The sequence below is a fragment of the Paraburkholderia aromaticivorans genome (assembly GCF_012689525.1).
In the GTDB taxonomy this organism is placed as follows: domain Bacteria; phylum Pseudomonadota; class Gammaproteobacteria; order Burkholderiales; family Burkholderiaceae; genus Paraburkholderia; species Paraburkholderia aromaticivorans_A.
Genome location: NZ_CP051514.1, coordinates 1 through 57,671, shown reverse-complemented (window position 1 = coordinate 57,671; position 57,671 = coordinate 1). Strand labels below are relative to the sequence as shown.

Below are 57,671 nucleotides of genomic sequence, written 5' to 3'. Positions count from 1 at the left end.
ATGCGCGAGGTTCATCACACCTCGCTGGCTGAACATCACGTTATAGTTGATGTCCTGCGAAAGGCCTTCCCACAGTTGCAGAGCCTTTTCATACAGGGCGGCCGACTCGTCCCACAGATAGTTCGAGCGCACGATCGTTGTATTGCGCGCGGTATTGCCGCCACCAATCCAGCCCTTTTCCAGGACCGCAATGTTACGCACCCCGAGTTCCTTCGCGAGGTAGTACGCCGTCGCGAGACCGTGCCCGCCGCCACCGACAATCACCACGTCGTACTCTTTCTTCGGCTCGGGGCTCTTCCATGCGCGCTCCCAGTTCTCGTGATACGACAACCCGTTGCGCAACAAACTGAATATCGAATACCGGTTCATCATCTGTCTCCTCAACACTCGATCACGTTGACCGCGAGGCCCCCGCGCGAGGTTTCCTTGTACTTGGTCTTCATATCGGCGCCTGTCTCACGCATCGTCTTGATGACCTTATCCAGCGACACGTAGTGCTTACCGTTGCCGCGCAGTGCCATGCGTGCGGCGTTCACAGCCTTGACTGCGCCCATCGCGTTACGCTCGATGCACGGAATCTGAACAAGACCGCCAACTGGATCGCAGGTCATGCCCAGGTTGTGTTCCATGCCAATTTCGGCGGCGTTTTCGACCTGTTCCGGCGACCCGCCCATCACGGCTGCAAGCGCCGCAGCGGCCATCGAACACGCCACGCCGACTTCGCCCTGACAACCGACTTCCGCACCGGAGATCGACGCATTCTCCTTGTAGAGCAGGCCGATCGCGGACGCGGTCAGCAGAAAGGTCACCGCGCCATCATCGTTCGCACCCGGCACGAACTTCATGTAGTACTGCAGCACGGCCGGGATGATCCCGGCGGCGCCATTAGTCGGTGCGGTCACGATGCGCCCGCCAGCGGCGTTTTCCTCGTTCACCGCCATTGCGTACAGGTTGATCCAGTCGATCATCGACAGCGGATCGCGCAGACTTTCTTCTGATTGCGACTTCAACTGGCGATACAGTTGCGCCGCGCGCCGCTTGACTTTCAGCGGACCGGGCAATGCGCCTTCTATCGAACAACCGCGCGCAATCGCGGCGGCCATCACATTGCGGATCGTCAGGAGCTGCTCGCACACGACATGCGACGGCCGCCATGTCGACTCGTTTTCGAGCATGATCTGCGCGATCGACAGACCACTCTCTCCGCAAAGGCGCAGCAGGTCCACACCGGTTTTGAACGGATAGGGAACCTGTTTCTTGCCGTGCGCACCGTTCAGACGATCCCCCGCATCATCGACAACAAAGCCTCCGCCGACCGAGTAATAGGCCTGCTCGTCGATCACCGCGCCCTGTTTATCGAATGCGGTAAAGCGCATGCCGTTCGGGTGAAACGGCAACACCTCGCGACGCAGGAACGTCAGTTGCAACTTCTCATCGAAGTCGATCCGCTGGACACCCGCAATCTCAAGCGATTTCGACGCACGTATCTGCGCGAGGCGCTGCTCGACGTAGTCGGGATCAATCGTATCGGGCAGGTTTCCCTCGAGCCCGAGCAGCACGGCTTTATCGGTGCCGTGGCCCTTGCCCGTTGCACCCAGCGAGCCAAACAGGTCGGCGCGAATCGCGTGAACGCGATCAAGCGTGCCGCCATCGCGCATCCGTGAGGCGAACCGGCAGGCCGCGATCATCGGGCCCACCGTGTGAGAACTCGATGGCCCGATGCCAATCTTGAAGAGATCGAAGGTGCTGACGTTCATGGTTTTCTCTCAGAGTCCCAGATACACGGGAAAGCGAGCACACAGTTGCGCCACCTGTTTGCGGACCCGCTCCTCGACTTGCGCGTCGCCGAGGTTGTCGAGCACGTCGCAGATCAGTGCCGCTGTCTGCACCGCTTCGGCTTGCCTGAATCCGCGCGTCGTGATGGCCGGCGTGCCGATCCGAATACCGCTCGTCACGAATGGCGATTGCGGATCGTTGGGCACCGTATTCTTGTTGACGGTAATGTGCGCGCGGCCCAATGCGGCATCCGCATCCTTGCCGGTGATCCCCTTCGAGACCAGGCTCACGAGGAACAGGTGATCGTCGGTGCCGCCGGACACCACGTCGTAGCCGCGCTCGATGAATACCGTGACCATCGCGCGCGCATTCGCCAGCGTCTCCTTCTGGTAATCGACGAACTCCGCGCCGAGCGCTTCCTTGAACGCGACAGCCTTTGCTGCAATCACATGCATCAACGGGCCGCCCTGGGTGCCTGGAAAGACCATCGAATTGAGTTTCTTTTCGATCTCTTCGTTGGCTCTCGCCAGGATGAGGCCGCCGCGCGGGCCGCGCAATGTCTTGTGGGTCGTCGTCGTGACGATGTCGGCGAATGGCAGCGGATTCGGATACAGCCCGGCTGCGACCAGTCCGGCGACGTGCGCCATATCGACGAACAGATAGGCGCCGACACGGTCCGCGATCGCCCGAAAACGAGCGAAATCGAGTACTCGCGAATAGGCTGAGAAACCCGCGACGATCATCTTTGGCTCATGTTCGACCGCGAGACGTTCGACTTCGTCATAGTCGATCAGACCGGTTTTCGCATCGACCCCGTACTGGACTGCGTTGTAAATTTTGCCGGAGAATGACACTTTCGCCCCGTGCGTGAGGTGGCCGCCATGTGCGAGACTCATCCCGAGTATCGTGTCGCCCGGCGTGAGCAGCGCCAGATAGACAGCGGCGTTTGCCTGCGAGCCACTGTGCGGTTGCACGTTCGCGTAGTCGGCGGCGAAAAGCTGCTTTGCACGTGCAATGGCGAGCGACTCGACCACATCGGCATGTTCGCAACCACCGTAGTAGCGCTTGCCGGGATAGCCTTCTGCATACTTGTTGGTCAGCACCGAGCCTTGCGCCTCGAGCACGCGCGGGCTGGTGTAGTTTTCCGATGCGATCAGCTCAATATGGTCTTCCTGGCGCTGGCGCTCAAGGCGCATCGCACTGTGGAGTTCCGGATCGAACCCGGCGATGGTCTGTTCTTTCGAAAACATTGAAGCGTCTCCTGCAGCATCCTGGGGTGCCTGCGGCCGTAGCCGCAGGGTGATTCGAACGAGGCCGCATCAGGCCCTGATGATGTTGTGCTCCGGACCGTACGGGAATGCGGTAATGTTGGTCGCACTCTTCTCGCCGACCACCAGGATGTCGTGCTCGCGATAGCCGCCCGCACCCGGCAGGCCTTGCGGCAGCATGATCATCGGTTCCATCGAAATCACCATGTTCGGCTCAAGCACCGTGTCGATGTCTTCGCGCAGTTCGAGCCCCGCTTCGCGCCCGTAGTAATGCGACAGCACGCCGAACGAATGGCCATAACCGAACGTGCGGTACTGCAGCAGGTTGTACTCCGCGTAGATCTTGTTCAGTTCGTGCGCGATATCGCTGCAGCGTGCGCCCGGCTTGATCAGCTTCAGCCCCGCCTCATGCACTTCGACGTTGACCTTCCACAGACGCAGGTGCGCGTCAGAGCAGTGGTCGAAGAACATCGTGCGTTCGAGTGCGGTGTAATAGCCGGCGATCATCGAGAAGCAGTTCAGGCTCAAAATGTCGCCCTTCTGCACCTTGCGCGTCGTCACCGGATTGTGCGCGCCGTCCGTGTTGATGCCTGACTGGAACCACGTCCACGTGTCCATCAGTTCCGAATCGGGAAAGCGGCGCGCGATCTCGCGGACCATCGCCTGGGTCGACGCGAGTGCGACCTCGTGTTCGGGCACCCCCTCATGAACCGCCGCAGCGAGCGCCGCACCGCCCACGTCGCAGACATTCGCGCCGTGCGTGATGACCGCAATTTCCTCGGCCGACTTGATCATGCGCATGCGCATCGTCTGCGCGCTGATGTCGACGAATTCGACTGACGGCAATGCGGCCTTCAGCTTGGCCAGCACATCGACCGGCACATGATCGAACTCGATGCCCACACGCCCCTTGTTCTCGATTTCCTGCTGCACGCCACGGAAGAAGTTGTCGCGCTGCCAGTCGGTGTAGACCACGTTGTAGTCACCGACCGTGCGGCGCCACGGCTGGCCACCGTCGATGTTCGCCGAGATCGACACGACCTTTTTCTGCGTGACCACCAGCCCGTATTTACGGCCGAACGAGCAGTACAGGAAGTCTGCGTAGTAGTTGAGGTTGTGATACGACGTGAACAGCACGGCGTCGATGTTCTCGCGCGCCAGCAGATCACGAAGCTTGCCCTGGCGGCTGGCGTACTCGGCTTCCGAGAAGGTGTGCTTCACCTTTTCGCCGTTCTCGATTCGAATCAGATTCTCCAGTTTCATGCGCTCGCTCCTTGGTGAAAATGGTCGGTGGGTGTGAGCAGATGATAGGAGTTCGGCGTTTTTTAAGATTTCTAAATACGACTCTATAGTTTCCGATTTCGCCATCAAGGGTTTACCACGGCAATCGTCGCCGGCACTTCCGGCAGGTCCGTCAACCGATTGGCTGCAACGCAGCGATGGGGCAGTGCGCCGGCATGGCGCACGCACGTGCTTCGCCCCGCGCCGTAATGCGCAGGATGAACGAAGGCGATCGCCGTCAGCGCTTACAGCGCGTTCTGATAACGCCTGCGGTCGGCGATCGGGGATATCTCGAACTGCGCCTTGTAACGCGTCGCGAAATGCGTCATCGACGTAAAGCCGGTGCGTGCGCAGACCTCTTCGAGCGGCTGACCGGTGCGGTACAGCAATTGGCGGGCGCGCAACAGACGAATCTCCACATAAGCCTGGGCGGGCGTCTTGCCGAGCCGGTCGTTAAACCAGCGCTCCAGTTGCCGCTGCGAGACGCCCAGGAAAGCCGCGATCTCAGCGACCGAAAGTGGCTCTTCGACATTGCTCTCCATGATCTGAAGGGCCTCGTCGAGCTTCACATGTTCGGCGCCCATGTACTGGCGCAGCGACGTACGCTGGTGCTGCTCAGGACCGCGTTGCTCGGCCACCAGCAATTCCAGTACGCGCGCGGCAAGCGACCGGCTGCCCGGCGGCATGCCGAGCAGGTGCACCATCAGGTCGAGCGGCGCCACGCCGCCGCTGCACGTGTAGCGGTCGCGATCGACTTCATACAGACGGTTCGACACGATCAACCCGGGAAACTGCCCCAGCAGCACGTCCTGATCTTCCCAGTGGATCGTGCATCGATAACCGTTCAACAACCCCGCGCGCGCGAGAAAGTAGCTCCCGGTGTCGAGGCCGCCCAGCGCCGTACCCTTGCGCGCGTGAAGCCGCAGCCAGTCGAGCAGCGCGCCGATCCCCCTGTGCGGGATCGGATTGGGCCCGACGACGAACACCGCGTCGAACGACCCAGGATCGGCGATCGTCGCGTCGGACAGGACACGGATGCCGTCGCTCGACTGCACGTATCCGCCGCCGGTCGAGATCAACTGGTAGTCGTAGACGCGCCGGCCGATGATCATGTTGGCGATCCGCAGCGGATCGACCGCTGCACCAAGCGCAATCAAAGAGAAGTTATCGAGCAGCAGAAACCCGCACCTGGTCACGCGCAGATCGTGAAGTCCGTCAGGTCTCCGGTCTTCGGGCTTGATTGGAGTCGTTGGCATAGGCGGGCTAGTGGCTGGCAAGGACGCAGCGAGCTTGCTGGAAACCCCGCCATCATATCCGCACCTGGCGTCGCGTCATTTTTTTACCAGCGGACAAACCCTTTGGCTTGTGTGCAAATAGATAGTTTTGGCGAGCCAATGGCGATACTTCAGGAAGCCTTATTCTCAATCAACGCGCTCATTCATCAGGCGCATAGCTGCACGTTGTGCACCGCGTGCCTCCTACCATCAAGCCAGCATTTCGCCTCTCGCATTGTCTAGTCAACGGCCGTTAAGGGCGCAGCAACCGCCGCTCGAATGACGTTGTAGCGAAGTGAGGGAATGACCGTAGATGGCCGCTCCCGACCATCGCGGCCGGCCCGGCTAGGGTCGTACGCTGCCCATCGCGATAGCCTTTGTTAGGCCGGGAGCAGTCGGATCTTGAAAAGAGTAGACTTGCCCGCTCCCATTCGCCGTTCAAGGTAGTCTCTATGTTGATGAAAGCCCTGCGTATCGGTCTCGGCCGGTTGATTTTACTCGGCGACGCCGTCACTCGCCCGCGCCCGCAACGTCGTTCGACGCAAGGCCAGGCAATGGTGGAAAAAGAAGCGGCGCGGCTGTCGCTGTATCAGTTCCATGCGTGCCCCTTCTGCGTCAAGACCCGGCGAGCCCTGCATCGTCTGAATGTGTCTATGACGCTTCACGACGCCAAAAACGACCCTGTGCAACGGGGTCGTCTGCTGGCCGGCGGCGGCAAGGTGAAAGTGCCTTGCCTGCATATTCAAGAAGATGGCCAGTCGCGATGGCTGTACGAATCCAACGCCATCATCGCCTATCTGGAGCAACGCTTCGCCGGGATCGTCTGATCCGTCGCGCGCAGCCGTGAGGCTTTTAGGTAAGCTCCGGCCCTGCCTTGCTCGTTGGCATCGAGCTTGGTCGTCTGCGGCTCCGGAATCCGACTAACATCGGCGGCATGAAATGGGTCGCGGTTTGGCCGTGTGCCGCCTCATGTAATCAGCATGCGCGGCCCGAGCCTCCCAAGGCTGCGATCGGCGGCACGCGACCCTCTCCAAACGTTGGAAGTTGCGCGACATGAACGGCAGCTCTCCAAAGTTTACCGGCCATGCAGACCCGCACCTCGCAGGGGATACGACGAATGCCTAGCCGATATACTGTCCGGCGCGTTGAGTCGGGCAACGCCGCTCACCCGAGCACAGAATCATGCTCCGGTCACCTGCGCAAGAAGACCATGAACACGTCTACTCGAGTCAGCGAGCGAGGGATCCAATTGCTCCGACACGGGCTCCACGGCCATGCTTCACACCAACAGCAGTCCTCCCGAGCTGCGATAGTCCTTACAGATAGGGAGTTGCAAAGGGGGCTTGAACGAATGTTGACATCCTCCTCCCCCTCTCGCTGACGCTTGCCGGCCGAAGGCCGGGAAGGGGGAGGATTCTACTGCGCTACGTGATGCGCTACGTAGTCGCTTCGGCGGGTTCCTGCCACGACGCCCTTACCTCAGGCGAAGAATCAGCACAGGCTAACGAGCGCTGTCCGCGCTCTAAAATATTGATTGCACCGACCACGTCGGCGTGATTCCCGTATCCGCACGACACACACGCGAACCGGGCTTGAGTCTTCCGGTTCTCCCTCGCCACGTGTGCGCAGCACGGGCACGTGCGGCTCGTGTTGTGCGCCGGTACCGCGAGCAGCAGGCCGCCGGACCAGGCCGTCTTGTACTCGGGTTGGCGCCGGAATTCGCGCCAGCCCTGGTCGGGAATAGACTTATTGAGCCCGGCCTTTGCCCGGACCTTCTTGCCCGGCGCCTCAATGCTGCCCCTTGCCGACTTGCCCAGGTTGAGCACCTGCAGGTCTTCGATACATACGAGCGCGTGGTTTTTGCTGATCGTTGCAGAAGCTTTGTGCAGGAAGTCTTTGCGGGCGTTCGCGATGTCAGTGTGAATCTTCTGCACGCGGGCCTTCGTTTTCTTCCAGTTACGGCTGAATTTCTTCTTGCGCGCCATGTGCCGCTGGTACCTGGCGAGGCGCTGCTCGTGCTTCCTGAAGCTGTTGAGCGCGGCGACGTGCGAGCCATCGCTCAACGTGGCGAAGCGTGCGATTCCGACGTCTATGCCGATCGCGCTTGTGGCAGTCGGCAATGGTACGTCGACTTCGCGCTGCGTCTGGATGCTGGCGAACCACTTCCCGCCAGACTGGCTGACCGTGACATTGCGCACCTCGCCGAGCACGGACCGACTCTTGCGGTAGCGGATGTAGCCGAGCTTTGGCAGAAACAGACGGCTGTTGCCCTGCTCGAGTTTGACCTGTTTCGGGTCCGGGAACCGGAAGCTATCCCCGATGCCCTTGCGCTTGAAACGCGGAAAGGCTGCCCGCTTCTCGAAGAAATTCGTATAGGCGCGCTCGAGATCTTTTAGCGCCTGCTGCGATGGATGCGCGGGCGCATCGGCAAGCCAGGGCGTTTGCGCGCTGTTGCGCCACCCGGTGAGCAGCTTGCACAGGCCAGGATAGCCGAGCTTCTTCTCGCCGGCCGCATAGCGCTCCTGCTGCAACGCCAACGCCTTGTTATAGACGAACCGGCACGCGCCGGCGAAGCGGCGCATCTTGCGCGTCTGCTCGCCGGTGGGAATCAGTTCGAATTTGTAGGCTTGCAGGCGTTCCATGCGTGAAAGTAAACTATTGGTCCATGACTCCTGACCACGATATTCGACGCGGCCGCCACTGCGTATTCTTGATGCATGTCCATTTGGTCTTTGTGACAAAGTATAGGCGTGGCGTCTTCACGAAACAGATCCTGGACCATATGCGCGGACTCTTCGCGAGCGTGTGCACGGATTTTGAGGCGGAGCTCGTTGAGTTCGACGGCGAGGATGATCACGTACACCTGCTGGTGAACTATCCGCCCAAGGTATCGGTGTCCGCGTTGGTGAACAGCCTGAAAGGCGTTTCCAGTCGCGTGATACGCAAGAAAAACTACCCCAGCATCCGGCACAAACTGTGGGGCGGTGCGCTATGGTCGCCGTCCTACTTCGCCGGAAGCTGTGGCGGCGCGCCCATTGAGATCATCCGCCAGTACATTGAACAACAGCAAACGCCACACTAACGGCCGCAATGGACGCCTTCGGCGCCCGCGCTATCCTTCCTCGCCCTGGAAGGACGAGGCTTGCCGCGCTCCGGGTCAAGCCCGATCGATTCTATCCAGCGATGCACCAGGCGGGCGTATTGACGCGTCGAAAGGTGTGGCGACTCGTGAATGCGGCTCGGTGCTGGGAACAGAAAGTCGGGAGGCGACAGTCTTGCTGCCTTAATGCACGCTTCCGCACCATCTCTGGTTAGCTCGGTTATTTCGAACTGAACCGGCCGTTGCGCTTTCTGCTGCATCACCGTAGCCCGTGACGCAACGCGCTGACCAAGGCAGATATCACGCACTCGCAGTTTGGTCAGGTCGCACGCTCTCAACTTGCTGTCGATGGCCAGGTTGAACATCGCAAGATCGCGTGTTCTGGCTGCCAGTTGCAGACGAGTCCTGATTGCCCAGATCTCCTTCAGTTTCAGCGGCGGCTTCTGGCCCGTTAACTTGCCTTTGTTCCAGGGCACACGTCCCGCGCTGACAACGGTTGTCGCTTCCATGACGATCTCCTTTCAGGTGAAGGGAGTGCCAGTCTGCGCCGACCACCCGGGGACGATAACCGACCCACTGCCGCCGCTCAAACGAGTTCCGCCTCGACCGCAGCTTTCAAGGTACAGAAGCGGTCATTAATTCTTCGGGGTCGGTCGGCAGATCATCGGCCATTCCTGCCGTTCATGCCTTCGCGGTTGCGGGCAATCCTCAATGTCCGGTACCGGGCATTGAGGATTGGCGCTATCGGCCAGGATCGCTCATTCGCAAGCGGCGAGATAGTTTACTTAATTCAAACCGCCATAGTTGCTCACACCAGTAGCGCACGTCGATGGGGCTGCATTCCTCCCCGTCTTTCCGGTACATCTCCCGACGGTCGCGCACGGTTGACCAAGTCTTCCCAGTTGGACGCAACGTTCAAAAAGTCCAGGGCTTGGCCGTTTTCAATGATCAGCCTTCTCCCCGTCGGCCAGTGCAACAGCGAAAGAAAAAGTGACCAATACTTAACTGGAGGAATCGGTTGTTCACAAAGGCCAAAACGCGCTCTTGCCGGAGGTACGATTATGGATTGGACGAAGGTGGTCACCGAACCGGCAGGGCTGGCGGGGTTCGCCTTGTCTTTGATGTTTGGGGTGCTCAGCGCGCGGCGGGGGATGCCGCGTTGGTGGCCTGCAGCGGCCGCGGCTCTTGCCGCCGCCAGTGTCGTAGGAGGGCTCTTCCTCGCGTATAAAAGCCTTGGGGTCGCCCCTGAAAATGCCGCTTCCGCACCGGTATCGAGCTCAGTGAAATCCAACGAGGCAGTTACAAGCGGGGACTGCTCACCGACCTATGCCGGTGTAACGGTAGGCGGGAACATGGAAAGCTCGGCCAACTGCGGCGCGCAACCGTCTTCCAAGAACGCCGAGGGGCAACGCAAATGAGTCCGCGCAAAACGTTGCCGGTCATGGCAATCGCCATTGCCATTGCCATTGCCATTGCCGCAAGTGTGCCGCGAATGTTGCATGCCGCCGACTCAGCGAGTTCCGCCGGACCTTGTTCTCCAGCGTTTGCCGAAATCGCGGTCAAGGGCAATTTCCAGGTCCAGGTCACCTGCGGGCTACCGGCCCAAAGCTTCGATAGCATGGCTGCTGAGCTAGGCAGATTGCGTCGCGAAAACAAGCTCTCGAGTGCGCAGATGGTGTCGCTCGTCAAAGCCGCCAATGTGATGATGGGCACCGTGTACGCGCAGTTAGGTGGGATGGAACAAAAGATGGATGCCGGTTTCGCAAATGTCATAAAGGTAATGGAAGGCATCGGCAACCAGACTAAGAACCAGCCCGGCGTCGATCCAGAGACCGAAGCGAAGGAGTGGAAGGCGCGTTACGAAGAATTGTTACACAGGTCGCAGGCTATCGAAGGTTCGGATTCTCGTGACCAACAAGTGCGCGACGCGATCGAGCGCTTCGATCTGGACGGCGCGTCGCGGCTGCTAAATGAGATGCTCGCAGAGCAGCAAGCGCCGGAGAAGGCATTTGCAGCGCGCTATTTCAGCGCGGGTCAGATTGAACTGCTGCGCTTTAGATCTCAGGACGCACTACCGTATCTGGAAAAGGCGTATGCATTGCAACCCGAAGACACGGACATCGCATTTTTATTTGGCAGCACCTTGCAAAAGCAGAACGAGTTCCAGCGAGCCATCGTGGTCTACGAGGCGCTGTTGTTGCGCTATCGGGAGCTGGCGCAGGTGAAACCCACGCCCTATCGGCGCGATGTGGCGGTGACACTCAATAACCTGGGCGCTCTCTACATGGGGATCCAGCGGTTCAAGGAGGCGGAGGACGCCTTCCGGGAGGCCCTCGAGATCTATCGCACACTGACGCCTGAAGAGCCGGGCGCCTATCGGCCTGATTTGGCGACCATGCTCAACAACCTGGGCCTTTTCTATAGCAACATCCGGCGGTTCAAGGAGGCGGAGGACGCGTATCGAGAGGCGGTCCTGATTCAGCGGGCGCTGGGGCGGGAAAATCCGGCCGCCTATCAGCCTGGGCTGGCGATGACGCTCAGCAACCTGGGCCTTCTCTACAGCAATACCCAGCGGTTCAAGGAGGCGGAGGATGTCGATCGGGAGGCGGTCGAGATCCAGCGGGCGCTGGCACAGGAAAAGCCGGGCGCCTATCGGCCTGATTTGGCGACCATGCTCAACAACCTGGGCTTTGTCTACAGCAACACCCAGCGGTTCAAGGAGGCGGAGGACGTCGATCGGGAGGCGGTCGAGATCCAGCGGGTGCTGGCACGGGAGAATCCGGCCGCCTATCAGCCTGGGCTGGCGAAGATGCTCAGCAACCTGGGCCTTCTCTACAGCAACATCCAGCGGTTCAAGGAGGCGGAGGACGTCGGTCGGGAGGCCCTTGAGATCTATCGCGCACGGGCGCGGGAGAACCCGGCGGCTTACCAACCCGACCTCGCGCGGACACTGAACAACCTGGGCCTGCTCTACAGCAGCATCCAGCGGTTCAAGGAGGCCGAGGACGCGTATCGAGAGGCGGTCGAGATTCAACGGGCGCTGGCGCGGAAGAATCCGGCCGCCTACCAGCCTGACCTAGCGAAGATGCTCAGCAACCTGGCCTATCTGTACAGCAATACCCAGCGGCTGAAGGGCGCGGAGGATGCGTTACGGGAGGCGGTCGAGATTCAACGGGCGCTGTCACGGGAAAAACCAGACGCCTATCGGCCTGATTTGGCGATCATGCTCAACAATCTGGGCGGCCTCTATAGCAATACCGAGCGGTTCAAGGAGGCGGAGGACGCCTATATCGAGGCGCTGAAGCTCCAGCGGGGGCTGGCGCAGGGTAATCCGGCGGCCCATCGGCCCCTGCTGGCGAGGATTCTCGGTAACCTGGCCCTTCTCTACGGCAATACCCAACGGTTCAAGGAGGCGGAGAACGCCGAACGGGAGGCCCTTGAGATCTATCGCGGCCTGGCGCGGGAGAACCCGGCGGCTTACCAACCGGACCTCGCGCTAACACTGAACAACCTAGGTGGCCTCTACGACAAGACCCGGCGGTTCAAGGAGGCGGAGGACGCCTTTATCGAGGCGCTGAAGCTCCGGCGGGACCTGGCGCAGAAGAACCCGGCCGCTTATCAACCCGGCGTCGCAACGACACTCAATAACCTCGGCGTGCTCTATGGCAACACCCAGCGGTTCAAGGATGAGGAGGACGCGCTTCGAGAGGCGCTGGAGATTCAGCGGGCGCTCGCACGGGAGAACCCGGCCGCCTACTGTAGTGGTCAAGTTATTTCGGACAGGTAGATAGGTTCTTTTACTGTCGGATTTGCCTCGTAGGCAGCGGGCGACAGATAGCCCAAAGTTGAATGCAGGCGCACGGCATTGTAGAAGCCAACGATGTACTGGTTGATGTCGCGCCGTGCCTCATCGTGGTTGGCGTACTGACGCTGCCATACGCGCTCCATTTTCAGGTTCAGGAAGAACCGCTCCATCACCGAGTTGTCCCAGCAATTTCCCTTGCGGCTCATGCTGCAAACCACGTGATGCTGCCTGAGCAAGGCCTGGTATTCATCGCTCGCGTATTGGCTGCCCCTGTCCGAATGTAGCAGCAGTCCGGGCGCTGGCCGGCGCTGCTGTAGTGCCATGGTCAGTGCCGACATGACCAGTGCGGCGGGCATCGTGGGCGCCATGGACCAGCCGACCACCTTGCGTGAGTACAGGTCCAGCACAACCGCCAGATACAGCCAGCCCTGCGCTGTGCGGATGTAGGTGATGTCTGAAACCCACGCGCGATTGGGCTCGGCAACATCAAACTGCCGGTCGAGCACATTCTCCGCCACAGGTAGCGTATGCCTGCTGTCGGTCGTCGAGACGAACTTGCGCTTCCAACTCGTACGCAGACCTGCTTCACGCATCAGCGTACGCACCCGGTAACCCCCGGTGTCACAATAGTTGTCGCCTCTGAATTTTCTTAAATTGAAGAGTCAGAGGTGCAGGTTGAAGGCGAAACAAACGTATTCTGTCGAGTTCAAAGAGCAAGCGCTGTCGAAAGTTTTGCAGCGCGGGAGCCGCACGGTTGGATCGGTGGCCGACGAATTGAACATGAATTTACTGACATTAAGGAAGTGGATGAGAGGTAGCGCCGCTGCGGGTCGGAGCTCAGGCTCCGGACTAGCAAAACGTCCAGAAGACTGGTCGCCGGAAGAACGGCTGCTGGCTTTGCATGAGAGCCACGGCCTGGTCGACGAAGCACTGAACGCGTGGTGTCGTGAGCGGGGGCTGTTCGCTCATCATCTCACGCAGTGGCGCATGGATTTTTGCGCCGTCGGCGGGACCGGCGGTCGGCGTGAGAACGGCCAGGAAGTACGGGATCTGAAGCAAGCCAATGTCCAATTACAGCGCGAATTGAACCGCAAGGAGAAAGCGCTGGCGGAGGCGGCGGCGCTGTTGGTGCTGCAAAAAAAGTATCGTGCGCTGTTCGAGGGCGAGGCCGAATGACAGCCCTTGAAGAGCGCAAGACATTGATCGGCCTGATCAGCGAGGCGACCCTGGCGGGGGCTCGCCAGGCGCCCGCGTGTGAGATGCTGGGGCTGAGCGCACGGACGGTTCAGCGTTGGCAAGGTGGCGAACCTGACGCGGTGGACGGGCGCTCGTTACGACACCATGAGCCATCTCACAAGCTGAGCGCCGAGGAACGCACCGAGCTGCTGGCAGTTGCGAACTCGGCCGAGTTTGGTCATTTGCCGCCGAGCCAGATCGTGCCTCGGCTGGCTGACCAGCAACGCTATATCGCCTCGGAGTCGACGTTCTATCGGGTGCTGAAAGCCGAGAAGCAGCTTGCCCATCGGCGCAGTGAACGGCCGGTCAAATCATGCGGCAAACCACGAGCGGTTCGCGCGGACGCGCCGAATCAGCTTTACAGTTGGGACATCACGTACTTGCCGGCGACGATCCGCGGGCAGTACTTTTATCTGTATCTGTTTATGGACGTGTTCAGCCGCAAGATCGTCGGCTGGCAGGTCTACGCCGAAGAGAGTAGCGCCCAGGCCAGCGAGGTGCTCAAGGATCTATGCGCGCGTGAGGCGATACAGCCCAACCAGGTAATTTTGCACTCCGACAACGGCGGCCCAATGAAGGGCGCCACGATGCTTGCCACCTTGCAGGCCTTGGGCGTGATGCCGTCGTTGAGTCGCCCCGGCGTGAGCAACGACAACCCCTATTCGGAATCGTTGTTCAAAACGCTGAAGTACCGGCCCGCTTATCCGTTAGAGGCATTCGATACCCTGTTCGCCGCCCGCACCTGGGTTGCAGAACTGGTGCGCTGGTACAACCACGAACACCGCCACAGTGCGATCCGTTTCGTGACGCCGGCCCAGCGCCATGCGAATCTTGATCAGGACATCCTCGAGCGCCGCAAGGCGCTCTACGAGGGTGCGCGCGAACGTCATCCGCTACGATGGAAAGGTGCCACGCGGGACTGGCAGCGCGTTCATGTCGTGCATCTGAATCCCGATCGTGCTGAGCCGACGGTCAACATTCGACGACCCCGTAACCAGGAATTAAAAGCAGCCTGAATTCAAAACGTCGAGGCGACAACTAGCTGGAAAACTTCCGGTAACGACCCATACGTAGCCCCTGTTCCCGCAGCGCATACATCACACGCCGGCTGCCATAGCTCGCGCCGCTGGCGGCGAATGCTGCCTTGACGTGGGTCTGTTGCTGCAGGCTCTTTACGCTCGGCTTCGCACGCCGGTGCTCATAATAGCCAGAGCGGCTCACCTGCAAAAGCCGGCAGGCATGACTGACCGATACGGCCTCCTGTTGCAAGTGAGTCACCACGCGGTAACTCACTTCAGTTCCCGGGCAAAGAAGGCCGATGCTTTTTTTAACAGCGAGTTGTCCTCTCTCAATTGCCGGTTCTCAGCTTCAAGCTGCCGGATGCGCTGCTGTTCCGCCGTCAGCGGCTTGCCCACGCCAGGGCCGCCAGCGCGCTCCGCATCATACTGCGCCACCCAGCGCCGTACGGCTGTCTCTACAAGGTCCATCGACCGGCAGACTTCGCCGACCGATAAGCCCTGGTCTCGAACCATCCGTACCACTTCCAGCTTGAAGCTGGTGTCAAATTGTCGGCGCCTTCTTGTCATCTATCGTTTTTCCTCGTCGATTCCGGATTGTCCTCCTATCGACCTGTCCGAGGAAATTAGACCATCACATACCAACCCGACGTGGCACGAACACTCAACAACCTGGGAGTTGTCTACAGCGACACGCAGCGGTCCAAGGAGGCGGAGGACGCGTATCGAGAGGCGTTGGAAATCCGTCGGGCATTGGCGCGCGAGAACCCGGCTGCCTATCGACCCGACGTTGCAAGGACACTCAATAACCTTGCCGTGCTCTACAGCGACACCCAGCGGTTCAAGGAGGCGGAGGACGCGTTTAGAGAGGCGGTCGAGATTCTGCGGGCGCTGGCGAGCGAGAATCCGGCCGCCTATCGGCCTGAGCTGGCGAAGACGCTCAACGACCTGGGCGTGCTCTACAGCAACACCCAGCGGCTGAAGGAAGCGGAGGACACAAAACGTGAGGCCGCAGAAATTCTCGGTACAACTGCAAAGCAATAGGTCCGTATTCCAGTGAAGGCGGCGTTGCCGGATCTCATCGCGTCTCAATAACACACCTTTGGTGACCATCTGGCATCTGGCGTGGTTGCCGCAATGCGAGGGAATGTCCTCGCGCGTCGTGCACATATGGGTCTTGCAAATCCCGTCCGGTCAACTCCAAAGATCGGCAGTCCAAGAGCCGGTGAGATCGCACCACTTCGAAAACCGGACATTCCCGCCACGCGTAATAGTTGTGGGGGCGAATGACCGGATTGGCCGACGACCCCACCGACATCATCCGCGCGCGAAGGTCCGTTGTCTGGGCGGAGCCGACGTTCGAACGTCCTTGGGACTGTGGGCCGCCGCCCGAAGACGTCTTCCGCTATGGCACCAACATTGCAGGAGCCGGAACAGCTTTGCAATTGACCTCCAGTTTCATACGCTAGAGGTGCGCCTTACATTGTTCGACTTCCTACGCTTACGCGCGACACGCTTCAAAAGGAGAATAGTGATGGCAAACGTGACAAAGTGGACCACGGTCCCAGGCCACTGCATTGCTGGTTCAAGTCGAAAAATAGCAAGTCGCGTTTCTTGTCGGCGCTTCCTTTGCGGCTGGCTCGGGGTGCTCTGCGCCCTTCTGCTGGCGGGCAACCTCGTCCACGCAGCGACTATCCATGGAGGCGACATCCTGGTTGTCGACGCCCAGGCAGGCAAGCTGTTTCTTGTAGATCCCCAAACCGGCGCCCGCACTGTCATCAGTGACTTTCTGGATCAGTCACAAGGGCCTGTGGACAGATCGTTTCTCGCCGGCGTTGCCATGGGACGGGGGAAGTTATTCGTCACCGCTGCCACCACCGGCATTTACGCGGTTGATCCGCGCACCGGCCACCGAACTCTCGTGAGCGACTTCACTACCGGCGCTTTTCGTGGAGACGTCTTTGGCTCGGCAGTCGATGCGTCCGGACGTCTCATGACAAATTGGGCGCAACCGCAATTCGGTGGCGCTCCGAGGTCAATTGTTCGCATAGATACACTGGTGGGCACCCGCGTTGTGATCAGCGATCTCACGAACCCCGCTCAGGGCGACGTGTTCAATTGTTGTGTCGCGTACTTTACCGATCTGTCGCTGGATAAAACCGGGATGATCGTCGCAAGCGTCACGTGGTTCGTCCCCGTCGGCCCCAACCGGGACGCAGGCGACGTATACCGGATCGATCCAATTACGGGCCAACGATCGCTGCTTAGCGATTTCGCCAACCCGGCACAGGGTGCCACCGATTCGGTACCTTCAACCGGCATTGCCATCGAGACCTCTGGGCAGATCCTGGTCGATTCGCACGGGTCGGAAATCGCGCCTGGCCCCAAAAATCTACTTCTGCGAATTGATCCCAGCACCGGGAACCGTGTTGTCCTCAGCGATTTCGACAATGCCGCGCAAGGACCGCTGGGGTCGCGCCTCTCCGGTGTTGCCCTGGAGGCGAGGACTGGAAGAATAATTGTCGGCGCCGGTAACCCCGCGAGCAGAGCCGCCGATCCAACCCTGCTCTTCCGAATCGACCCGCAGACCGGGCAACGGACCCTCCTCAGCAATTCAGGTGATGCGCATCAAGGACCGCCGTTCACATGGATCTCTGAGATTGCAGTTGTGCCGGAAAAATCCAACGACTCGGGCTTTGTCGCTGCACCATCAACAAATTCGTTCGCCAGTCCGTTTGGACCAGTCAAATAAAATGCAGCGCAGACGCGCCTGCAAGCCCTTCCCTTCCAGACTGACCGCGGGGGGCTCCCGCCGGCCTTCAGGTCACCCCGGTAGGTCGTCGAAGCGGGCCACGCCGGACCTTTCATCGTTGCTCGTCCTCAGCGCGCGATCCGCTGCGGCATCGAGTTTGGCAGTAACGCTTGTTTGCGCTGTCGAGGCGTTCACCGACGACGTTGGGTTTCGCCAGTGCGCGGCGAGGACCTCGCGCAGGTGCTGAAACAGCGTAGCGAAACAAGGCGCTACCTCGAGTTTCGGCCCGCACCGCGCGTCGGCGGCGCAGCATCTTCCGTGCGTGTGCACGAAAGCGGCACGCGGCGCATGCGTTCGCGGCGATGCTCTTCATCGAGGAACGCCAGCGACCGCTTGACCTGGTCGCTGCGCGAGACGATGCGCACGAGCTGGCGCGATGGCGAATCCGCCGCCACGGGCAAGCGCTCCTGCCCATGTACCGCCATGCGCGTGGCGACGATTCGGCAGGTCTCGTCCGACAGACGATCGCGTCGACGCACGCATCCTCGCCGATCCAGGCGAAACCATTCAACCAAGTCCAGAACGCGACAAGTTCTTCAAACCGTTGCCGACCGCGTCTCGTCGTCGGTGATAAACAAAAGAAGATCGCCATCGTCGCATGCATGCGCATGCTCCTGAGTATTCGCCAGTCAATCGTTCGACACAGTTGCTCCGGATGCGCCCCGAAAGGCGGCAGCATAACGTGAGTTAGCTCCCAGCCTTTCGTTGCAGGGGAGGACTGGGGACAAACCAGCACCGCCGCCCGCATCAGAAAACTTTCCGTTACGATGGGCTTCCCATACAACGGAGGTTTCTTCGCGTAACCGTTCCACTGCGCGACGAACCCCAGTCCTGCCATTCTCCCGGGCTGTGGCATCGCGCTCCGATTGTTGACGTTGTCTCCCGGAATGCTGTGCGGCGCGCACTGCCGCATCCGGTGCATCTGCTCATTGCCCGCCGTAGAGCGCGTTCAGGCGATCCAGCGTGCCGTCCTTCTGGGCGCGCTGCAATTCCTGAACCACTTCCGCGCGAGTCTTGCCACGGAGGCCACCGCTGCCGCTACTGCCCACCGGGGTACCGCCGACTGCGTCCGACGTCATAGCTGCGTTGCTGTCGGAGGCCGTCCTGGATGTGTCGGTGGTGTCTCCCGCATAGGCGAGCGTCGTGCACAACGTCAATGCGGCAATAGGGACCAAAGTCAGAGATTTCATCGTATTCTCCAGCAAGGTGCATGACATGCCCGACGCTAATCGAATACCGCAGTTTGCGCCGGGATTCCGGTGCCGCTTCGAAAGCATCAAAGGTTCTTGCGAGGACTCGGCACGCTCTTGCAATACCACCGCAGAATTTCCTTTATTCCCGATCTAACTCTTTTTTGTATCGCGACCGCTCCGGGATAGGACCCGGTATCCAGAGCCGGGCCCGTGGCAGGAGGTCACGCTCGACAAGATTCCACAGCACTGAAGTCGTCCCTGTACCCTCCACAGCACGCATGACCAAGATGGGAGCGAGAGGTCATCTTTGCACAGCAATGTGGAAGAGATCCAGATCAACCGGCGCGCGTTAGCGCGATGGGCATCTGATCTTTCTGCGGCATCGATAGTCGGACATCTTTCGAGACGGCGGCTCGCGCGCTGGGACTATAAGCGTTCGGGTTGGATCCAGAGGGAAGGTTGTTCGCGGGCGCGACCAAAATGTGAGTTTAGCCTCAATGTGACCGTGTGCGCGCGACAGGGACGCGTCAGAAAACTCTATTGGTTTTTTGAGAAGAAACTTTGATGGCGCCACTCCCGTCGCGTATGCCGCACTTTTTCGATCCCGCAAAAGCTCACCGTTCGGGCAGATCGCACAAGCAAAAAAGCAACTAATTGTTTGCCACAGCTCAACACGTTACAAAGTCAAGCCCAGCTTTGCAGACTTCATGGCGACCAACGGGTTTGCTCATCGCAGACGGCCGGTCGTCGACCCGCCTCGCGAAGGATTCGTCCGTTTGAAAAAAACGGGCCTCATTCTCAGCTTGCGTTTCTTCCGAGTTTCGAACGTCAAGCTTCATGGTCACCCGATCTGCAGACCTGCTGCCGGTCCGGACACGAAATTGCGTGCGTCGACTCTCGGCGAGAGCTGCTTGGTGCGCAACTCGCGGTACAGGGGCCGTTCTGTCGTCGACACACGCCTTGTGCCCGAGATGTCAAAAACACAGGGAGACCAACATCAGCGTAATTTTATTCGTAGTCCTGGTCAGCCAGAAATGCTGTTCGAGTGCGTCACGCGCAACGGCGCCTTCGACCTCGCGGCCGCGGACCGACAACGTGAAAACCACGGCGCGTTTATCCGGCGAGACGGCGGCTGCGCGATCAGGAACGTCCATACCTGCCTCAACATAATCGTTCGCGGTCTTCTGTATTGGTACTGTGCCGCCCAATAATCAATCTACTAGAAGTCAGCTGCTGCGCAATCGCCGACGGAAGAACAATTCAGTTCCCGGGCGCCCCTGAACCACAGTCGCCAGCGGAAATTTAGTGCCAGACCATATCATATAACTAGGTCCCCTGGAGGCGGTTTCTGGGTTGACGTTTGTTGAGCTTGCATAGACGGTTAGTTGCGTATTGGCGATTGACCGTCCTCGCTACGGTGAGCTTTTTCAGGAACACCAGGTGCCCCGATCTTTCACGGATACTGGAACTGCCGAAGACACCAAAGCGGGATTTGCTACGTCCATCGGTGGTTGACGAGCGCGATGGGCAGCACAAGGAGAGCAGCCGTCGGTTGGTCCGGCTCATGCACCGCGCTGCGTGTCCTGGAAGGAGCGAACGCCAGGGCGTCCGACTTCTACCAGCGGCCGCGGCAAATGGTGGCTGCACGTCATCGGCAGGGAGTACCCGAAGGCGAGCTCCCGGTCAGCGATGCACTGATGATGGCCGACTTTGCACGCGGTACGAGGCCATTCAAGGGTTGCCAACAGTACCGTAGTAGCGGCAAGTCGTTGATGAGCTCATCAACGAACGCGATCGATACTGCCATGGCGTCGTGCTGCTCGGTGTGTCGGCGCCTGGGGAGCAGGTGATCTGGCCCAGTCGAGCTGCTTACTTTTTAGGACTACGAATATTTTGTGCGCATATGCAGAAACCCCACCTTTGCGGGGTGGGGTTTCTGTTGCTGCTAGGGAGCCTGACGATTACCTACTTTCACACGGGTAATCCGCACTATCATCGGCGTGGAGTCGTTTCACGGTCCTGTTCGGGATGGGAAGGGGTGGGACCGACTCGCTATGATCATCAGGCATGACTTGTTGCCGTACTGCCGGTGGGGCAGTACCGCCAATCTGGAAGAAGTAGTTTCTGGTGATGCTCACCAGAGCTAAAGCGTTGGGCTGTGTTGTTCGAGGCACAACAAACGATCACTCAACCGTGCGCAAGACACACCGGTTATAGGATCAAGCCTTACGGGCAATTAGTATCAGTTAGCTTAACGCATTACTGCGCTTCCACACCTGACCTATCAACGTCCTGGTCTTGAACGACCCTTCAAGGGGCTCGAAGCCCCGGGGATATCTCATCTTAAGGCGAGTTTCCCGCTTAGATGCTTTCAGCGGTTATCTCTTCCGAACATAGCTACCCGGCGATGCCACTGGCGTGACAACCGGTACACCAGAGGTTCGTCCACTCCGGTCCTCTCGTACTAGGAGCAGCCCCCTTCAAATATCCAGCGCCCACGGCAGATAGGGACCAAACTGTCTCACGACGTTTTAAACCCAGCTCACGTACCTCTTTAAATGGCGAACAGCCATACCCTTGGGACCGGCTACAGCCCCAGGATGAGATGAGCCGACATCGAGGTGCCAAACACCGCCGTCGATATGAACTCTTGGGCGGTATCAGCCTGTTATCCCCAGAGTACCTTTTATCCGTTGAGCGATGGCCCTTCCATACAGAACCACCGGATCACTATGACCTGCTTTCGCACCTGCTCGACTTGTCGGTCTCGCAGTTAAGCACGCTTATGCCATTGCACTATCAGCACGATTTCCGACCGTACCTAGCGTACCTTCGTACTCCTCCGTTACACTTTGGGAGGAGACCGCCCCAGTCAAACTGCCTACCATGCACTGTCCCCGATCCGGATTACGGACCAAGGTTAGAACCTCAAACAAACCAGGGTGGTATTTCAAGGGCGGCTCCACGCAGACTGGCGTCCACGCTTCAAAGCCTCCCACCTATCCTACACAGACCGGTTCAAAGTCCAATGCAAAGCTACAGTAAAGGTTCATGGGGTCTTTCCGTCTAGCCGCGGGGAGATTGCATCATCACAAACACTTCAACTTCGCTGAGTCTCGGGAGGAGACAGTGTGGCCATCGTTACGCCATTCGTGCAGGTCGGAACTTACCCGACAAGGAATTTCGCTACCTTAGGACCGTTATAGTTACGGCCGCCGTTTACCGGGACTTCAATCAAGAGCTTGCACCCCATCATTTAATCTTCCGGCACCGGGCAGGCGTCACACCCTATACGTCCACTTTCGTGTTTGCAGAGTGCTGTGTTTTTATTAAACAGTCGCAGCCACCAGTTTATTGCAACCCCTTCACCCTTCTGGCGCAGGCCAGTCAAGCTACAGGGGCGTACCTTATCCCGAAGTTACGGTACCAATTTGCCGAGTTCCTTCTCCCGAGTTCTCTCAAGCGCCTTAGAATACTCATCTCGCCCACCTGTGTCGGTTTGCGGTACGGTCTTGTTAAACTGAAGCTTAGAGGCTTTTCTTGGAACCACTTCCAGTTGCTTCACCGCCTAAGCGGCTCGTCCCATGCCCTTGAATTGCGCACCCGGATTTGCCTGAGTGCCTTCTCCAACACAGAAACCGGGACTTCCAACACCCGGACAACCTTCCGCGATCCGTCCCCCCATCGCATTTAACAATGGTGCAGGAATATTAACCTGCTTCCCATCAGCTACGCATTTCTGCCTCGCCTTAGGGGCCGACTCACCCTACGCCGATGAACGTTGCGTAGGAAACCTTGGGCTTACGGCGAGGGGGCCTTTCACCCCCTTTATCGCTACTCATGTCAGCATTCGCACTTCCGATACCTCCAGCGCACTTTTCAATGCACCTTCGCAGGCTTACGGAACGCTCTCCTACCATGCACATAAATGTGCATCCGCAGCTTCGGTATATTGCTTAGCCCCGTTACATCTTCCGCGCAGGACGACTCGATCAGTGAGCTATTACGCTTTCTTTAAAGGATGGCTGCTTCTAAGCCAACCTCCTGACTGTTTTAGCCTTCCCACTTCGTTTCCCACTTAGCAATATTTGGGGACCTTAGCTGGCGGTCTGGGTTGTTTCCCTCTTGACACCGGACGTTAGCACCCGATGTCTGTCTCCCGTGATTGCACTCTTCGGTATTCGGAGTTTGCTATGGCGTAGTAATCCGCAATGGACCCCACAACCATGACAGTGCTCTACCCCCGAAGGTGATACACGAGGCACTACCTAAATAGTTTTCGGAGAGAACCAGCTATTTCCAGGTTTGTTTAGCCTTTCACCCCTATCCACAGCTCATCCCCTAACTTTTCAACGTTAGTGGGTTCGGACCTCCAGTACGTGTTACCGCACCTTCATCCTGGCCATGGATAGATCACCTGGTTTCGGGTCTACACCCAGCGACTGAATCGCCCTGTTCGGACTCGCTTTCGCTACGCCTGCCCTAATCGGTTAAGCTTGCCACTGAATGTAAGTCGCTGACCCATTATACAAAAGGTACGCCGTCACCCTCTTTCAAAGGCTCCGACTGTTTGTATGCATGCGGTTTCAGGATCTATTTCACTCCCCTCCCGGGGTTCTTTTCGCCTTTCCCTCACGGTACTGGTTCACTATCGGTCGATCACGAGTATTTAGCCTTGGAGGATGGTCCCCCCATCTTCAGACAGGATTTCACGTGTCCCGCCCTACTTTCCGTACACCTAGTTCTTCCTCGCTGTTTTCGTCTACAGGGCTATCACCTGCTATGGCCGCACTTTCCAGAGCGTTCGACTAACAATGAAGATAAAGAGTACAGGCTGGTCCCATTTCGCTCGCCACTACTCTGGGAATCTCGGTTGATTTCTTTTCCTGCGGTTACTTAGATGTTTCAGTTCACCGCGTTCGCTTCACGTAGCCTATGTATTCAGCTACGGATACTCCATACGGAGTGGGTTTCCCCATTCGGATATCGGTGGATCAAAGCTCGTTTGCCAGCTCCCCACCGCTTTTCGCAGGCTACCGCGTCCTTCATCGCCTGTGATCGCCAAGGCATCCACCACATGCACTTGTTCGCTTGACCCTATAACGAGTGTGTCTCGCCACCCCTGTGTTGCCACAGCAGCAGTTCAACAGTCGCTACAGGTTGAGTATTCGTGTTGCGCCGTATTCCAAAAGCGATCTTTCGATCTCTCTTTTCATACATTGATACAATCACAACCCTGATTCACCTACTCACACACCCATCTCTAGATGTCCTTTCGTGAATCTCTTTACTACTTCTTCCTGATTGTTAAAGAACGACAGCCGATATCGCGGTTGCTATAACCGCGTATCACTCTGACTGGCTCAATCGCCAATGCACAACGCTCTGCTTCTCACAGCAACGCTACGCATTGAGGATTGGTGGAGGATGACGGGATCGAACCGACGACCCCCTGCTTGCAAAGCAGGTGCTCTCCCAGCTGAGCTAATCCCCCAGTCATACACAGATATCGCTATCTGTACGGATACCCCAGGGGTTGATCAATTAGCGCAGCCACCGCAGAAACAGTGGTGGGTCTGGATGGATTCGAACCATCGACCCCCGCCTTATCAAGACGGTGCTCTAACCAACTGAGCTACAGACCCCTGAGTCTGTCCATTTTCACAGCCGATAAGCGTGAGCGCTCAACGTTCGACACGTCTAGCTCGAGAAAGGAGGTGATCCAGCCGCACCTTCCGATACGGCTACCTTGTTACGACTTCACCCCAGTCATGAATCCTACCGTGGTGACCGTCCTCCTTGCGGTTAGACTAGCCACTTCTGGTAAAACCCACTCCCATGGTGTGACGGGCGGTGTGTACAAGACCCGGGAACGTATTCACCGCGGCATGCTGATCCGCGATTACTAGCGATTCCAGCTTCACGCACTCGAGTTGCAGAGTGCGATCCGGACTACGATCGGTTTTCTGGGATTGGCTCCCCCTCGCGGGTTGGCGACCCTCTGTTCCGACCATTGTATGACGTGTGAAGCCCTACCCATAAGGGCCATGAGGACTTGACGTCATCCCCACCTTCCTCCGGTTTGTCACCGGCAGTCTCCCTAGAGTGCTCTTGCGTAGCAACTAGGGACAAGGGTTGCGCTCGTTGCGGGACTTAACCCAACATCTCACGACACGAGCTGACGACAGCCATGCAGCACCTGTGTTATGGCTCCCTTTCGGGCACATCCACCTCTCAGCAGACTTCCATACATGTCAAGGGTAGGTAAGGTTTTTCGCGTTGCATCGAATTAATCCACATCATCCACCGCTTGTGCGGGTCCCCGTCAATTCCTTTGAGTTTTAATCTTGCGACCGTACTCCCCAGGCGGTCAACTTCACGCGTTAGCTACGTTACCAAGTCAATGAAGACCCGACAACTAGTTGACATCGTTTAGGGCGTGGACTACCAGGGTATCTAATCCTGTTTGCTCCCCACGCTTTCGTGCATGAGCGTCAGTATTGGCCCAGGGGGCTGCCTTCGCCATCGGTATTCCTCCACATCTCTACGCATTTCACTGCTACACGTGGAATTCTACCCCCCTCTGCCATACTCTAGCCCGCCAGTCACAAATGCAGTTCCCAGGTTAAGCCCGGGGATTTCACATCTGTCTTAGCGAACCGCCTGCGCACGCTTTACGCCCAGTAATTCCGATTAACGCTTGCACCCTACGTATTACCGCGGCTGCTGGCACGTAGTTAGCCGGTGCTTATTCTTCCGGTACCGTCATCCCCCCCAGGTATTAACCAGGAGGTTTTCTTTCCGGACAAAAGTGCTTTACAACCCGAAGGCCTTCTTCACACACGCGGCATTGCTGGATCAGGGTTTCCCCCATTGTCCAAAATTCCCCACTGCTGCCTCCCGTAGGAGTCTGGGCCGTGTCTCAGTCCCAGTGTGGCTGGTCGTCCTCTCAGACCAGCTACAGATCGTCGCCTTGGTAGGCCTTTACCCCACCAACTAGCTAATCTGCCATCGGCCGCCCCTGCAGCGCGAGGTCCCGAAGGAGCCCCCGCTTTCATCCGCAGATCGTATGCGGTATTAATCCGGCTTTCGCCGGGCTATCCCCCACTACAGGACACGTTCCGATGTATTACTCACCCGTTCGCCACTCGCCACCAGGGTTGCCCCCGTGCTGCCGTTCGACTTGCATGTGTAAGGCATGCCGCCAGCGTTCAATCTGAGCCAGGATCAAACTCTTCAGTTCAAACCTGTTACTGTTTTTCGGTCTCTTCCGAGACCGGTCGCTCACTCAACGTACTGACGAATGATCCAACCATCTTGCGACAGTCAAACCTTCCTTTCATTACTGTGTGAGACTTGATACTTTCGCTTGTTCGGCAGACCCCGAAAGATCCACCTCGCGTCGCGCATCAAGCGCCCACACTTATCGGCTGTTAATTTTTAAAGAACTCTCGCTTGGAAGCTCTGCTTTCTTCGCGTCCGTCATCAAACGGGAGGCGAATTATGAGGATCCACCGCCGCGCCGTCAAGCCCATTTGACAATTTATTTGTTGGGCTGCTGAGCTAAATTTTCCAACAGGTACTGGAGGACATCTGTCAAGGCGTCGGCCAGATTACAAAGCACGACGTCCCAACCTTGAAACCAAACCGCTGAGGCCGTCCAGCTCCAATGTGCGTCCTGCGGCAAGGTCGAGATGCATCAAGGCGACCATAGCAGGAGGAAGCCCTTGAAGCGTGGCGAGCGCTTTCGTTTTGTCGCCGTCCAGCAGCGCGATGCCTTCCGCTTGTCCGACAGCGAAAATCTCGTCAATTGATTTCTGAGCGAGCGCAAGTAGCTCCGGGTCGTGGTAAATGACGCCAGCGCCGCGACACACAAGGCATGTAAGTGCCGCATTAGTGGCCAGTGCAAGAAACTTCGTCCACTGCGCGAGAGCGATGTCCGCTACGAACTGGAGTTTCACCTCCAAAGGGTTTGCCGCTTCCTCAAGACAGGACGCAAATGAGTGGAGGGAATCATTGTCTGCGCCGTCCGAGCCGCCGAACGTCAACGACGACATGTCCGAAAAGTAACGAACAGAACCGGGGCCGTCAGCCTGGCCTGAGACAAACGCGAGTCCGCCGTAGACCCGAGCCTGTTGCGCCCCCGCACGCATGCGGCGCACACCATCGACACCGTTCTGTAGACAGATGACAGCGCCGGCGGTCTCGATGGCAGGTCCCCACTGTTTCGTGCGCGATTCGACGTCGTACAGCTTCACTGTCGATATAAGGCTACGCTGAAAAAGGTCAACGGCATTGGTCGCTCAATCGTTAGATGTGCATGAAACAACAGACCCTTGCGATGGCGGCCGATCAAGGCGCCGGATTTGAACAGTACCGTCGGCCAACCAAACGCGATGTGTTCCTTGAGACGATGGAGCAGATCGTGCCGTGGGCGCAGTTGTGCGAGGTTGTCGAGCCGTACTATCCGAAGGGTCAGGGCGGTCGCCCGCCAGTGGGTCTGGAGCGCATGCTGCGCATGCACTTTCTGCAGCACTGGTTCAACCTGGCCGATGAAGCCTGCGAGGAAGCGCTGCTGGATAGCACCGCATTGCGGCGATTCGTCGGCATTGACCTGGGGCGCGAGCGCGTTCCTGATGGTACGACGCTCTTGAAGTTCCGGCGGCTGCTGGAGCGCAACAAGCTCGGCGAGCAATTGTTCGCCAAGGTCGGCGAGGTACTGCAAGGGCGCGGACTGAAGGTAGGCAGCGGCACCATCGTGGATGCCACCATCATCGGTGCGCCGAGTTCCACAAAGAATGCGGACAAGGCGCGAGATCCCGAAATGCATCAGACGAGGAAGGGCCAGCAGTGGTACTTCGGCATGAAGTTGCACATCGGTGTGGATAGCCAGACGGGTCTGGCACACAGCGCGGTAGTGACAGCGGCGAACGTGCACGACAAGCATCCGCTGCCGGCGCTGCTGCATGGCGGCGAGCAGCGTGTGTACGGTGACAGCGCCTATGCGAGCCAGAAGGAACTCATCGCCAGCAAGGCGCCGAAAGCCAAGGACTTCACCAACCAGCGTGTGCGCAATCGCAGTGGTGAAGTCGATGAAGCCAGGCGCTCGAAAAACCGCAGCAAGTCGAAGATTCGTGCCCGGGTCGAACACGTCTTTGCGGTGGTCAAGCGGCTGTGGGGGTTCGGCAAGGTGCGCTATCGCGGCCTCGCGAAGAACGCCACGCGCGCCTTTACCACACTCGCGCTGGCCAACATCTACATGAGCCGCACGCGGCTGATGGCACAGCTGCGTCCATGAGTAGCCAAAGTGGGTCGAGAGACCCGCTTGCAAGGCCCTTCAGGGCCAGAAAATCGAACCAGTCGGGTCGCTGATCTCGCATTCCGAAATTCAGCGACAAGCTGTTGGCGAAAACGCTGGCTTCTTCAGCGTAGCCATAACAATATCGGCGTCAGTGACATGCTCAGGCCTCTCCGTGTGGTTGACACTTCTCACTTGAAAGTTGCCTCGCGGCCCGCTCAGCCAGATTCCAGCGGATTCAATCGCACTGCGTGAGGTATCGCGTACGCCGAATGTGACGTCGTGGCCGGCGAGTGCCAGAGCGGCCGAAGTAGGAGCCAACTGCTCCTGCACCAATGACAACGATTTTCATGTTGAGCTCCCGAACATGATGTCCGATTCTTCCCATCCCAATGCAGCAGGGCAAGAAATCTCAAATCGATGTTCGAATAACCTCGGCCGCGCAATTCAGGGACCGCAGGATTAGCGAGCGAAGAGCTATGACTTCATTCGACTGCTGCATCAACTGGGACGGTCAGTCCGAAGGTCTGTGCCACTGTTCGATTCACTTTCACCGTTACCTTGTCTGGACCAATCCATGCGAGGTCTGAAGGGCGCTTTCCCCGAAGCATTGGTACCATCAGGTCCAATGTGCCCTTCCGGTAGAGCGGTACGATGTCGACTCCAACGGTTGCTACGCCGCCCATCTGGGTATATCCGCCAGGGGTGTCCATTGCGATGGGGAAGTGGTTTGCACTGGCGCTCTCTGCAATATTTTTTCTGGGTGCGTAGGTGTCGGCGCCCAGCAGGCCAATCGCTATCTGTGCATTTTGACGAATGGCATTCTTGACTGCCACGTCGATGTCCCCAGCTTTGACGACAGGCATGAGCACGATTCGCACTGAGCGCTTGCCTGCGAGCTCGGTCCATTCGGAGAGCAACCTGACATGGGTTGCATTCTGCGGGTTGTAAAGTACAGCCAGTGTCGTCAGATGCGGGACGAATCGACCCAGCCAGTCGAGTTGTTGCGAAATCCGTCGGCGAGATAACTGTGAACCCCAACAATATCTCCCGAAGGAGAAGTCAAACTCTGGGTGAGTCCAGCTTTGACGGGGTCATCCTGCACTGAAATGCAGAGGACAGGTACGGTCGTCGTCGCCGCCTTCGCCGCAGCGCATCCGGGTGACGAAGATACAACGAGAATGTCCACTCGCTCGCTCAAGACCTCGTTCACAAGCGACGGCATCCGGGCCATGTCACCATCTGCCGTGCGAAATATCACGTCAAGCGTCTTGCCGTTGGAGTAGCCAGATTCGGCCAGCGCGTCAAAGAACGCCTGATTCGTTACGGCCATCTTCTGGAATCCACCTGCACCGGCTACGAACCCGATGCGTTGGGGCGCTGAACTGACAGGTCGACCGCTCGTGCATGCCGCCAGGATGGCCGCAGCCACCAGTACTGGGAATACATAGCTGACTTTTTTCATGGACCTGGAACGGCTTCGCGCATGTGACAGGGGTGGCTTGTCCATCCGAAACGCGTCGGACGATCTCGATGAACCTCAAAACCGCAACTTAAGCGCGACCGCTCAATCAGTGCGTGAGAAAGTCGAGGACCATCCGGTTGAACTTGTCAGCGTGCTCCCACTGTGCCCAATGCCCACAACGATTGAAGATGTGGAATTCAGCGTTCGGCATGCCCCACAGCAGGCGCAGGCCTACATCCATCGGAACGAAGCGGTCGTCACGGCCCCAGATGATGAGGGTCGGCGCTTTGACCTCAGAGAGACGGTGCCCGACATCGGGGAACTGCTTCGGATTCGCCGCGTGGCTCTTGGTGAAATTTTCGAGATGTTCCTTCTGTGCGAGCATGTTGTTCAGGCGGGCCTGGAAGAGGTCTTCGGTCAGGTTGCTCGTGTCGTAGACGAACACGTACATCATCTTCTTGAGGTTCTCAATCGTCGGCTCACGATAGAGGCCTTGCAAGAGTTTGATGCCTTCGGTGGGCATCGGGACGAACTGGCTGGGACCGCCCGTGCCGCCGCCCATCAGGATGAGCTTGCCGACGCGTGACGGATTGACCAGTGCGAAGGCGACCGCACTGTGACCACCCATTGAGTTGCCGATAATGTGTACGGGACCCTGCACGTCTATCGCATCGAGAAGCCCCTTGAGAGCGCGTGCGTTCAGCTCCGAACGGGAACCCGTACATACAATGGGGTCACTCTTGCTCCAGCCCGGGCAGTCCATCAGGATGACCCGATAGCCTTGCTCGACCAACGGCTCCAGATTGCGATTGAAGTTAGCCCAACCGCTCGCTCCGGGCCCGGAGCCGTGCAACATCACCACAGTCTCGCCGCCTTTACCCATGTCGTTGTAGTGAATTTGAAGGTCGAGGTCGCCTTCCTTGATTCGCACAAGCTTGCTGGTTCCCGCTTCCGTCAGTTGGGTGTTCGTGCTCATGATGAAATCCTTGCGTCTACAAAATTATTGAAATCGGTCGAAGTGCTCTGTTCAGACCGTGTGGCCAGCCAGCGACTTCATGCGCCGCCCAGAACAGCCGAAAGCGTGGACTTAAGAAGCTCTTTCGCCATCGCGGCGTCGAATACGTTCTCGCTCTGGCGCCACGCGATGTAACCGTCTGGACGAACCAGAAGCGCACCGGCTTCAGGAATTTCGCGAATACGCTGCCAGTCGCAGTAAGGGTCCTGCGCGTCATTCGCGCCGGTGACAACCGTTCGCAAGAAAGGCAAATCGAGCTCGTCAGCCGCCTTTACCCAAGCCCCGCCAGACAGACCAGTCACAAGCGTAAATTTGCCCTTACCAGCAACGTCGAGGGTGGATACGCGATGCCCGTCTTTATCAATAAGCCACGCGTGCGGAATCTTCGCGCCCGGTCGGCTGGTCGCCTGCAGATAGAGCTCCTGGTCGCGCTTCCATTCTTCCTCGCCTACCTGCCCGTCCGGGATGACCGCTGAAGAGCTGTATCGCTGATTCATCTCAACGCCTTGTGCGTTGAATTCGCGATTCTTGAGTTCAAGAGCCTCCTGAGCGGCCTGACGTGCCTTGGCGCCTTCGGGCCCGGGGTCCTTGAATCGCGCGATGCCGGCCGCCACTGGATTTTCTGCACCCTCAACGCTGAATACCGCCTTGATGGGTGCATAGTCGAGACGCGACTGGTTCGCGCGCAAAACAATCTGCTTGCCGACCGGCGCCCGCTCGGGTGAATACGTCTCAAGCAGTTGGCCACCCGCGTAGCCCTTCAATACATATGCGAGCTTCCAGGCGAGATTGAAACCATCCTGGACGCAAGTGTTCAACCCCAATCCGCTGGAAGGTGGGTGACGGTGAGTCGCATCTCCGCCTGCGAACACGCGTCCTTTCGAGTAAGAGGTTGCGTAAGCCTGGTTGACGTACCAGACTGACCTACGCACTAGCTCTACCTCGAGGTCCGGCACGCCTGCCAGAATCCGGATTTTGCTAAGAACCGTCTCCTCGCTGAGGTCGGGTTCACCCTTCGATATATCGAAGCCCCAACCCGCAATCCACTGGGTCCAAGGTTTGACGGCGCGAAGCAATCCGAGGCCAATCTCGCCGAATGCAGCATCCGGGCTGACAATCCAGTGAAGTATGCTGGGGCGATGCTTCACGTAGCGCGTCAGGTCCGCGTTAAAGATGACGTAGGCAGTTCCTGCTCGTGCCATCTCACCTTCGATTTGCAGGCCAAGCTCCTCGACAACTTTCGAGCGCGCACCGTCGGCACCCACGAGGTACTTGGCGCGCATCGAATATTCACGCCCGGTGATGCGGTCTTGAAGCTGCACCGTCACACCGTTTTCGTCCTGCTCGTGCGACAGATATTCGGTATTGGCCGAAAACGTAGCACCACGCTGAGCCGCATTTTTGAACAGGATTGGCTCCATCTCTGGCTGGATGATGTCGACGACATCGCATGGGCTGCCTTGAACGTAGTCGCCGTGGCGCGCATCGCCAGTCCCCCACGAACGCAGACGAATCAGCTCCTCGCCAGCCAGACTTGTAGCGAAGAGGCTATCGCCCATCTGGTCCCACGCCGTAGCGTGCCGAAGCACTTCTTCTTCAATCTGCAGGTCGCGATAGACCTCCATCGTTCGCTGATTGGTGATGTGCGCGCGTGGCGTGTCGGCCAGCCAGTTGAACCGCGAGACGATATGCGCGCGAACCCCGTACGTGGCCAGCGCGAGTGCTGTGGTGGCGCCCATCGGGCCGGAGCCGACAATGACCACGTCGGTATCGAATTCAGTGTTGGTTCCCATAATTGCTTCCTAGGCTTTTAATAATCAACAAACAGCATCCATGGGCACTGGCCGCGGGCCGCGCACCCGCTCGTCGGGCGCCGGGACGAGGAGACCATTTCGGACGCCGCATCCGTTTCCAGTGCAATTTGATTCGGCCCGACGTAGTCGAATGTCGTCGACCCGTGTTCACTCAGGCTGCTTCAATGGCGTCCTTTTGGGCAACTCGCAGAACGCGCTCCGGAAACGCGAAGGCAATACAAATTGCGCCAACCGCGGAGAGAGCAGCAATCAACAACACGCCATTGGTCAGGCTGCCCGTCGTGGTCTTGATGTAACCAAGCAGCGGCGGGCTCGCAAAGCCGGCAATGTTCCCGAGGGTGCTAATGAAAGCGATGCCAATTGGTGCGGCCTTCTTACCGAGATACGCGGGCGGGATGGCCCAGATGAGCGGCCCACTGGCGCCGGTCGCGAAGCTCGCGACCGCGAACGAGATGAGCATCAACGGCAGTGAATGGGTCGTAGTGCTGGCAATCAGGCCAAGTGCAATGAGGCAGAAGCACAGCGCGAGGTGCCAGCGACGTTCCTTCAACCAGTCCGAACTCCAGCTCAGAACAATTGCACCAATGAATCCCATGGCGAGCGGAATGGCAGTCAGCAATCCGACGTTCACGAGCGATGCAACACCACTTTCCTTGACAATCGTTGGCAGCCAGAAGAACAGCAGATAGTTGCTGCAGATTGCAGTGAAGAACAGGAAGGCGACGAGGTAGTTCACCGGGTTACCCAATACCTGGCGAAAGACGCCGAAGGAGTGGTCGGGCGAGACCACGACTTCAGAAGCGAGGTCCGCCTTGACCGCTGCCTTTTCTTCGGCAGTCAACCATTCAGCGTCTTCCGGCCGGTCGCGCAACGTGAGGAAGCAGACGATGCCGAGCACGCATGCTGGCAATCCTTGCACGATGAACACCCATTTCCATCCAGCCAGGCCGAGGGCGCCGTTCAGCGACGTCAGAATCCACCCGCTCAATGGTGCGGCAATAGAACCCGCAGCGGCGTTCGCTACGAAAATGACAGCCGTCACCCGGGCCCGCATGCTGGCCGGAAACCAGAACGTCAGGTAGAGGACGATGCCCGGCAAGAAGCCAGCCTCAAATGCGCCGAGGAGCAAGCGCAGGGTGATGAGGTGTCCCACGGTCAGAACAAACGCCGTGGCGGCAGTAGCCAGACCCCACAGAAACATGATGCGGACAAAAGTGCGACGTGCGCCCCATTTGGCGAGAAGGATATTGCTCGGCATCTCGCACAACGAATAGGTAATAAAGAATGCCCCCGCCGCGATGCCATACCACGTGGGATTGATGCCCAAGGCATCGCTCATCTGCAGCTTGGTGAACCCCAGGTTGATACGGTCGATAAAAGCAATCCCGTAACACACGAAGAGCAACGGGATGATGCGCCACCAGATTTTCCGGTACGCCCGCTTTCTGAGCAGGTTCGCATCGGAATTCGAAGCGAAGTATTGGTTCATGTCTGCCTCCAAACGTCGATAGATGGTTTTTATTCTTCGTCACCGGGCCCTTGACGGCCCGGTGCGTTACCGCTTCGTGCTTCAGGCCGCTTCTTTCTGCCGTTGCACAAGGTCCAGCGCAACGTCGACAATCATGTCTTCCTGACCACCGACCATTTTTCGCTTGCCCAACTCAATGAGGATGGTCCGTGTATCGAGTCCGTACTGTTGCGCAGCCGTCTCAGCGTGTCGCAGGAAACTCGAATAGACTCCCGCGTAGCCAAGGCTCAGCGTCTCGCGGTCGACGCGAACCGGTCGGTCCTGCAGCGGTCGGACCAACTCTTCGGCGGCGTCCATCAGCGCGAACAAGTCCGTGCCATGCTCCCAGCCATAAACATCGGCTGTGGCGATGAACACTTCGAGAGGCGCATTGCCGGCGCCAGCACCCATGCCCGCCAGGCTTGCATCTACCCGGATTGCGCCGTTCTGAACAGCGACAATCGAGTTCGCCACGCCGAGCGAGAGGTTGTGGTGTGCGTGGATACCACGTTCCGTTTCGGGTTTGAGCACTTCGTCGTAGGCGCGAAAACGTGCAGCGGTATCATCCATGGTCATGGCACCGCCAGAGTCAGTGACGTACACGCAATGCGCACCGTACGATTCCATGAGCTTCGCCTGCTGGGCGAGCTTGGCTGGTTCCAGCATGTGCGACATCATCAGAAAGCCCGAAACATCCATGCCGAGTTCACGGGCGTATTCGATGTGCTGCTTCGAGACGTCTGCTTCGGTGCAATGCGTGGCGACGCGAACCGAACGGACACCCGATTCGAATGCGCGCTTGAGGTCGTGGGTAGTGCCGATTCCCGGAATGAGCAGCGTGGTCAGCTTCGCGTGCGTGATGACCTCTGCGGTTGCCTCAATCCACGCCCAGTCTGTGCAGGCGCCGAAACCGTAATTGAAGCTTGAGCCAGAAAGACCGTCACCGTGCGCGACTTCAATGGCGTCAACCTTTGCCGCGTCAAGCGCGCGGGCGATTGCACGGACATGGTCAAGACTGTATTGATGGCGCACCGCGTGCATGCCATCGCGCAGCGTTACGTCCTGGATGTACAGCTTGGATTTGACTTCGTTGCTCATACGGCCTCCACGACGGTGCTTTCTTGTTTCTGGCGACGGACGATGCTCTCGGCCGTGGCCAATGCTGCCGAAGTCATGATGTCGAGATTGCCGGCGTAAGCGGGCAGGTAATGGGCGGCGCCTTCGACTTCGAGGAACACCGTGACTTTCATGCCGGTAAAGGAACGGCCCAGTTCCGCGATGAACAGCGGATTCTCGTCGGTGTAATGCTGGAACTGGACCTTCTGCTTCATCCGGTAACCAGGAACGTATGACTTGACCTTGGCGACCGTCGCCTCAATTGATGCGGTGACCGCTTCTTCGTCTGTGCTTTCGCAGAGGCAATACACCGTGTCACGCATGATGAGCGGCGGCTCGGCTGGATTCAGAACGATGATTGCCTTGCCGTGCTTGGCGCCGCCGACTTTTTCGATTGCCTGCGACGTTGTTTCAGTAAACTCGTCGATGTTGGCTCGAGTGCCGGGGCCCGCCGAACGCGACGAAATTGATGCAACGATTTCCGCATAAGGGACGTTCGAGACCGCGCTCACGGCCGCAACAATGGGAATGGTTGCCTGGCCGCCGCATGTCACCATGTTGACATTCGGGGCATCGAGGTTTTGCTCGCCATTCACGCACGGCACAGTGAACGGGCCAATCGCTGCTGGCGTGAGGTCGATTACGCGTTTCCCGAACGACTGCAGTACGGCGTCATGCTTCTTGTGAGCGCCCGCCGACGTCGCATCGAAGACGATTTTTATTTCGTCGAAATTCGACAGGCGCGTCAAGCCGTCAATGCCTTCGGCTGTGATAGGCACGCCCATACGTTCGGCGCGCTTCAGTCCATCGGAATCGGGGTCGATGCCGACGAATGCACCCATCTCAAGAACGTCAGACAGACGAAGCACTTTAATCATCAGGTCGGTACCGATGTTGCCGGAACCGATGATGGCTACCTTGGTTTTGGACATATGAAACCTCTTAAACGAATTTCGCCGTGACTTCGCCGAGTCCCGACAGTTGGGCGACAAACGTGTCACCAGCGGTGACCGGGACCATGGGACCCAGTGCGCCGGTCAGCACAACGTCACCGGCTTTGAGAGGACGGCCGCGACGGGCGATTTCGCCTGCGAGCCAGACAGCTGCGTTAAGCGGATGCCCGAGACACGCTGCACCGCTGCCAGTCGATACAACGTTCGGCCCGGTGGTTACTCCATCGTGTTCGCGACGCATGGTCATCTGCAGGCCGCGCAAATCCAGGTCTTGGATACGGCGAGCGGGACCGCCCAGCACAAACATTCCGGACGAAGCGTTGTCAGCCACGGTGTCAAAAAAACGGATGTCCCAGTTGGCAATCCGGCTACCAACAATTTCCAGTGCAGGCACGACATACGCCGTCGCACGAATCAGGTCGGCGACTGTAGGCGTCTCAATATCGAGGTCCTCGGCCAGGATGAGGGCCACTTCCGCTTCGACCTTTGGCTGATGCAGGCGGCTAACCGCAATCGGCTCACCTTCTCCTGCGGCCATGTCGGCAAACAGCATTCCGAAGTCCGGCTGGTCGACGCCCAGTTGTGCCTGCACGACCTTCGAGGTAAGTCCGATTTTTCGACCAATGAGACGGCGGCCTTGTGACTCGAAGAACTTCGTATTGGCGTCCTGAATCGCGTACGCCGTGTCACCATCGTCGGACAATGTGCGCGAGCGCAAAGGGGCAATGGTTTGCCCGGTTTCGTAACAGTTGCGAATCGCAGCTGCCAGCGCTTCGATACTCGTAGCGTTAGCTGGCTGTCGCTCAATGGTTGCGTCAGACATGAAAACCTCTCTTCAATGCTTGCGTTGGCGACGACTAACAGACAGAGTCGACTTCGAGCGGGTGATAGCAACCGCGCCAGTGGACCAGCGGCGATTTGTCGGCCACTCGCGTGCGCATTACGCACCCAACAAAAATGGTGTGGTCGCCGGCTTCGATTTCGCGTTCAAGGCTGCATTCAATCCAGCCAAGGCAACCTGCTACGAGAGGCAAACCTTCCAGTCCGACCACCGATTCGACTTGGGAAAAACGGTCAATTGGCTTGCAGAAAGTCCGGGAGATGTATTCCTGGTCGGACGCGAGAATGTTCACCGCGAAGTGCTTTGCCTGACTGAAGATGGCGTACGAATAGGACGTCGTCGTCAGACTCCACTGGATGAGTGGCGGGTCCAGCGACAGTGAAGAGAACGAACTGACCGTCGCCCCATGCGGCTTGCCTTGAGCGTCGACCGCGGAAATCACCGTGATGCCAGTTGCGAAATGGCCGAGCGCGTGGCGAAAGGCGTCTCCCGGGACGCTTGCTTCTGCCGGCTTCGGGTCGGCGACCTGGTTGGTTTCTGACATGGTTACTGACAGGTGCATCAAATAGTGCGCAACTGATCAAGCGGCGTAGCGGACATGTTTTTCTTTGAACAGGTTGCGAATCACGTGAGGTTCCTTTTGTCGACGATGCAGGTGGCTGCGGATATGCCGGATCATTTCCTGTTTGTTGGCCGGACGGCTCTTGCCCAGCGCGTTGGTTTTCACGTCCTGATTCAACAACTCGTCCGGGTTCAACTCGGGACAGTAGCCTGGCAACCGGATCAGACGGAGGCGATCCGCGTTTTCGGCGGCGAACTTTCTGGCGGCAACGGACCGGTGGACCGGATGACCATCGACGATCAGGTAGATCTTGCGCGTTGCCTGTTTGATCATGCGCTTCATGAACTCGATGAACGTCGCATTCGTGAACGTGCCCTCGAAGACCATGAAGCTCAGTTCGCCGCGGTTCGTGATCGCCGAAATCATGTTGCAACTGAAACGCTTTCCAGTCGCCCGCACCACCGGTGTTTCGCCCTTCAAGGCGAAACTGGTGCCGCTGACGTGGTCGCTGCGCAACCCCATTTCGTCGCCCCAGTAAATCGTTGCGCCTTCCTGCTTCGCCTCTTTCGCGATCTGCGGATAGTCCTCGTTCAACCAGCGCTCAATCTCTGCATCCTTTCTTTCGTACGCCCGTCGCACCGGCTTCTGCGCGCTCATGCCCCACGCCTTCAAGTATCGCCCCGCCGTCCACTTCGATACCTTGATGCCGTACTCCAGCTCGATCAGCTGTGCGACCGATTCACGGGTCCACAGGTAGAACGGCAGCGCCAGCTGGTCCGGCATCCGCTCAATAATCAGCTTGCGCATTCGCACCGCCTGCGTATGCGTCAGATGGCCGCTTCCTGGTCGGCGGCCACGCTTGCCGGCACGCAGCGCCCTCAATCCGCCTTCACGCAACTGCTTCATCCACCGGCTTATCGCTCGCAGGCTCACGCTGTATGTCCGCGCCGCATCGGTTTGCGACATCCCATTGTGCACGGCCTGCACCACCATCTTCCTCAGGTGCGCCTGCGTCGCCTGGTCCAGTTTTCGGGCATCCGTTTTCGTCTTCATAACCCTACAACGCATCACGCCGTATTTGGTGCACTCGTCAGTAAATCCTCAATCGCAGGCTTTACTCGTTGGCTTGTGGCCCCGTCGATAGGACCACCTCCATCACTTGTCGAGCAGGAAATCGATATGGAGTCGATTGAACAGTTCGGCGTCTTCGAACTGAGGCCAGTGACCGCACTCATTCATAACGACGTATTTGCAGTTCGGAATCATCTCCGAGATTTCCTTGCCCTCAGCAGGCGTCGCCGTCGGGTCATGCGACGTCCAGACCACAAGTGAGGGAGCCTTGATTGAGCGGTATTGCTCTTCCGTAATCATGTTCGGGCGGCGGATTTCCATCTCCTGCAGGCACATGATTCGCTTCATCGTGTCGGCGAACCCAGGCTGCGAGTAAATGGTCCGGCGCGTCTCGATGAGGTCATCGCTGACCGTGCTCTTGTCGCACATCAGGAACTCGAGACGGGTCTTGATGCGTTCCCAGCTAGGGTCTTCGGCAGCCTGATTCGATAGGTTTTTCAGACGCGTCATGACTTCAGGGTGCGCGGTCCAGCCGCCAGCGGTGTTCAGCACCAGGTGGTCGACAACTTCGGGGCGGTGCACTGCGAGATATGTCGCAACCCAACCACCGAGTGATTCGCCGGTGATGTGCGCACGCTCGCGGCCGAGAGCCTTCAACACTACAAGAACGTGGTCAGCATAGTCTTTGACCTGATAATTGATTTCTGGCTTGTCGGTCCAGCCGTGGCCGAGCATGTCGATGGCCACGACCCAGAAGTGCTCACCATGCGGTCCAAAGTTTCGCGAGTAAGCTTCGGCGTGACCGCCAACACCGTGCAGGCAAAGCAGCAGCGGCTTGTCCGGAGTGCCGGACGAGATATAACGGGTCTTGATGCCGTCAGCGTCGAGGTAGCCCTGACTGAAAGTGACGCCGCGCAGGTCAGCCCAGACACTGGAAAAATTTGAGGGACGGGTATCGCTCATGAGTTCACTTCCGTAGCCAGTTCGTATTTGGTTGGTTCAGCGACTGTGGCCGGACCATTTGGGGCACCTGCCAGCGCAAGTGCCTTGTCGACCAGACGCTGCATGTCGGGACTGCGGTTGCCGAGGTAGTTCATCGCAAGGTTGCGAACCGGGTCGCCCGCGTAATAACGCTCGTATTGCACGAGGCGCTGGCCAAACGCCTCGCCAGCGAGGTCCCATGCCAATTTGAAAAGTTTCACGCGCTCGACCGACGGCATGCCGCCGGCGGCCTGGTAGTACAGTGCGAGGTCGTCGGACAGTTCCGGCGCACGAAAGTCAGCTCCGCTCGGCATCAACATGAATCCGCCGGCACCGATGGTTTGCAACACTTCAATGACGCGCGGATACGCTGTCGGGAGCATCGTGCGGACTGCCTGCAGCGGAGCAAGACTAGGCCGCACGGTGCCCACTTCCGTCGGCTCCGATTCATACTCGGAGCGCACGAGTGCGCTCTTGACCTGCTCGATGTAGCCTAGCAGTTCGCCCAGCATCTGCTGCACGTGCAGGAACTGGTCGGCCTTGATGGACTTCGCTACAGCGATGGCAAGGCCGACCGAGAACTGCATCTTGATAAGTGCGCGGGTGTTCGTCTGATGCGCGGTGTGGTTGCGCACACCGGTGTGGGTATACAACTGGTTCGACAATTCAACCTGTCGATAGCAGAAGACACGGTCCCACGGCACGAAGACGTTGTCGAAGATGAGAAGTGAATCGTTTTCTTCGAAGCGCGTCGACAGCGGATGGTCGTAGCTCTCATGTGCTTCGACGTAATACGGGTCGCGCGAAATCTGACGCATACCTGTGACGTCAGTCGGTACAGCGAAGATGAGTGCGTGGTCCTCATCGCCTGCCTTGAACTGCGGCAGGTTGTACATAATCATTTCGTCCGAGACGGGGCCGAGCGTCGCAATCATGCGAGCGCCACTGACGTAAATGCCCTCGTCGGTTTCCTTCACGACACGCAGATGCATGCTGGCCTGCTCAGACGACTGCTTGGAGCGGTCGTTCTGCGGCGTGATGAGCGCGTGGCTTAGGAACAGGTCGTTGTCGCGGATGTACTCGTAATACTTCACGATGTTGTCCGCGAACTTTTGGCCGCCCTTGGCAAAGTCATGGCGTGCTTCCCAGAAGGCCAACAGCGTGACATTCATGAAGTCGGGCGAACGCCCCATCAGGCCGAAGTTTGTCTCAGCCCAGATGCGATAAGCTTCACGACGCTTTCGCAGGTCTGCTGCAGACTTCGCGGGCATGAATGCCAGGCCTGCACGTTCACCCGTCTCCGGCACGACATACGTGACTTTGTCCTGGAATTCATGGTCATGCTGCGTGTCGTACAGCGCGGCAAGTTGCTCGACAGCGCCTTTGAATGCCGGGTGTGTCGTGACGTCATCGACGCGTACGCCGCGAACCCATACGTCGCGCGGGCGATTCTTCAATCCTTCAATGAATTGCTTGCCTGTTCTGATACCCATGACTTATCTCCTAAATTCGCAATTGCGTCAGACACGCGATGCTTTTGATTCGGCGAACATCATTGCCATACCAGCAATCCATCCTTGAATCGCCTCGTAGTAAATAAGGTCGGCCTTGTAGTCGCCATTCACAGAAAGTGCTGCGAATGCGGCAACCCAAGCCAGGACTTCGGGACCACCGCGTCCGGCTTTTTCGCGGACCTCTTTGGTAGTCATAGCGTCGAAATCTCTTAGGTTTCCGCTCTGTAGGCGTTCGATGAATGCCTTGTCCCAGCCGGGGTCTACCGGAAGGATTTCCGGGGTCCCATGGACCGCGCGTGCTCCTGCCGCGAGTACGCGCTCAACTCGGGCACGCTGCACCTCGTGCGACGGATGTCGGCCGCTGATGAGCCGCTCCTTCACTTCGTCGGGCGCAGTAACGATGCTCGGCGTCGGTGGGTCGTGCGACAAACCTCCCGAAGCGGAAATCAGCACACGCTTGCCGGATGCTGCGGCCCATCGGCCCACCGCTTCGCCGAGCAAGCGGGCACGCTTGAACGTCGGGAGCGGCGGAGCCGCACAATTGATGAAGATTGGAATCGTTGGGAAACGGCTGAACGAGCCAAACATGCGCTCCCAGATTTGGACGAAGCCGTGGTCCACTTCCATACGGTAAGAAACCGCGATGTCCAGACCGTCTTCAATCAGAGCCTCGCTCAGCCGCACAGCGTCATCAGAAGCAACAGGAAGTGTTCCCGTCGACGTGTCCCAGTCGCCGAGCGAAGTCGCATTTACGCCGATGCAGAAGCTCGGCATAAGCTCGTAGAAAAAGCCATTGAAGTGGTCCGGCGCGAACTGAATGAGAAGGTCCGGTGCGAACTCTTCCGCTCTTCTCGCCAGAGACGCGAATCCTTGCTTAACAGCGAAGCGGACGTCCTCTGAAGCGACTCCGTCTTGCATCAACGGGGTATGAGATGCACCCAGCACGGCCAGTGTCACGGTCTGTCTCCTATGTTCAATCGTCCGCGCATTTCGCACGGCCAGCCCAACGGCTGGTCTGCTTCACCGCTCCCGCCGTCTCGCTTGACGGCGCCGGTGAAACGTTGAACAAATATTAGCGAGACGGGTGTTATCCGGATAATGCGTGTTTTCTATAGAGTCCATCCGATTTTCGTTTATCCGTTAAAACCCTATGTTCATTTTAGATTTGTCTTTATATTCAGCAGCCTATGAATTGCTTCTGGCCGTGATGTAGCGCATGCCGAAGCTAGGGAAAGCCCCGATAAGAGCATTGATACGGGACGGACTTATAATCGTTTTGTGGATAACCAAGGCCGAAGTTACACAGAAATGGCCTAACGGAGACGGATGTGGACTCGCGACTGATTGAGTACTTTCTGCGCGTTGCGGAGCTTGGGAGCATCAACAAGGCAGCGACAGACCTGCGGCTTTCTCAGCCCGCGCTCTCGCGCCATATTGCGCTTCTGGAGCATCAAGTCCGGGCGAAGCTCTTTACCCGGACGCAAGGCGGGGTGATGCTCACCGATGCAGGCACGCTGTTGCTTGAACGCGCGCGACCGATTCTGCGTCAACTCACAAAATTGATTGAGCAGGTTGGCGACCGAGCGGCGGGCCAGCTGTCTATCGGCATTGCGCCATCCTGGCGCTACCTGTTTACATCGAAATACGTTCCGCGTCTGGTAGCCGAATATCCGGGCGTTTCGTTGCGTGTGCATGAGGGCGCCAGTCACGAACTGCGTGAAGTCATGCACTCAGGAATGCTGGACCTTGCCATCGTCCCATTCGAGGGGTCACCGCCGCAGGGGTACGTGCACACACCTCTCATTCGGGAGCCACTTATCCTGGTTGGGCGGAAAGAGGCGGGGTTGCAGCCTGATAAGCCTGTAGCCCTGTCCCGACTCGAAGACCTGCAGTTCGCATTGCCCGGAAAGCCCAACGTCGTTCGAACCACGGTTGAGAACGCTCTTTCTCGCCGGGGTCATGATTTGAAGACACTCTTCGAAATCGACGCAATGCACCTTTCCATGGAACTTGCACGCCAGGGAGTGGCTGACACTATCACGCCATGTTGCGCGGTCAGCGGCAACCCCTATTGGGCGGAGTCGTTGTCCTGGAGCCCGATTCGCGGCGCTTACATGACTTGGGCTCTATGCGAAAACACTGCGCGCTCTCACTCGCAAGCCGTACGGGAAGGGCAACGACTCATTTTCCAACTGGTGGATGAAATCGTGAGCAGCGGCCTTTGGCTCGGGGCGGAGCGACTGAAGAAATCACACGAGACCTCCACCGACGAAATTCTCGAAGAGTCGTGAGGGAATACTAGAGTGTCGGCGGATGCAAATGGCCGGCGCTGGAGAGCGCCGGGCCGTCGCCCCGATGATTTTCAGAACAGAGTGCGCATACCGAGCCGCAGAACAGTCTGATTGTGGCCCGATGATGATTCAAATGTACCGTTGACCGATGCGACAGCGCCAGTTCCGCTAGCACGCTGATAGATGGCATTTACGTACACATCGGTTCGTTTCGAAAGCAGGTAGTCCAGCGTCAACCCGCCCTGGTTTGAGTGGCTGTTGTCGACCTGCTCGTTGCCCTTTGCGTAGATATAGTTGGCGTAAAGAAACAGGTCCGGCGCAAACGTCACCAGACCACCTACTTCGTAGCTATCGACATGGCCGTTGGTAAATGTATTGCGCGTGTTCGTGTACAGGACATCGAGAGCAAACCGCCCGAAATCATAGCGACCGCCTGCGCCGAAGTTGCGAATGCCTGAGTGACCATCGTCGATGCCGTCTTCCTTCGAGTAGGTGTAGGCGGCGTTGACGCGCAGCGGACCGTTATCGTAGTTCGCTCCGAAGCTCGTGAGATTATTACTGCCCGTCTCGCCGGCGATATTGCTAAAGCCGTACATCGCACCGAAACTCAACCCCGCATAAATCTTCGACGTGAACTTGACCGAATTCGGCGTCGCCTCTCCGCCTGCGATGCGTGTGTAGTCAAACGTGCCCAGCGGCGCGCCGAGCTTGGCGAAGGGGCCACCTGGCAACTGATAGAGACTGACGAACGGTATCTGATGTCCCCAACGGGCGATGGAGAGGTTATCGAACATGTAGTCAAACTGGCGCCCCAATGACACTGTGCCGTAGGGAGACGCGATACCGACGTACGACTCCCGACCGGTGAATGCGCCGCCATTCTGTTTTCCCGTGTTCAGGTCCGGTTGCGAGTCCATCACGAAGAAAGCCGAATATCCGCCACCGAGGTCCTCGATACCACGCAAGCCGAGCAGATTTGGAGCCTGAATGCCGGATGCCATCTGCACGAGGGAATGGCCTGCCGCATTACTAACGTAGGTCACGCCTTCGTCGAGCAGGCCAAAAGCGTAACGGAGCTCTGAGCATGAGATTGCAGCGGGATTGCCAATAGCGCGACGATAAGTAATCTCTTGACCATGAAACCTTTCCTATTTGTTGGGCACAGGCGTGCCTGCACCGCCCGCGAGATGTGGGCACAAATTTCTGATGAAGTTGGGTTAGCTTTGCAGAGCGTCGGCGTCGCCGCGAGCCCCAGACGTTTCAATGCCCGGAGTCCGCGCGCCTTCGCTAGCTTTAATGCGATGAGCCCATCAGGACGAACAGAACAGTCGCAGGACTGCTGCCAGGGTTTCGCCATGCGTGGCGCGTTGCACGCTGCACGACGATGTCGTTTGCCTTGAGTTCGCGCGTTTGGCCGTTATCAAGCTCAAGCAAGATGGAACCAGACAGCACGACCCCATAGTCGAGTGTCCTGGTCTTATGCATGCCGGGATTGTCGGCCTCGAATGCGTCTGCCAGGCCCGGGATCTTTTCCATCTGCTCCCGGTGCGCTGCCAAGCCATCGAAGGTATCCGACGCCATGACACTGTCAGGTGGAAAGGTTGCAATCAGCAACCGGCTTCCTCCCGGAGCAGGTACCCAGGACTCCGGCCATGCTCCCGAATCTGGAAACTTGTCTGTTGCGCTGATTCCGGCACCGTCGGTCGCCCAAAGCATTGAAACGTGGAAGCCCGGAATCGAGCTGAATGAGGCGCACCAAGGAGACTCGCCATCGCTGATGATGGCTGATGCTCCGTCGGCGTCGTGCCCTGTCACGAGACGTCTGGTCATGGCAATCCCCGCTCAAATCAACGTCGGGTTGATGACGACGTTCTTGACGTCCTCCCCGCCCTCAGTCGTGACCGACTGCCGCTTGCGCGGAAAGGGCGGGGATTCCTCCTGCGAGGCGGTCACGTCCGACCGCGAGAATGTTGCGGGCAGCATTGCGATCACGATCATGTGTCGTTTCACAATGGATGCGTTTCCACTCTCTTATTCCAGGACCTGCGACACCTTTCGGCCCCGTGCGGCTCGCGCAGCACGAACAGGTCTGGGTAGAAAACGCTTCATCGACCTCATCGAACCATACGCCTGCGTCATCGCACTTGTACCGAAGCATGGTCCGGAACGTCGACCAGCCCGCGTCGAGCACAGACTTGCTGTGCTGTCCTTTCGCGAGGGCCGAAGCATTCACGTTGCCGACAAAGATTGCACCGTACTCGCGAGCGAGCCGGGTGCTGAGTTGATGCAGAAAGTCCTTCCTGCGGTTCGCGATCCGGGCGTGGATCGCCTTCACCCGGCTCTTCCTGCGTGCTCGCTGGGCAGTGGCGAGCGCGGGTTCGAGGTCGCGGTAGAAGCGCTGCGCGTCGACATTGGGAAGACGTTCGTCCGAGAAGCCGGCAAAGGTCTTGAGCCCGAGGTCGATTCCCAGATCCAGGTTGGCTTCATTGGGCCGGGCAGACTTCACCTTGACCGTCACGTTCAGATACCAGCGACCGCGGCTGTCCTCGGAGATGCAACCGGCGCCGAACTCATAGCCGGCGAGGCCATAGCTGTCCCAGACGCCAGGATGCAGGCCCTGAAAGTGGGCCTGACCATGGCGCCATACGACCGAGCGGGCTTTGAATGGAATCCATCCCAGCGAGCGTCGCGCGCCGGCCGGGCGACGCCATCGAAGCTTGACCTTGCGGTGCTGTTTGCGGCGCGTCGCGTACTCTTCGGCGATCTGCTGAAACACGGCCGAGCCGACCGCCAGGCCTTCTTTCGAGGCCCCGTTCAGATAACGCTGGATCTCAATGCCAGAGGCAAAGCGCCGCTCGCGGCGAAAGATCTGGAGCGACAGGTCATTGCAATAGTTCCAGACAAAGTTCACAGCCCGCGCCATCCCGGCAAGCGACGAAGCATGCCTGTCCTTGATTCTTATGCGCAGAACTCGAACTGGATCCTTGCAACGTGTCACGGGTCGACTCATTCCGGCTTGACTGTATGGATATACAGTACCAGATCAATACGAAAAGGCAAGTCGTGCTTCGCACGACGCGCTCTACCTCACCGCCCTGAAGGACGGTGCGTCACGCGCACATTGGCGAAGGCTTTCTCGCAGGTGTTTGTCCGCCATATGGCGAGGAGTATTCCCGACCGCTTCTCGGCCACATCCGGGGCCGCCAACAGAATCGGCAAGATTTTTGTCGACTATCTGCGCAACGGAAAGGGACAGACGACCGCCGCCGCGTTTTCTGCCCGCGCACGGCCAGGCATGGGGGTTTCCACTCCGATTTCATGGGAGCAACTCTCCGAGCTTAAAAGTGGCGCGCACTGGACGGTGCAGACGGCGAGAGAGTATCTTAGCTTTCAAACGCAGGACCCTTGGGAAGCATACTGGTCGACAAAACAGTCGCTGGCGTCAGCCATTGGGCGTTTGGGATGACGCAACGCGTAATAGCGAAGCGACTGCGAGCGTGGACAGGCAGCCCGGGAATTTGCACGGGCAGATGCGGCGGTCCGTGGGCACACGGCATACTTTGGGATGCGAAGGTTAGACCTCTGGAATGGATGGCCACTAGTCAGCTGCGGCGACACCCACGAGCCGCTATCAGGAGAATCATATGGCAGCGCGTTCCATTGCATCGCTGACGCTATCCTTCGGTCTGGTTTCCATACCGGTGAAGCTATATTCGGCCACAGACAGCGCTTCTGGCGTTGGCTTCAACCTGTTGACAGCCGATGGCGGGCGGGTGAAGCAGCAATACATATCCGAGGCAAGCGGTGAGGTTGTTGCCCGCGCCGATATGAAGAAAGGCTATGAATTCGAGAAAGGCCAGTTCGTTGTCTTTACTCCCGACGAACTGAAGGCGCTCGAAGAGGGGGCGAGCCACGTGGTTGAGATTGTTTCTTTCGTTCCGGAAAAGTCAGTCGACCCGCTGTACTACGACAAGGCGTACTTCATCGCGCCGGACAAACGCGGCAAGCCCTACAGCCTGCTGCAGCAGGCCATGCGGGACAGCGAGCGCTGCGCGCTGGCGAAATGGTCGTACAAGGGAAAAACCCGAATCGTTCAGATACGGCCTGCAGAAGACGGAATGGTCTTCCAGCAGTTGCTATTTGCGGACGAAGTGCGGGCGCTGGGTGATTTGCATATTGAACATGTAACCGTCAGCGACACCGAGTTGAAACTCGCTCGGCAAATCATCGACCAGGTGTCGGAAGACGCATATGACCCGACGGCATACGAAGATGAAGAGAAGAAGCGCATTCTCGAAGCCATTGACCGCAAGATTGCAGGCAAGCAGATAGTGTCCCCGGAGGCTCCCGCTGAAGAGTCGGGCGGTCAGGTGATTGACCTCATGGAAGCGCTTCGCGCAAGCCTAAGCGCCAATAAGGTCAAGAGAGCGGCGCCAGCGAAGGTGCCTGCAGCCAAAAAAGCTCCGGCCGCCGATGTCGAGGCACTCGCGAGCAAACCCCGACGGCCAGTCAAGCGAGCCGCACCCAAGGTCGAAGTTGTTGAAGCGCCGCCAGCAAAGGTCCGAGTTCGCAAGTGACCAGGCGCAATCACTCAGACGACTACTCGCTGCGCAGTCTTCAGTCGTTGCTCGGCGTTTCACGAAGGGTGCTGTCTGGCCTGATAGCAGCCGGATTCGTGCAACCTTCGCGCGGACGACGCAATGAACTGAGGTTCACGTTTCAGGACGTGGTGGTTTTGCGAACAGCATTCCAACTGCAATCGGCGAAAATCGCGTCCCGCAAGATTTTGCGCGCTCTCGCCAAGCTGAAGGCTGACCTTCCTGACGAGCTTCCGCTGTCTGGCATCCGTATCACAGCTGTCGGTGATACCGTAGCGGTCAAGACCGGTCAGGCACAATGGGACGCGACGTCCGGTCAGCATCTGCTTGATTTCGAGGTCGCGCCCATCCATGGCGACGTCGCGTTTCTTGACTCAACGCCGCGAAATCTCGGGAGCCGGGAGCAGCAGGCCAACGAATGGTTCGCTCTCGCAGAGCAGCTCACGGATGGTGATGTTGTCGGCGCCGAGCAGGCCTACCGAAAGGTACTAGAGCTGGCCCCAAGGCCCCACTACCATGCCTATACCAATCTCGGCGTACTACTGTGCGAGGCCGAGACGCGATGCGAAGAGGCGCTGTCGGTATTCGAGCGTGCGCTCGAGCATTTTCCTGATGACGCGTTGCTGCACTTTAATCGTGCCGTCGTTCTGGAAGAATTGAAGCGGCACGATGCTGCTGTGGAAGCGTATGAACGATGCATTGAGCTTGACCCGACCCATGCCGACGCACACTTCAATATCGCCAGGCTTAGCGAGATACGCGGCGACAAACAGGGGCTCTTAAGGCACCTCAGTGCATACCGCAGACTCATCGGCTGATAGGGCTTTGTCACGTTGACTGGGCGATGACGCAAACAGATGGGGGATGCGTGTTTGCTCAGACGGTTGACGGATTTTGGGTGAGCTCGGTCAAACGATGCCACGAGTCGAAGCGCTGAGTGAGCTGTTTGCGGTAAAGAGAAGCGCGCAGCAAATGCCGCTTGAGCGCGAAGTGCTGCCGGATCGGTCCGAAGCTCGAGAGAAACGCCTGGGTACGCTTTGGGTCGCGAAACCCGCGCAAGCGCCGCTCGCGGTCGCGCGCAGGTTGATGGCTATTCTCGGCCCGATTGTTCACGCGGGCGGCAGCCTTGACGAACACGTGTTTGACATTTGCCAGCGCGGGGATCCTGTACTTCGCGGCCGGATAGCTGCGCAGCTGATCAGTGACGATTTTGCGCGGCACCGGGCACGAACGAAGTACGCGTTTGAAGAATCGTTCGGCTGCGGCCGTGTCGCGCCGCTTCTGCAGCAGGATATCGAGTTCGGCACCGTGCTCGTCGACCGCTCGCCACAGCACATAAGGTTCACCGCGCAACGTCACGAACAACTCATCGAGATGCCATGTACTGCCCGGTTTTCGCCGGACAGCCTTTACCCGATGTGCGAACCCGGAACCGAATTTATCGCACCAGCGGCGCACGGTTTCATAACTCACCTCGATGCCCCGCTCGAACAGCAACTCTTCAATATCACGCAAACTCAGCTGAAACCGAAAGTACCACCGAACGGCCCAGCTGATGACCACCGCAGGAAAGCGATGCCCGTGATAGAGCGATCTGGAATTTTTCATCTCAAGAATTCTACGCGACCGCCGCAATAACGTGACAAAGCCTTATCAACGTGTGGATCATACGGCTAGCTGCTCGCACTCGGGTCAGGATTAGCAAGGCCGATCCTCACATCCTACCCGGGCAGCAGCGTCCAGCATAATGCGATCCGTAGTGGCCGCGAAAATCGGTTTTGCACATGAGAAACAAGGCCAGCCTCACCTGATCGGGAAGCTCACTTCGACCCACAGACGCTCACCCTGTGGCCGGTTCCTCACTGCAAACTCGTGCTGATACTTGAAAACGATTGCGGAGGCCGGCCCCAGGTCGTAACGCAGTTGCGGGCCGATGCCGATTGCCTGACCACGAAATCCATCGTTAGGCGCGGTCTGTCCGTTCACGGTGTCATCCGAAACCTGTTTGAGGAAATATCCTTGCACACCAAGCTGGAAACCTTTGGTCACCGAATAGCCGACAAGCCAATCGAGCGTCGCGACATTGCCCGAGTGATAGTTGGTCGCGTGGTTCGGCGAATTGAACTCGATTTGCGCGAGCCCCGAGAGCTCCCATTTCGGGCTGGGAAACCAGGTGACAGACAGGTTCGGCTCGAATGCATACGTGTTCAGGCCCGTGTTGGCCACCCGGTTGACCGAGTAAGAGCCGGTGGGAAGTCCAACGTCCGGTGAAATGAATGCGAAGAACGTGTGCGACGGGTTGGAATATCCCACCATCAAAGGATGAACGATGATGTCGCCAAGTGCGCTGCGCGTGCCTGACGCACCCGGCACATCAACGTGCAGGTGGAACAACGGCACCACAATACCGCTCGAAAATGTGAAAGACCCCAGCGTCGGCCCCCACGTATGGACCACGCGCGGCGCGTCCACGAGAACTTCACTGTGAAATCCGGGAACAGAACTCTTTCCATCCGCACCGGCGAATTTGCTCGAGAAATTGTATTCCGTGTAGTTGTAGAACTGCGTCGCACCGGGAGGCGGCAGTATTCCGTCCAGCACTGTATTCACTCCCACCGGATAGGTGGCAAGTCCATTTTCGGTCGCACGTACCTCGCCTGCCCCCATCAGGCTCGCCATCGCGAGTATGCTTCCCATCGTCAGTACCAGCTTCGTTGTTTTATCCATCCCCGTCTCCTTTGTGCTACTAATTTAATAATTTGTTGTGTTGACAATACCGATGTCGATCCAGATTTCACGTGTGCTGCGCCGGGCACGACCTGATGAATCGCTTATTGGGCGTGCGGCGTTTCGTGACAACGATAACCGGTAAAAACGGGCGCATGAGGCGAGGCGCGCGCCCGACCATCTCCCAAGCAATCATGGACCCAGAGAGCAATCTACTCACTCTCTGTCTGGCGGCCAATCTACAGGTTCGTGGCCTGGAAGCTGACCTGCTGCCAGGCGCCCTTACGTTGCGCCCAGACCTGCGTGGTCATGACATGCATGACGATGCGTTGCGCGGACTCCTTCATCTCAATGGTCTGATGCAGATGCCCAGTGGCGACTGCAAGCTCGCCGTAGACCCTGACGTCGAGCGCCTGCCGACTTGCTTCCAGGAAACGGATCTGCTTTTCGACCATCAGCAGATAAGCCACCTTGTTGTCCTTTTTGCCATTCGCGTGCACGTGAACGACGTCGTCGGACACGAGTTTCTGTAGTGAATCGATATCTGCTTCCACGAGCGCACGGCAGCGCGCCTGCTCCAGCCGGATGATTTCCTGCTGGACGTTTGCTTCGTTCATTCCTGTCTCCACTGCAGTTATAGGGCTCGGCCGGCTTCAGCGCGCACGATGTTTTCGATCGCGCCAATCCCGTCAATTTCAACCCTGACCCGATCTCCTGCGCACAGCCAGCGCGGCGGCTTGCAGGCGACACCGACGCCGCCCGGCGTGCCCGAGAAAATCACGTCGCCAGGTTCGAGTGTCATCACCTTAGACAGATGTTCGACCTGCTCGAAGCAGTTGAAGATCAGTTCACGAGTGTTCGAATCCTGCCGCTTTTCACCGTTCACGAAACAGCGGATGCCGAGTGCGTGCGGATCGGCGATCTCGTCGGGGGTGACGATCCATGGACCAAACGGTGCATGCGTATCGAACGATTTGCCGAGCGTGAACTGCGAGGTACGCACCCGCCAGTCGCGAACGCTCACATCATTGGCTGCGCAATAGCCAAAGATCACCTCATGTGCCCGGTCGCGCGACACGTGCCGGCAACGCTCGCCGATCACGAACGCGAGCTCAGCCTCGTAGTCGAGCTGTTCCGACACCCGTGGCAGATCGATCGATGCAAATGGGCCCGCAGCCGACGTGGACATCTTGGCGAACCACAACTGGTCGGCAGGCTTCTCCATGCCGGACTCGGCAAGGTGATCAGCGTAGTTCAGTCCGATGCCCAGCATTTTGGGCGGCCGCGGGATGGGCGCGAGCAGCGTGACTGCGTCCAGCGCAACATCGGCGCGCGTATTGACCGCCAGGCGTTGCAGGCGCTCCTTGAAGGTGGCCCACGCCTCGATCAGTCCGATCATGTCGGCAGGTGCATCGGCGATATGTTTCGAGATCTTGATGATCCCGCCATCAACCACGACACCCAGCGTCGGCCTGCCTTCCGGCAGGGAAAATGTCACGAGTTTCATCAGAACGCTCCGCTCACTAAAAACTGGATTTACCGGTTGCCGCGGTGCCGACCTTGCAAAGTTCGGCGTCGGTCGCACCCGCCTGCCACAGCTTCACGAGCTCATCGGGATCGAATTCGACGCCGATCGGGTTCTGCGCGAAGTCTTCCGAATGGAAAAACGCGCCGGGGTCGTCGCCGTTATCCGCCTGGAACTCGATATCGTTGCCCTCGGGGTCGCGGAAATAGAGCGACGTGGTCGGCCCGTGATTGATGCACCAGTAAGGCAGGATGCCGACCGTCTTCAGCCGCACATAGTTCTGGAGCAGCTCGCCGACCGTGCGGAAGCTGTACGCGACATGGTGCACGCCCGCGATGTCCTCACCCTTGGGCGGAATGTCCGGCATGTTGAAGAACGCGAGACGATGGTGTTCGTCGTCGTAGGTAATGAAGGTCAGCACGTCATCCCTGAACACGACATGTGCCTGAAAGAGGTGCAGATACCAGGCCACGGTCTCTTCGCGCCGGCGGCAGCGATAGACCAGATGGGCCATCTTGAACGGCACGACACGCTCTGCCGTGCCCGCCCCCTGCTGCTGCGTCGATTGCGATTCCTGTGATGTACTCATGCTATGTCTCCTTCCTTCTGTTGAACCTGAGTGAAGGCCGCGTCACAGCAGCGCGCGGCGAAAATCGGTCATAAGTGTGGCCAGATAGGCAAGAAAACGGCCGGCCTCGGCGCCGTCGACTGCGCGGTGATCCCACGACAGCGACAGCGGAAGGATCAGACGTGGCTCGAACGCCGAGCCGTTCCACATCGGCTTTGTCCCGGCCTTGCCCACGCCGAGAATCGCGACTTCAGGTGCATTGATGATCGGCGTGAAATGCGTGCCACCAATCCCGCCGAGCGACGAGATCGACATGCAACCACCTTGCATCTGTGCGGGAGCCAGCTTGCCGGCACGGGCCGTTTGCGCGAGCTCCGCCATTTCGGTGGCGATCGCGGCTACGCCCTTGCGATCCGCATCGCGGATCACCGGCACGACGAGGCCGTTCGGCGTGTCAGCAGCGAAGCCAATGTGGAAGTAGCGCTTTTGCACCACGTCCTGGCCGTCGAGGCTCACGTTGAACTGCGGGAAGCGTTGCAACGCGCTCACGCAGGCCTTGATCAGAAACGCGAGCAGCGTGACCTTTGCCGTGCCTTCACGCGCCTCGCGATTGAGCGTCACGCGTAATGCTTCGAGCTCCGTGATGTCAGTCTGATCGAAATTGGTAACGTGCGGAATGCGTACCCAGTTGCGGTGCAGGTTCGCGCCGGAGATGCGCTTGATGCGCGAGAGCGGACTGCGCTCGACCGGGCCGAATTTGGCGAAGTCGATCTCGGGCCAGGGCAGCAGCTCGAGACCGCCGCTGCCTGCTGCGGCTGGCGCGCTGGAGGATACCGGGCGAGCCAGCACGGTCTTGGCGTGGGCGAGCACGTCCTCGCGCAGCACACGACCGTTGCGGCCGCCCGGCTTCACGTCTGCGAGCGCAACACCCAGTTCACGCGCCAGTTTGCGTACCGATGGCCCTGCCGCGACATCAGTGGACCGCTCCGGGGCCAACTGCGCACCCGTATCAGGCTGCGCGGCAACTGCGATTGACTGCGTGCTGGCAGCCGACGTTACCGCTGCAGCATTCGCCTCAGCCAACGGTACTTGAAGCATGAGGTCGGAATGAGGAGCGACCTCGGCGGAGCCTGCTCCGCTCGAGCGCTTCTCTTCGGCGACCGGTGCCGCTGTTGCGTGCGCCCCCGCGCCGGCAAACTCGATATGCGCTATCACACTGCCCATCGACACGACGTCGCCCGGCTTAAGCAGCACCTCCCGGATGGTGCCGGCCGACGTGCTCGGCACGTCCATCGTCGCCTTGTCCGATTCGAGCGTAATCAGCGACTGCTCGACATCGACGACGTCGCCCGCCTGGATCAGCACTTCAATCACGGGGATGTTCTTGTAGTCACCGATGTCAGGAACCCTCAACTGCTGCATGTCCAATCCTTTCTAATGGTGCGGCGATTCAGTGAACTAGCAATTCCACGGCGCGGCCAACCCGGCTTCGATGTCGTAGCGTGTCAGCGCCTGCGCATGTTTCGCGCGGTCGATCGACGCCAGCGCCGCGAGCACGACGTGGTAACGGTCTACTTCGAAGAAGCGCCGCAGCGCGGGGCGCGTATCGCTGCGTCCGAAGCCATCGGTGCCGAGCGCGATGTAGGGCGCGTCGATATACGATGCGATCAGTTGCGGATAGGCGCGCACGTAGTCGCTTGCTGCGATCACCGGCGCGTCGCCCGGCAGACAGCGCGCGACGTGACTCTGTGCCGCCTGTCCGGAGCCGAATAGCGCTGTACGTTCGACACTGCGTGCGTCGCGTGCCAGTTCCGAGAAGCTCGTGACACTCCAGATTTCTGAGGTGATGTCCCAGTCGGCTGCCAGCAGGTCCGCCGCAGCGATCACTTCGCGCAGGATCGCGCCCGAGCCAAGCAGGCGTACGGACGGTGTCGCGCCTTCCTGCCCACGCATACCGAAACGCCGCATGCCTTTGATGACGTCCGCGTGTGCATCGGCGTCGAGCGGCGCCTGTGCGTAGTTCTCGTTGGTGACCGTGAGGTAGTAGAACTCGTCGTGCTGCCCTTCGAGCATGCGGCGGCTGCCGTGATCGACGATCACCGCCACTTCGCTGGAAAACGCCGGATCATAGGCCCGGCAGTTGGGCACGGTCGAGGCGATCAGGTGGCTCGTGCCGTCCTGATGCTGCAGACCTTCGCCGGAAAGGGTCGTGCGTCCCGCGGTCGCACCGATCAGGAAGCCGCGCGCACGCTGGTCGGCCGCAGCCCAGATCAGATCGCCCACGCGCTGGAAGCCGAACATCGAGTAGTAGATATAAAACGGCAGCATCGCGACGCCGTTCACGCTGTAGGAGGTCGCGGCAGCTACCCAGGAGGAAATGGCACCCGCTTCGGTGATCCCCTCCTCCAGCAGTTGGCCATCCTTCGACTCCCTGTAGTACAGCATCGAGCCCGCGTCTTCCGGCTCGTACAGCTGTCCCAGAGGTGAATAGATGCCCACCTGCCTGAACAGGTTCGCCATGCCGAAGGTGCGTGCCTCGTCCGCGACAATCGGCACGATGCGCGGGCCGAGTTCGCGGTCCTTCAGCAGATTGGTGAACAGACGCACGATCGCGGTGGTGGTCGAGATCTCGCGGGCGTCGGGTTCGAGTGCGAACTTCGCGTAGCTGGCAAGCGGGGGCACCGCAACGGACGGTGCACGTGTGCTGCGCTTCGGCATGTAGCCATTCAGCGCGGTGCGGCGTTCGTGAAGGTAGCGCTGCTCCGGGCTGTCGGCGGCAGGCTTATAAAAGCGCATCTCTGCAACCGCCTCATCGTCGAGCGGCAGTGCGAAGCGGTCGCGGAACGCCTTGAGCGCGTCGACGTCGAGCTTTTTCTGCTGATGCGACGTGTTGCGCGATTCGCCCGCCTGGCCCATGCCGAAACCCTTCTTGGTCTTGGCGAGAATCACGGTCGGCCGGCCGCGGTGCTTCGATGCCGCGTCGAAAGCGGCATACAGCTTGCGGAAATCGTGACCGCCGCGGCGCAATCCATCGATCTCGGCAGGCGACATATGCGAGACCAGTGCCTGCAACTCCGGATCGAGATCGAAGAAGTGAGCACGGTTGTACGCGCCGTCATTCGCGCCGAGCGTCTGATACTGGCCGTCCACTGTTTCGGCGAAGCGACGCAACAGTACGTGGTTATGGTCGCGAGCAAAGAGCGCGTCCCAGTCCGAGCCCCAGATCACCTTGATCACATTCCAGCCGGCACCGGTAAAGGTCGACTCGAGTTCCTGAATGATCTGGCCGTTGCCGCGCACCGGTCCGTCGAGACGTTGCAGGTTGCAGTTGATCACGAAGGTGAGGTTGTCGAGCTTCTCGCGGGCGGCAAGTGAGAGCGCCGCGATCGACTCTGGCTCGTCCATCTCGCCGTCGCCGAACACGCCCCACACGCGGCGCTGGCTCGTGTCGGCAATGCCGCGATGTTCGAGGTAGCGCAGAAAGCGCGCCTGATAGATGGAGCTGATCGGGCCGATGCCCATCGAGCCGGTCGGGAATTGCCAGAACTCGGGCATCAGCCACGGATGCGGGTACGAGCACAGTCCGCCGCCATCCACTTCCTGGCGGTAGCGGTTCAGATGCGCCTCGTCGAGCCGGCCTTCGAGAAAGGCGCGCGCATAGACACCCGGCGCCGAGTGCGGCTGGAAGTAGACGAGGTCGCCCTTTGTGGTTTCGCTATCGGCGTGAAAGAAGTGGTTGAAGCCCACCTCGAAGATCTCGGCGGCCGACGCATAGCTGGCGATGTGGCCGCCAAGCTCCCCGTACGCCTTGTTGGCCTTCGCCACCATCGCGAGCGCGTTCCAGCGGATGATCGACGTGATGCGCTCTTCCATCGCAAGAGCGCCGGGATAGGCCGGCTGGTCCTCAAGCGCGATGGTGTTCTGGTACAGCGAATAGGGGTGGGCTGCCGGCGACACACCGAGATGGCTCGCGTGCTCGGCGAGGCGCTGCAGCAGGAAAGTGACGCGGTCCACCCCGGCGACGCGCGCCACACTTTCGAGCGCGTCCAGCCATTCGGTAGTTTCCTGACGATCGGAATCCTGCTCCGACGGCAGCTTTGCTGTGTCCAACAGTTCAAGCGGTTCAGACTTCATGTCATTGCTCGTTTGTCATCGATTACCGGTTACCGTGCGCGCTCTGCGACGCACCGCCACCGAGGTTTGTCGGTACGACGGGGAATTCTTCGAATGCTGGACGGGCCATCGCGCGGTCCCATGCGAAGCATCCGCACGTGAGCGCCCTGGCGTGGATGTTCGCGAGTCGGCGTTTATCCATTTTCTCGATAGTTCAGGAAAGGTAGCGGCGGTCGTTGGACATCAGGAGGAAACACCTCCCAGCTACCGTCCTGATGACGGAAGAACCAGATTGCGGCGTCGCCTGCGCGCCGCGACACCTCGACGGCGACGTAACGTCGGCGGTCGGAACGTTCACGGGCGAGCCGCCTGATCCGAACCGGCTTTGTGGGCGTCGCTGCGAGCCACTTTCCAATCAGCAACCGTAAAGAACTTTCACGCCTAATCATGCTTTCTCCGCCCGCTGGTTATCTCATCACGTCGATCCGGTGCGCATTCCGATTCACGCTACGGAATCTTTCGATTTGCATAACTAATTGCCTAGATAGACGGCTTGTCCACTATGACTTGAAGACTGCCACTCTCGCACTCGATCGCCGCGGGAACGAATGCGATCCATCTACCACCCTTCGACGCATCCGTTCGCCGTAATCATCGGTGCATGGGTGTGAACCTGCTGATACTTTCCGCTATAGAAGATCAACGGCCTGCGTTGCTCGCCAAAGTGGATGTACTCCACTTCCCCGATGTACAGAAAATGGTCGCCCGCCGGGTGCACGTCGACCGTGCGCGAAACAATATGCACCAGGCTTCCTTGTAATAACGGCGTTCCCTGTTGCTCGCAGAACGGCAAGTCGATGCCTTCAACAGGGCGCCCGCCAAAATGTCCACTGAGCGCCCGCTGATCTTCCGCAAGAAAGTTGATGCCGTAACGCACCCCTTCCCGCACCC

46 protein-coding genes, 2 tRNA genes, 3 rRNA genes and 4 pseudogenes (1 of these 55 running past the window's edge) are annotated in these 57,671 nt (G+C 58.8%); 11 read left to right on the top strand and 44 right to left on the bottom strand.

Annotation, left to right across the window (positions count from 1 at the left end; translation table 11 throughout):
* The 5 genes from HF916_RS00280 to HF916_RS00260 form a co-directional block, all read right to left on the bottom strand.
* Positions 1-369, bottom strand: the 5' end (the start) of a protein-coding gene (locus HF916_RS00280) for a sarcosine oxidase subunit beta family protein (protein WP_168787376.1). The gene continues 876 nt to the left of window position 1, outside the view; only the first 369 of its 1,245 coding nucleotides appear in the window; the start codon lies at positions 367-369; its stop codon lies beyond the left edge, outside the window.
* A gap of 11 nt (positions 370-380) precedes the next feature.
* A complete protein-coding gene (locus HF916_RS00275; RefSeq protein WP_168787375.1) occupies positions 381-1,757 on the bottom strand; it encodes an L-serine ammonia-lyase in 1,377 nt (458 codons plus the stop codon).
* Between the two features lie 9 nt (positions 1,758-1,766).
* Complete coding sequence (gene glyA, locus HF916_RS00270; RefSeq protein ID WP_168787374.1) at positions 1,767-3,026, bottom strand: serine hydroxymethyltransferase; 1,260 nt, start codon at positions 3,024-3,026, stop codon at positions 1,767-1,769.
* Positions 3,027-3,095: 69 nt separating this feature from the next.
* The gene (locus HF916_RS00265; protein WP_168787373.1) at positions 3,096-4,307 is read right to left on the bottom strand and encodes a M24 family metallopeptidase; all 1,212 of its coding nucleotides are present in this window, start codon (positions 4,305-4,307) and stop codon (positions 3,096-3,098) included.
* 263 nt (positions 4,308-4,570) lie between these two features.
* A complete protein-coding gene (locus HF916_RS00260; RefSeq protein ID WP_168787372.1) occupies positions 4,571-5,581 on the bottom strand; it encodes a GlxA family transcriptional regulator in 1,011 nt (336 codons plus the stop codon).
* Between the two features lie 470 nt (positions 5,582-6,051).
* On the opposite strand from HF916_RS00260, the gene HF916_RS00255 reads away from it, so the two are divergent.
* A complete protein-coding gene (locus HF916_RS00255; protein ID WP_168787371.1) occupies positions 6,052-6,426 on the top strand; it encodes a glutaredoxin family protein in 375 nt (124 codons plus the stop codon).
* Positions 6,427-7,035: 609 nt separating this feature from the next.
* Here the strand turns inward: HF916_RS00255 and HF916_RS00250 are convergent.
* Positions 7,036-8,241, bottom strand: a complete 1,206-nt coding sequence (locus HF916_RS00250; protein WP_168787370.1) for an RNA-guided endonuclease InsQ/TnpB family protein — start codon at positions 8,239-8,241, stop codon at positions 7,036-7,038.
* 23 nt (positions 8,242-8,264) lie between these two features.
* On the opposite strand from HF916_RS00250, the gene tnpA reads away from it, so the two are divergent.
* Positions 8,265-8,681 (top strand): IS200/IS605 family transposase, encoded by a 417-nt coding sequence (gene tnpA, locus HF916_RS00245; protein ID WP_168788925.1) that lies wholly within the window; start codon positions 8,265-8,267, stop codon positions 8,679-8,681.
* Here tnpA and HF916_RS00240 read toward each other — a convergent pair.
* Positions 8,678-9,208 (bottom strand): integrase, encoded by a 531-nt coding sequence (locus HF916_RS00240; RefSeq protein WP_431311371.1) that lies wholly within the window; start codon positions 9,206-9,208, stop codon positions 8,678-8,680. The genes tnpA and HF916_RS00240 overlap by 4 nt on opposite strands.
* 932 nt (positions 9,209-10,140) lie before the next feature.
* Between HF916_RS00240 and HF916_RS00235 the strand changes: the two genes are divergently transcribed.
* Positions 10,141-12,486: a tetratricopeptide repeat protein gene (locus HF916_RS00235; protein WP_206001745.1), complete on the top strand. Its 2,346-nt coding sequence runs from the start codon at positions 10,141-10,143 to the stop codon at positions 12,484-12,486.
* Here HF916_RS00235 and HF916_RS00230 read toward each other — a convergent pair.
* A pseudogene (locus HF916_RS00230) lies at positions 12,465-13,127 on the bottom strand (IS3 family transposase); the annotation flags it as partial. The gene HF916_RS00235 and the pseudogene HF916_RS00230 sit on opposite strands and share 22 nt — an antisense overlap.
* A 52-nt stretch (positions 13,128-13,179) precedes the next feature.
* On the opposite strand from HF916_RS00230, the pseudogene HF916_RS00225 reads away from it, so the two are divergent.
* Positions 13,180-14,756, top strand: a pseudogene (locus HF916_RS00225) (IS3 family transposase).
* Positions 14,757-14,778: 22 nt separating this feature from the next.
* Here HF916_RS00225 and HF916_RS00220 read toward each other — a convergent pair.
* A complete protein-coding gene (locus HF916_RS00220; RefSeq protein ID WP_206001744.1) occupies positions 14,779-15,033 on the bottom strand; it encodes a hypothetical protein in 255 nt (84 codons plus the stop codon).
* Positions 15,030-15,326, bottom strand: coding sequence for a transposase (locus HF916_RS00215; protein ID WP_168787367.1), 297 nt, complete (start codon positions 15,324-15,326; stop codon positions 15,030-15,032). The genes HF916_RS00220 and HF916_RS00215 overlap by 4 nt, the downstream gene beginning before the upstream one ends.
* Positions 15,327-15,407: 81 nt before the next feature.
* Between HF916_RS00215 and HF916_RS00210 the strand changes: the two genes are divergently transcribed.
* Both HF916_RS00210 and HF916_RS00205 read left to right on the top strand, forming a co-directional pair.
* The gene (locus tag HF916_RS00210; RefSeq protein ID WP_168787366.1) at positions 15,408-15,800 is read left to right on the top strand and encodes a tetratricopeptide repeat protein; all 393 of its coding nucleotides are present in this window, start codon (positions 15,408-15,410) and stop codon (positions 15,798-15,800) included.
* A 490-nt stretch (positions 15,801-16,290) separates the two neighbouring features.
* Complete coding sequence (locus tag HF916_RS00205) at positions 16,291-17,508, top strand: hypothetical protein (RefSeq protein ID WP_168787365.1); 1,218 nt, start codon at positions 16,291-16,293, stop codon at positions 17,506-17,508.
* Between the two features lie 286 nt (positions 17,509-17,794).
* On the opposite strand, the pseudogene HF916_RS00200 reads toward HF916_RS00205, so the two are convergent.
* The 9 genes and pseudogenes from HF916_RS00200 to HF916_RS00155 all read right to left on the bottom strand — a co-directional run.
* A pseudogene (locus HF916_RS00200) lies at positions 17,795-18,029 on the bottom strand (chloride channel protein); the annotation flags it as partial.
* A 465-nt stretch (positions 18,030-18,494) separates the two neighbouring features.
* Positions 18,495-18,758: a DUF4148 domain-containing protein gene (locus tag HF916_RS00195; protein ID WP_168787364.1), complete on the bottom strand. Its 264-nt coding sequence runs from the start codon at positions 18,756-18,758 to the stop codon at positions 18,495-18,497.
* Between the two features lie 977 nt (positions 18,759-19,735).
* Positions 19,736-19,915 carry a DUF1488 family protein gene (locus HF916_RS00190; RefSeq protein WP_168787363.1) on the bottom strand — a complete coding sequence of 60 codons (180 nt, stop codon included), beginning with the start codon at positions 19,913-19,915 and terminating at the stop codon, positions 19,736-19,738.
* A gap of 798 nt (positions 19,916-20,713) precedes the next feature.
* A 5S ribosomal RNA gene (rrf, locus tag HF916_RS00180) occupies positions 20,714-20,827 on the bottom strand.
* 149 nt (positions 20,828-20,976) lie between these two features.
* Positions 20,977-23,858 (bottom strand): 23S ribosomal RNA (locus HF916_RS00175).
* A 321-nt stretch (positions 23,859-24,179) separates the two neighbouring features.
* Positions 24,180-24,255 (bottom strand) — tRNA-Ala (locus tag HF916_RS00170).
* 74 nt (positions 24,256-24,329) lie between these two features.
* Positions 24,330-24,406: transfer RNA gene (locus HF916_RS00165), tRNA-Ile, on the bottom strand.
* A gap of 65 nt (positions 24,407-24,471) precedes the next feature.
* Positions 24,472-26,004: ribosomal RNA gene (locus tag HF916_RS00160) — 16S ribosomal RNA — on the bottom strand.
* Together the 16S, 23S and 5S rRNA genes with 2 tRNA genes alongside form the textbook arrangement of a ribosomal RNA operon.
* A gap of 370 nt (positions 26,005-26,374) precedes the next feature.
* Positions 26,375-27,019 carry a ketopantoate reductase family protein gene (locus tag HF916_RS00155; protein ID WP_168787362.1) on the bottom strand — a complete coding sequence of 215 codons (645 nt, stop codon included), beginning with the start codon at positions 27,017-27,019 and terminating at the stop codon, positions 26,375-26,377.
* 62 nt (positions 27,020-27,081) lie between these two features.
* On the opposite strand from HF916_RS00155, the gene HF916_RS00150 reads away from it, so the two are divergent.
* Complete coding sequence (locus HF916_RS00150; protein WP_168787361.1) at positions 27,082-28,059, top strand: IS5 family transposase; 978 nt, start codon at positions 27,082-27,084, stop codon at positions 28,057-28,059.
* Between the two features lie 90 nt (positions 28,060-28,149).
* On the opposite strand, the gene HF916_RS51795 is transcribed toward HF916_RS00150, so the two are convergent.
* From HF916_RS51795 to HF916_RS00080, 14 genes are all read right to left on the bottom strand, one after another.
* Positions 28,150-28,392: a 2-dehydropantoate 2-reductase N-terminal domain-containing protein gene (locus HF916_RS51795; RefSeq protein ID WP_431311402.1), complete on the bottom strand. Its 243-nt coding sequence runs from the start codon at positions 28,390-28,392 to the stop codon at positions 28,150-28,152.
* 152 nt (positions 28,393-28,544) lie between these two features.
* Entirely contained in the window at positions 28,545-29,021 is a 477-nt protein-coding gene (locus tag HF916_RS51350) for an ABC transporter substrate binding protein (RefSeq protein WP_277352278.1), read from the bottom strand.
* A 5-nt stretch (positions 29,022-29,026) separates the two neighbouring features.
* Positions 29,027-29,524: an ABC transporter substrate binding protein gene (locus HF916_RS51345; protein ID WP_168787359.1), complete on the bottom strand. Its 498-nt coding sequence runs from the start codon at positions 29,522-29,524 to the stop codon at positions 29,027-29,029.
* A gap of 106 nt (positions 29,525-29,630) precedes the next feature.
* On the bottom strand, positions 29,631-30,500 hold the full coding sequence (locus HF916_RS00130; protein ID WP_168787358.1) for an alpha/beta fold hydrolase: 870 nt from the start codon (positions 30,498-30,500) through the stop codon (positions 29,631-29,633).
* A 77-nt stretch (positions 30,501-30,577) separates the two neighbouring features.
* On the bottom strand, positions 30,578-32,332 hold the full coding sequence (locus HF916_RS00125; protein ID WP_168787357.1) for an FAD-dependent monooxygenase: 1,755 nt from the start codon (positions 32,330-32,332) through the stop codon (positions 30,578-30,580).
* A 172-nt stretch (positions 32,333-32,504) separates the two neighbouring features.
* Positions 32,505-33,842 carry an MFS transporter gene (locus HF916_RS00120; RefSeq protein ID WP_168787356.1) on the bottom strand — a complete coding sequence of 446 codons (1,338 nt, stop codon included), beginning with the start codon at positions 33,840-33,842 and terminating at the stop codon, positions 32,505-32,507.
* Between the two features lie 81 nt (positions 33,843-33,923).
* Positions 33,924-34,958 (bottom strand): 4-hydroxy-2-oxovalerate aldolase, encoded by a 1,035-nt coding sequence (gene dmpG, locus HF916_RS00115; RefSeq protein WP_168787355.1) that lies wholly within the window; start codon positions 34,956-34,958, stop codon positions 33,924-33,926.
* Positions 34,955-35,908: an acetaldehyde dehydrogenase (acetylating) gene (locus HF916_RS00110; RefSeq protein ID WP_168787354.1), complete on the bottom strand. Its 954-nt coding sequence runs from the start codon at positions 35,906-35,908 to the stop codon at positions 34,955-34,957. Before HF916_RS00110 ends, dmpG begins: the two co-directional genes overlap by 4 nt.
* A 10-nt stretch (positions 35,909-35,918) precedes the next feature.
* Entirely contained in the window at positions 35,919-36,752 is an 834-nt protein-coding gene (gene mhpD, locus HF916_RS00105) for a 2-keto-4-pentenoate hydratase (RefSeq protein ID WP_168787353.1), read from the bottom strand.
* Positions 36,753-36,786: 34 nt separating this feature from the next.
* Complete coding sequence (locus HF916_RS00100) at positions 36,787-37,314, bottom strand: flavin reductase family protein (protein WP_206001743.1); 528 nt, start codon at positions 37,312-37,314, stop codon at positions 36,787-36,789.
* A gap of 36 nt (positions 37,315-37,350) precedes the next feature.
* Positions 37,351-38,385 carry an IS630 family transposase gene (locus HF916_RS00095; RefSeq protein ID WP_206001742.1) on the bottom strand — a complete coding sequence of 345 codons (1,035 nt, stop codon included), beginning with the start codon at positions 38,383-38,385 and terminating at the stop codon, positions 37,351-37,353.
* A gap of 102 nt (positions 38,386-38,487) precedes the next feature.
* Positions 38,488-39,366, bottom strand: coding sequence for an alpha/beta fold hydrolase (locus tag HF916_RS00090; protein ID WP_168787351.1), 879 nt, complete (start codon positions 39,364-39,366; stop codon positions 38,488-38,490).
* Complete coding sequence (locus HF916_RS00085) at positions 39,363-40,877, bottom strand: 4-hydroxyphenylacetate 3-hydroxylase family protein (protein WP_168787350.1); 1,515 nt, start codon at positions 40,875-40,877, stop codon at positions 39,363-39,365. The genes HF916_RS00090 and HF916_RS00085 overlap by 4 nt, the downstream gene beginning before the upstream one ends.
* A 27-nt stretch (positions 40,878-40,904) precedes the next feature.
* The gene (locus HF916_RS00080; RefSeq protein WP_168787349.1) at positions 40,905-41,855 is read right to left on the bottom strand and encodes a 3-carboxyethylcatechol 2,3-dioxygenase; all 951 of its coding nucleotides are present in this window, start codon (positions 41,853-41,855) and stop codon (positions 40,905-40,907) included.
* Positions 41,856-42,226: 371 nt separating this feature from the next.
* Here HF916_RS00080 and HF916_RS00075 point away from each other — a divergent pair, with 371 nt between their 5' ends.
* Complete coding sequence (locus HF916_RS00075) at positions 42,227-43,189, top strand: LysR family transcriptional regulator (RefSeq protein ID WP_168787348.1); 963 nt, start codon at positions 42,227-42,229, stop codon at positions 43,187-43,189.
* A 71-nt stretch (positions 43,190-43,260) separates the two neighbouring features.
* On the opposite strand, the gene HF916_RS00070 is transcribed toward HF916_RS00075, so the two are convergent.
* From HF916_RS00070 to HF916_RS00060, 3 genes are all read right to left on the bottom strand, one after another.
* Positions 43,261-44,232, bottom strand: coding sequence for a porin (locus HF916_RS00070; RefSeq protein ID WP_240975266.1), 972 nt, complete (start codon positions 44,230-44,232; stop codon positions 43,261-43,263).
* Positions 44,233-44,482: 250 nt separating this feature from the next.
* Positions 44,483-45,019 carry a cupin domain-containing protein gene (locus tag HF916_RS00065; RefSeq protein WP_168787347.1) on the bottom strand — a complete coding sequence of 179 codons (537 nt, stop codon included), beginning with the start codon at positions 45,017-45,019 and terminating at the stop codon, positions 44,483-44,485.
* 61 nt (positions 45,020-45,080) lie between these two features.
* On the bottom strand, positions 45,081-46,199 hold the full coding sequence (locus HF916_RS00060; RefSeq protein WP_168787346.1) for an RNA-guided endonuclease InsQ/TnpB family protein: 1,119 nt from the start codon (positions 46,197-46,199) through the stop codon (positions 45,081-45,083).
* A 117-nt stretch (positions 46,200-46,316) separates the two neighbouring features.
* Between HF916_RS00060 and ligD the strand changes: the two are divergent.
* From ligD to HF916_RS00045, 3 genes and pseudogenes are all read left to right on the top strand, one after another.
* Positions 46,317-46,655, top strand: a pseudogene (gene ligD / locus HF916_RS00055) (DNA ligase D); the annotation flags it as partial.
* A 178-nt stretch (positions 46,656-46,833) separates the two neighbouring features.
* Entirely contained in the window at positions 46,834-47,766 is a 933-nt protein-coding gene (locus HF916_RS00050) for a Ku protein (RefSeq protein ID WP_168787345.1), read from the top strand.
* Entirely contained in the window at positions 47,763-48,605 is an 843-nt protein-coding gene (locus HF916_RS00045; RefSeq protein ID WP_168787344.1) for a tetratricopeptide repeat protein, read from the top strand. Before HF916_RS00050 ends, HF916_RS00045 begins: the two co-directional genes overlap by 4 nt.
* Positions 48,606-48,663: 58 nt before the next feature.
* Here HF916_RS00045 and HF916_RS00040 read toward each other — a convergent pair whose 3' ends face one another.
* From HF916_RS00040 to HF916_RS50045, 8 genes are all read right to left on the bottom strand, one after another.
* Positions 48,664-49,395 carry an IS6 family transposase gene (locus tag HF916_RS00040; protein ID WP_168787343.1) on the bottom strand — a complete coding sequence of 244 codons (732 nt, stop codon included), beginning with the start codon at positions 49,393-49,395 and terminating at the stop codon, positions 48,664-48,666.
* Positions 49,396-49,590: 195 nt separating this feature from the next.
* Positions 49,591-50,466 carry a SphA family protein gene (locus tag HF916_RS00035; protein ID WP_240975263.1) on the bottom strand — a complete coding sequence of 292 codons (876 nt, stop codon included), beginning with the start codon at positions 50,464-50,466 and terminating at the stop codon, positions 49,591-49,593.
* 287 nt (positions 50,467-50,753) lie between these two features.
* Positions 50,754-51,131 (bottom strand): nuclear transport factor 2 family protein, encoded by a 378-nt coding sequence (locus HF916_RS00030; RefSeq protein ID WP_168787341.1) that lies wholly within the window; start codon positions 51,129-51,131, stop codon positions 50,754-50,756.
* Positions 51,132-51,148: 17 nt separating this feature from the next.
* Positions 51,149-52,021, bottom strand: a complete 873-nt coding sequence (locus tag HF916_RS00025; protein WP_168787340.1) for a fumarylacetoacetate hydrolase family protein — start codon at positions 52,019-52,021, stop codon at positions 51,149-51,151.
* Between the two features lie 16 nt (positions 52,022-52,037).
* Complete coding sequence (locus HF916_RS00020; protein WP_168787339.1) at positions 52,038-52,628, bottom strand: VOC family protein; 591 nt, start codon at positions 52,626-52,628, stop codon at positions 52,038-52,040.
* A 42-nt stretch (positions 52,629-52,670) separates the two neighbouring features.
* A complete protein-coding gene (locus HF916_RS00015) occupies positions 52,671-54,029 on the bottom strand; it encodes a 2-oxo acid dehydrogenase subunit E2 (RefSeq protein WP_168787338.1) in 1,359 nt (452 codons plus the stop codon).
* Between the two features lie 36 nt (positions 54,030-54,065).
* The gene (gene mdeB, locus HF916_RS00010; protein ID WP_168787337.1) at positions 54,066-56,741 is read right to left on the bottom strand and encodes an alpha-ketoglutarate dehydrogenase; all 2,676 of its coding nucleotides are present in this window, start codon (positions 56,739-56,741) and stop codon (positions 54,066-54,068) included.
* A 598-nt stretch (positions 56,742-57,339) separates the two neighbouring features.
* Positions 57,340-57,657, bottom strand: coding sequence for a flavin reductase family protein (locus tag HF916_RS50045; protein ID WP_240975261.1), 318 nt, complete (start codon positions 57,655-57,657; stop codon positions 57,340-57,342).
* Between the last annotated feature and the right edge of the window lie 14 nt (positions 57,658-57,671).

Bases quoted from the DNA above. Each gene is read 5' to 3' on its own strand.
- HF916_RS00275 (WP_168787375.1), bottom strand. From the start codon at position 1,757: ATGAACGTCAGCACCTTCGATCTCTTCAAGATTGGCATCGGGCCATCG.
- glyA (WP_168787374.1), bottom strand. From the start codon at position 3,026: ATGTTTTCGAAAGAACAGACCATCGCCGGGTTCGATCCGGAACTCCAC.
- HF916_RS00265 (WP_168787373.1), bottom strand. From the start codon at position 4,307: ATGAAACTGGAGAATCTGATTCGAATCGAGAACGGCGAAAAGGTGAAG.
- HF916_RS00260 (WP_168787372.1), bottom strand. From the start codon at position 5,581: ATGCCAACGACTCCAATCAAGCCCGAAGACCGGAGACCTGACGGACTT.
- HF916_RS00255 (WP_168787371.1), top strand. From the start codon at position 6,052: ATGTTGATGAAAGCCCTGCGTATCGGTCTCGGCCGGTTGATTTTACTC.
- HF916_RS00250 (WP_168787370.1), bottom strand. From the start codon at position 8,241: ATGGAACGCCTGCAAGCCTACAAATTCGAACTGATTCCCACCGGCGAG.
- tnpA (WP_168788925.1), top strand. From the start codon at position 8,265: ATGACTCCTGACCACGATATTCGACGCGGCCGCCACTGCGTATTCTTG.
- HF916_RS00240 (WP_431311371.1), bottom strand. From the start codon at position 9,208: ATGGAAGCGACAACCGTTGTCAGCGCGGGACGTGTGCCCTGGAACAAA.
- HF916_RS00235 (WP_206001745.1), top strand. From the start codon at position 10,141: ATGGCAATCGCCATTGCCATTGCCATTGCCATTGCCGCAAGTGTGCCG.
- HF916_RS00215 (WP_168787367.1), bottom strand. From the start codon at position 15,326: ATGACAAGAAGGCGCCGACAATTTGACACCAGCTTCAAGCTGGAAGTG.
- HF916_RS00205 (WP_168787365.1), top strand. From the start codon at position 16,291: ATGGCAAACGTGACAAAGTGGACCACGGTCCCAGGCCACTGCATTGCT.
- HF916_RS00195 (WP_168787364.1), bottom strand. From the start codon at position 18,758: ATGAAATCTCTGACTTTGGTCCCTATTGCCGCATTGACGTTGTGCACG.
- HF916_RS00190 (WP_168787363.1), bottom strand. From the start codon at position 19,915: ATGGACGTTCCTGATCGCGCAGCCGCCGTCTCGCCGGATAAACGCGCC.
- HF916_RS00150 (WP_168787361.1), top strand. From the start codon at position 27,082: ATGAAACAACAGACCCTTGCGATGGCGGCCGATCAAGGCGCCGGATTT.
- HF916_RS51345 (WP_168787359.1), bottom strand. From the start codon at position 29,524: ATGAAAAAAGTCAGCTATGTATTCCCAGTACTGGTGGCTGCGGCCATC.
- HF916_RS00130 (WP_168787358.1), bottom strand. From the start codon at position 30,500: ATGAGCACGAACACCCAACTGACGGAAGCGGGAACCAGCAAGCTTGTG.
- HF916_RS00125 (WP_168787357.1), bottom strand. From the start codon at position 32,332: ATGGGAACCAACACTGAATTCGATACCGACGTGGTCATTGTCGGCTCC.
- HF916_RS00120 (WP_168787356.1), bottom strand. From the start codon at position 33,842: ATGAACCAATACTTCGCTTCGAATTCCGATGCGAACCTGCTCAGAAAG.
- dmpG (WP_168787355.1), bottom strand. From the start codon at position 34,958: ATGAGCAACGAAGTCAAATCCAAGCTGTACATCCAGGACGTAACGCTG.
- HF916_RS00110 (WP_168787354.1), bottom strand. From the start codon at position 35,908: ATGTCCAAAACCAAGGTAGCCATCATCGGTTCCGGCAACATCGGTACC.
- mhpD (WP_168787353.1), bottom strand. From the start codon at position 36,752: ATGTCTGACGCAACCATTGAGCGACAGCCAGCTAACGCTACGAGTATC.
- HF916_RS00100 (WP_206001743.1), bottom strand. From the start codon at position 37,314: ATGTCAGAAACCAACCAGGTCGCCGACCCGAAGCCGGCAGAAGCAAGC.
- HF916_RS00095 (WP_206001742.1), bottom strand. From the start codon at position 38,385: ATGAAGACGAAAACGGATGCCCGAAAACTGGACCAGGCGACGCAGGCG.
- HF916_RS00090 (WP_168787351.1), bottom strand. From the start codon at position 39,366: ATGAGCGATACCCGTCCCTCAAATTTTTCCAGTGTCTGGGCTGACCTG.
- HF916_RS00085 (WP_168787350.1), bottom strand. From the start codon at position 40,877: ATGGGTATCAGAACAGGCAAGCAATTCATTGAAGGATTGAAGAATCGC.
- HF916_RS00065 (WP_168787347.1), bottom strand. From the start codon at position 45,019: ATGACCAGACGTCTCGTGACAGGGCACGACGCCGACGGAGCATCAGCC.
- HF916_RS00060 (WP_168787346.1), bottom strand. From the start codon at position 46,199: ATGAGTCGACCCGTGACACGTTGCAAGGATCCAGTTCGAGTTCTGCGC.
- HF916_RS00050 (WP_168787345.1), top strand. From the start codon at position 46,834: ATGGCAGCGCGTTCCATTGCATCGCTGACGCTATCCTTCGGTCTGGTT.
- HF916_RS00040 (WP_168787343.1), bottom strand. From the start codon at position 49,395: ATGAAAAATTCCAGATCGCTCTATCACGGGCATCGCTTTCCTGCGGTG.
- HF916_RS00035 (WP_240975263.1), bottom strand. From the start codon at position 50,466: ATGGCGAGCCTGATGGGGGCAGGCGAGGTACGTGCGACCGAAAATGGA.
- HF916_RS00030 (WP_168787341.1), bottom strand. From the start codon at position 51,131: ATGAACGAAGCAAACGTCCAGCAGGAAATCATCCGGCTGGAGCAGGCG.
- HF916_RS00025 (WP_168787340.1), bottom strand. From the start codon at position 52,021: ATGAAACTCGTGACATTTTCCCTGCCGGAAGGCAGGCCGACGCTGGGT.
- HF916_RS00020 (WP_168787339.1), bottom strand. From the start codon at position 52,628: ATGAGTACATCACAGGAATCGCAATCGACGCAGCAGCAGGGGGCGGGC.
- HF916_RS00015 (WP_168787338.1), bottom strand. From the start codon at position 54,029: ATGCAGCAGTTGAGGGTTCCTGACATCGGTGACTACAAGAACATCCCC.
- mdeB (WP_168787337.1), bottom strand. From the start codon at position 56,741: ATGAAGTCTGAACCGCTTGAACTGTTGGACACAGCAAAGCTGCCGTCG.